This window comes from Pseudomonas gingeri, from assembly GCF_013385635.1.
Classification (GTDB): Bacteria; Pseudomonadota; Gammaproteobacteria; order Pseudomonadales; family Pseudomonadaceae; genus Aquipseudomonas; species Aquipseudomonas gingeri_A.
On record NZ_JACAPR010000023.1, the window covers coordinates 1 to 57671 of the forward strand.

At 62.7% G+C, this 57671-nt stretch carries 52 protein-coding genes (1 of these 52 running past the window's edge); 33 read left to right on the forward strand and 19 right to left on the reverse strand.

Annotated elements, in window-relative coordinates; translation table 11 throughout:
* The first annotated feature begins 187 nt into the window (after positions 1–187).
* The 5 genes from HX851_RS25725 (at position 188) to HX851_RS25745 (ending at position 4184) form a co-directional block, all read left to right on the forward strand.
* Complete coding sequence (locus HX851_RS25725) at positions 188–847, forward strand: FadR/GntR family transcriptional regulator (protein ID WP_177059097.1); 660 nt, start codon at positions 188–190, stop codon at positions 845–847.
* A complete protein-coding gene (locus tag HX851_RS25730; protein ID WP_177059099.1) occupies positions 837–2150 on the forward strand; it encodes a CynX/NimT family MFS transporter in 1314 nt (437 codons plus the stop codon). The genes HX851_RS25725 and HX851_RS25730 overlap by 11 nt, the downstream gene beginning before the upstream one ends.
* A gap of 102 nt (positions 2151–2252) precedes the next feature.
* Complete coding sequence (locus HX851_RS25735; RefSeq protein WP_017124095.1) at positions 2253–2723, forward strand: nuclear transport factor 2 family protein; 471 nt, start codon at positions 2253–2255, stop codon at positions 2721–2723.
* Between the two features lie 46 nt (positions 2724–2769).
* Positions 2770–3099 carry a GIY-YIG nuclease family protein gene (locus HX851_RS25740; protein WP_177066181.1) on the forward strand — a complete coding sequence of 110 codons (330 nt, stop codon included), beginning with the start codon at positions 2770–2772 and terminating at the stop codon, positions 3097–3099.
* A gap of 143 nt (positions 3100–3242) precedes the next feature.
* Positions 3243–4184 (forward strand): glutathione S-transferase family protein, encoded by a 942-nt coding sequence (locus HX851_RS25745; RefSeq protein WP_177059103.1) that lies wholly within the window; start codon positions 3243–3245, stop codon positions 4182–4184.
* A 118-nt stretch (positions 4185–4302) separates the two neighbouring features.
* On the opposite strand, the gene HX851_RS25750 is transcribed toward HX851_RS25745, so the two are convergent.
* The gene (locus tag HX851_RS25750) at positions 4303–4653 is read right to left on the reverse strand and encodes a glutaredoxin family protein (protein ID WP_177059105.1); all 351 of its coding nucleotides are present in this window, start codon (positions 4651–4653) and stop codon (positions 4303–4305) included.
* 3 nt (positions 4654–4656) lie between these two features.
* Positions 4657–5664, reverse strand: a complete 1008-nt coding sequence (gene yejK, locus HX851_RS25755) for a nucleoid-associated protein YejK (protein ID WP_017124091.1) — start codon at positions 5662–5664, stop codon at positions 4657–4659.
* Between the two features lie 396 nt (positions 5665–6060).
* Here yejK and HX851_RS25760 point away from each other — a divergent pair, with 396 nt between their 5' ends.
* Entirely contained in the window at positions 6061–6342 is a 282-nt protein-coding gene (locus HX851_RS25760; protein ID WP_005785131.1) for an HU family DNA-binding protein, read from the forward strand.
* A 62-nt stretch (positions 6343–6404) separates the two neighbouring features.
* On the opposite strand, the gene rlmF is transcribed toward HX851_RS25760, so the two are convergent.
* The 5 genes from rlmF to HX851_RS25785 all read right to left on the reverse strand — a co-directional run bounded on the left by rlmF (position 6405) and on the right by HX851_RS25785 (position 13412).
* A complete protein-coding gene (rlmF, locus tag HX851_RS25765) occupies positions 6405–7433 on the reverse strand; it encodes a 23S rRNA (adenine(1618)-N(6))-methyltransferase RlmF (protein WP_177059109.1) in 1029 nt (342 codons plus the stop codon).
* Positions 7434–7802: 369 nt separating this feature from the next.
* Positions 7803–10649, reverse strand: a complete 2847-nt coding sequence (locus HX851_RS25770) for a valine--tRNA ligase (protein WP_177066180.1) — start codon at positions 10647–10649, stop codon at positions 7803–7805.
* Between the two features lie 354 nt (positions 10650–11003).
* A complete protein-coding gene (locus tag HX851_RS25775; RefSeq protein WP_177059120.1) occupies positions 11004–11429 on the reverse strand; it encodes a DNA polymerase III subunit chi in 426 nt (141 codons plus the stop codon).
* 8 nt (positions 11430–11437) lie between these two features.
* Positions 11438–11866: a DNA polymerase III subunit chi gene (locus tag HX851_RS25780; RefSeq protein ID WP_177059122.1), complete on the reverse strand. Its 429-nt coding sequence runs from the start codon at positions 11864–11866 to the stop codon at positions 11438–11440.
* 58 nt (positions 11867–11924) lie between these two features.
* Positions 11925–13412: a leucyl aminopeptidase gene (locus HX851_RS25785; RefSeq protein ID WP_177059124.1), complete on the reverse strand. Its 1488-nt coding sequence runs from the start codon at positions 13410–13412 to the stop codon at positions 11925–11927.
* Positions 13413–13697: 285 nt separating this feature from the next.
* Here HX851_RS25785 and lptF point away from each other — a divergent pair, with 285 nt between their 5' ends.
* The 9 genes from lptF to pdxJ all read left to right on the forward strand — a co-directional run bounded on the left by lptF (position 13698) and on the right by pdxJ (position 22424).
* Positions 13698–14816: an LPS export ABC transporter permease LptF gene (gene lptF / locus HX851_RS25790; protein ID WP_177059126.1), complete on the forward strand. Its 1119-nt coding sequence runs from the start codon at positions 13698–13700 to the stop codon at positions 14814–14816.
* Positions 14809–15870, forward strand: coding sequence for an LPS export ABC transporter permease LptG (lptG, locus tag HX851_RS25795; protein ID WP_177059128.1), 1062 nt, complete (start codon positions 14809–14811; stop codon positions 15868–15870). The genes lptF and lptG overlap by 8 nt, the downstream gene beginning before the upstream one ends.
* A gap of 170 nt (positions 15871–16040) precedes the next feature.
* Complete coding sequence (gene lepA / locus HX851_RS25800; RefSeq protein ID WP_177059130.1) at positions 16041–17840, forward strand: translation elongation factor 4; 1800 nt, start codon at positions 16041–16043, stop codon at positions 17838–17840.
* A 5-nt stretch (positions 17841–17845) separates the two neighbouring features.
* Positions 17846–18700, forward strand: a complete 855-nt coding sequence (gene lepB / locus HX851_RS25805; protein ID WP_177059132.1) for a signal peptidase I — start codon at positions 17846–17848, stop codon at positions 18698–18700.
* A 66-nt stretch (positions 18701–18766) separates the two neighbouring features.
* Positions 18767–19144, forward strand: coding sequence for a DUF4845 domain-containing protein (locus HX851_RS25810; RefSeq protein WP_017124081.1), 378 nt, complete (start codon positions 18767–18769; stop codon positions 19142–19144).
* On the forward strand, positions 19141–19830 hold the full coding sequence (gene rnc / locus HX851_RS25815) for a ribonuclease III (protein WP_017124080.1): 690 nt from the start codon (positions 19141–19143) through the stop codon (positions 19828–19830). The genes HX851_RS25810 and rnc overlap by 4 nt, the downstream gene beginning before the upstream one ends.
* Positions 19823–20725 carry a GTPase Era gene (gene era / locus HX851_RS25820; RefSeq protein WP_177059134.1) on the forward strand — a complete coding sequence of 301 codons (903 nt, stop codon included), beginning with the start codon at positions 19823–19825 and terminating at the stop codon, positions 20723–20725. The genes rnc and era overlap by 8 nt, the downstream gene beginning before the upstream one ends.
* A 211-nt stretch (positions 20726–20936) precedes the next feature.
* Entirely contained in the window at positions 20937–21626 is a 690-nt protein-coding gene (gene recO, locus HX851_RS25825; RefSeq protein ID WP_177059136.1) for a DNA repair protein RecO, read from the forward strand.
* Between the two features lie 51 nt (positions 21627–21677).
* A complete protein-coding gene (gene pdxJ, locus HX851_RS25830; RefSeq protein ID WP_177059138.1) occupies positions 21678–22424 on the forward strand; it encodes a pyridoxine 5'-phosphate synthase in 747 nt (248 codons plus the stop codon).
* Positions 22425–22585: 161 nt separating this feature from the next.
* Here the strand turns inward: pdxJ and mltF are convergent, their stop codons facing one another.
* Complete coding sequence (gene mltF / locus HX851_RS25835; protein WP_177059140.1) at positions 22586–24046, reverse strand: membrane-bound lytic murein transglycosylase MltF; 1461 nt, start codon at positions 24044–24046, stop codon at positions 22586–22588.
* A gap of 287 nt (positions 24047–24333) precedes the next feature.
* Between mltF and purL the strand changes: the two genes are divergently transcribed.
* Together purL and HX851_RS25845 are read left to right on the forward strand one after the other, a co-directional pair.
* Complete coding sequence (purL, locus tag HX851_RS25840; RefSeq protein WP_177066179.1) at positions 24334–28230, forward strand: phosphoribosylformylglycinamidine synthase; 3897 nt, start codon at positions 24334–24336, stop codon at positions 28228–28230.
* Between the two features lie 8 nt (positions 28231–28238).
* Positions 28239–28550, forward strand: coding sequence for a YqfO family protein (locus HX851_RS25845; RefSeq protein ID WP_177066178.1), 312 nt, complete (start codon positions 28239–28241; stop codon positions 28548–28550).
* Between the two features lie 25 nt (positions 28551–28575).
* On the opposite strand, the gene nagE is transcribed toward HX851_RS25845, so the two are convergent.
* The 7 genes from nagE to HX851_RS25880 form a co-directional block, all read right to left on the reverse strand.
* Complete coding sequence (gene nagE, locus HX851_RS25850) at positions 28576–30255, reverse strand: N-acetylglucosamine-specific PTS transporter subunit IIBC (protein ID WP_177059146.1); 1680 nt, start codon at positions 30253–30255, stop codon at positions 28576–28578.
* Positions 30256–30281: 26 nt separating this feature from the next.
* Positions 30282–32798: a phosphoenolpyruvate--protein phosphotransferase gene (gene ptsP, locus HX851_RS25855; protein ID WP_177066177.1), complete on the reverse strand. Its 2517-nt coding sequence runs from the start codon at positions 32796–32798 to the stop codon at positions 30282–30284.
* Between the two features lie 13 nt (positions 32799–32811).
* Positions 32812–33834: an SIS domain-containing protein gene (locus HX851_RS25860; protein ID WP_103032641.1), complete on the reverse strand. Its 1023-nt coding sequence runs from the start codon at positions 33832–33834 to the stop codon at positions 32812–32814.
* Positions 33815–34921: an N-acetylglucosamine-6-phosphate deacetylase gene (gene nagA, locus HX851_RS25865; protein ID WP_017124071.1), complete on the reverse strand. Its 1107-nt coding sequence runs from the start codon at positions 34919–34921 to the stop codon at positions 33815–33817. Before nagA ends, HX851_RS25860 begins: the two co-directional genes overlap by 20 nt.
* 19 nt (positions 34922–34940) lie before the next feature.
* Positions 34941–35672 (reverse strand): GntR family transcriptional regulator, encoded by a 732-nt coding sequence (locus HX851_RS25870; RefSeq protein ID WP_017124070.1) that lies wholly within the window; start codon positions 35670–35672, stop codon positions 34941–34943.
* A gap of 179 nt (positions 35673–35851) precedes the next feature.
* Complete coding sequence (locus HX851_RS25875) at positions 35852–36355, reverse strand: L,D-transpeptidase family protein (RefSeq protein ID WP_177059156.1); 504 nt, start codon at positions 36353–36355, stop codon at positions 35852–35854.
* 34 nt (positions 36356–36389) lie between these two features.
* On the reverse strand, positions 36390–36947 hold the full coding sequence (locus HX851_RS25880) for an NUDIX hydrolase (protein ID WP_177066176.1): 558 nt from the start codon (positions 36945–36947) through the stop codon (positions 36390–36392).
* Between the two features lie 146 nt (positions 36948–37093).
* On the opposite strand from HX851_RS25880, the gene HX851_RS25885 reads away from it, so the two are divergent.
* From HX851_RS25885 to purT, 5 genes are all read left to right on the forward strand, one after another.
* Positions 37094–37693, forward strand: a complete 600-nt coding sequence (locus HX851_RS25885) for a CoA pyrophosphatase (protein ID WP_177066175.1) — start codon at positions 37094–37096, stop codon at positions 37691–37693.
* 46 nt (positions 37694–37739) lie between these two features.
* Positions 37740–38264, forward strand: coding sequence for a gamma carbonic anhydrase family protein (locus tag HX851_RS25890; RefSeq protein WP_177059162.1), 525 nt, complete (start codon positions 37740–37742; stop codon positions 38262–38264).
* Entirely contained in the window at positions 38261–38470 is a 210-nt protein-coding gene (locus HX851_RS25895) for a DUF1289 domain-containing protein (protein ID WP_177066174.1), read from the forward strand. Before HX851_RS25890 ends, HX851_RS25895 begins: the two co-directional genes overlap by 4 nt.
* Positions 38471–38545: 75 nt before the next feature.
* Positions 38546–39013, forward strand: coding sequence for a preQ0 transporter (locus HX851_RS25900; protein ID WP_177066173.1), 468 nt, complete (start codon positions 38546–38548; stop codon positions 39011–39013).
* A gap of 99 nt (positions 39014–39112) precedes the next feature.
* A complete protein-coding gene (purT, locus tag HX851_RS25905; protein WP_177059167.1) occupies positions 39113–40294 on the forward strand; it encodes a formate-dependent phosphoribosylglycinamide formyltransferase in 1182 nt (393 codons plus the stop codon).
* Positions 40295–40424: 130 nt separating this feature from the next.
* On the opposite strand, the gene HX851_RS25910 is transcribed toward purT, so the two are convergent.
* The 3 genes from HX851_RS25910 to HX851_RS25920 form a co-directional block, all read right to left on the reverse strand.
* Positions 40425–41741: an MFS transporter gene (locus HX851_RS25910; protein WP_177059169.1), complete on the reverse strand. Its 1317-nt coding sequence runs from the start codon at positions 41739–41741 to the stop codon at positions 40425–40427.
* Positions 41742–41804: 63 nt separating this feature from the next.
* On the reverse strand, positions 41805–43049 hold the full coding sequence (locus HX851_RS25915) for an HlyC/CorC family transporter (protein ID WP_177059178.1): 1245 nt from the start codon (positions 43047–43049) through the stop codon (positions 41805–41807).
* A gap of 12 nt (positions 43050–43061) precedes the next feature.
* The gene (locus HX851_RS25920) at positions 43062–43874 is read right to left on the reverse strand and encodes a cytochrome C assembly family protein (RefSeq protein ID WP_177059185.1); all 813 of its coding nucleotides are present in this window, start codon (positions 43872–43874) and stop codon (positions 43062–43064) included.
* 199 nt (positions 43875–44073) lie between these two features.
* On the opposite strand from HX851_RS25920, the gene ffh reads away from it, so the two are divergent.
* From ffh to HX851_RS25975, 11 genes are all read left to right on the forward strand, one after another.
* On the forward strand, positions 44074–45450 hold the full coding sequence (ffh, locus tag HX851_RS25925; protein WP_177059205.1) for a signal recognition particle protein: 1377 nt from the start codon (positions 44074–44076) through the stop codon (positions 45448–45450).
* Between the two features lie 251 nt (positions 45451–45701).
* Entirely contained in the window at positions 45702–45953 is a 252-nt protein-coding gene (gene rpsP / locus HX851_RS25930) for a 30S ribosomal protein S16 (protein WP_017124058.1), read from the forward strand.
* A 5-nt stretch (positions 45954–45958) separates the two neighbouring features.
* Complete coding sequence (gene rimM, locus HX851_RS25935; protein ID WP_177059207.1) at positions 45959–46495, forward strand: ribosome maturation factor RimM; 537 nt, start codon at positions 45959–45961, stop codon at positions 46493–46495.
* Between the two features lie 3 nt (positions 46496–46498).
* Positions 46499–47251 (forward strand): tRNA (guanosine(37)-N1)-methyltransferase TrmD, encoded by a 753-nt coding sequence (gene trmD, locus HX851_RS25940; RefSeq protein ID WP_177066172.1) that lies wholly within the window; start codon positions 46499–46501, stop codon positions 47249–47251.
* Between the two features lie 45 nt (positions 47252–47296).
* Entirely contained in the window at positions 47297–47647 is a 351-nt protein-coding gene (gene rplS / locus HX851_RS25945; RefSeq protein ID WP_003175895.1) for a 50S ribosomal protein L19, read from the forward strand.
* 141 nt (positions 47648–47788) lie between these two features.
* Positions 47789–48685, forward strand: coding sequence for a site-specific tyrosine recombinase XerD (gene xerD / locus HX851_RS25950; RefSeq protein WP_177059211.1), 897 nt, complete (start codon positions 47789–47791; stop codon positions 48683–48685).
* A 131-nt stretch (positions 48686–48816) separates the two neighbouring features.
* Entirely contained in the window at positions 48817–49548 is a 732-nt protein-coding gene (locus HX851_RS25955) for a thioredoxin fold domain-containing protein (protein WP_177059213.1), read from the forward strand.
* Positions 49549–49686: 138 nt separating this feature from the next.
* Positions 49687–50991, forward strand: a complete 1305-nt coding sequence (locus tag HX851_RS25960) for a homoserine dehydrogenase (protein ID WP_177059215.1) — start codon at positions 49687–49689, stop codon at positions 50989–50991.
* A gap of 31 nt (positions 50992–51022) precedes the next feature.
* Positions 51023–52432, forward strand: a complete 1410-nt coding sequence (gene thrC / locus HX851_RS25965; RefSeq protein ID WP_177066171.1) for a threonine synthase — start codon at positions 51023–51025, stop codon at positions 52430–52432.
* A 197-nt stretch (positions 52433–52629) separates the two neighbouring features.
* Positions 52630–56151, forward strand: a complete 3522-nt coding sequence (locus HX851_RS25970; protein ID WP_177066170.1) for an ATP-binding protein — start codon at positions 52630–52632, stop codon at positions 56149–56151.
* A gap of 87 nt (positions 56152–56238) precedes the next feature.
* The gene (locus tag HX851_RS25975) at positions 56239–57477 is read left to right on the forward strand and encodes an EAL domain-containing response regulator (protein ID WP_177066169.1); all 1239 of its coding nucleotides are present in this window, start codon (positions 56239–56241) and stop codon (positions 57475–57477) included.
* A gap of 6 nt (positions 57478–57483) precedes the next feature.
* On the opposite strand, the gene HX851_RS25980 is transcribed toward HX851_RS25975, so the two are convergent.
* A protein-coding gene (locus tag HX851_RS25980) for a response regulator (RefSeq protein WP_177059223.1) crosses the window boundary here: on the reverse strand, positions 57484–57671 show its end. 475 nt of this gene lie beyond the right edge of the window; 188 of the gene's 663 nt are visible here — the last part of the coding sequence; its start codon lies off the right edge, out of view; its stop codon occupies positions 57484–57486.

The following is a 57671-nucleotide window of genomic DNA, read 5'->3' on the forward strand; positions in this document are numbered from 1 at the left end:
CAGTTCAAGCCAGCTCCTACAAGGTCCCCGGCTGGACCATAGTCCGGGGTGAGTCCCCATCCTGTGGGAGCCGGCTTGCTGGCGAAAGCGGTGGTGCGGTTGGCATCACTCGCCCTTGAGCTCAGCCGTTGATCTGGGATAGGCTATCCGTAAATTCATCCTATGATTGGATGTTAAGGCGAATTCCATGTCTTCCAGCATTCCCCTGATCAAGCGTTCCCTGGTCGACCAGGCTCTGGAGCAGTTGCGCGAGCGTATTACCCTTGGTACCTGGACCGTTGGCGAACGTTTGCCGACCGAGCCGGAGTTGGCTGCCGAGCTGGGTATCAGCCGCAACACCATGCGCGAAGCCATGCGCGTACTGGCGTTTTCCGGATTGATCGAGATTCGCCAGGGTGATGGCAGCTATCTGCGGGCGACCACCGATCCGTTGGCGACCATGCAGGCGCTGTCGCGTTGCTCCCTGGATCAGGCCCGCGAGACTCGGCACAGTTTTGAAGTCGAGGCCGTTGGCCTGGCGGCCCTGCGCCGCACCGACGAGGATCTCAAAGGCTTGCGCGAAGCCTTGGCGACCAGTGGTGATCACTACCATGGCGACCTCGACAGCTATATCGCCTGCGACCTGGTGTTTCACCAGCGCCTGATCGACGCCGCGCACAATCCCATGCTCAGCGAGCTGTACCGCTACTTTTCCAGCGTGATTGCCGGTGCCCTGCATCAGACGCTGGACATCACGCCTCGCCGCCAGTCGGTGTTCGATCTGCATATCGCCTTGCTCGACGCGGTCGAGCAGCGCGACCCGGAACGCGCCAAGGCCCTGTGCCGGACCTTGATCAATGAACCTTGAAGCCGAGAGCCCCATGTCCCGTTCCGTTTCAGACAGCGGCGCCGACGCGCCCGCCAAGCCGGTCGAACTCGACCAACTGTTGATTGACGCCGAGGCCGATGATGACGTCGTGCAGCAGAGTCATCCGGTGCTGCGGCGTCCCTGGCTGCTGCTATTGGGGCTGGTGCTGGTGGCCCTCAACCTGCGTCCGGCGCTGTCGAGCATGGCGCCGATGCTCAGCGAGGTCTCCCGCAGCCTCGGTCTGTCGGCAGCCAAGGCTGGTTTGCTGACCACCTTGCCGGTGCTCTGTCTTGGCCTGTTCGCCCCCTTGGCGCCCTTGCTGGCGCGACGATTTGGCAGCGAGCGCGTGGTGCTGGGCATTTTGCTGACGCTGGCAGGGGGGATGATCCTGCGCAGTTCTTTCGGGGAGTTCGGCTTGTTTGCCGGCAGCATCCTGGCAGGGGCCAGCATCGGGGTGATCGGTGTGCTGTTGCCGGGAATCGTCAAGCGCGACTTTGCCAGGCAGGCCGGGACCATGACCGGGGTCTACACCATGGCCCTGTGCCTGGGAGCGGCCATGGCGGCGGGGGCGACGGTGCCGCTGAGCCAGCACCTGGGTAACAGTTGGTCGCTGGGGCTGGGCTTCTGGGTAATCCCCGCGCTGGCGGCGGCGGTGTTCTGGTTGCCACAGGTCGGCAACAAGCACGGCGCCCACCAGGCGGCATACCGCGTGCGCGGCCTGTTACGCGATCCGCTGGCCTGGCAGGTGACGTTGTACATGGGGCTGCAATCGTCCCTGGCCTACATCGTCTTTGGCTGGTTGCCTTCGGTGCTGATCGGCCGCGGCCTGACGGCAACCCAGGCGGGGATCGTGTTGTCCGGTTCAATTCTCGTGCAACTAGCCAGTTCATTGGCCGCGCCCTGGCTGGCGACCCGTGGCAAGGACCAACGGCTGGCGATTCTGGTGGTCATGCTGCTGACGCTGGGAGGCCTGTTCGGTTGCCTGTATGCGCCGCTCGACGGGCTCTGGGGCTGGGCGATCCTGCTCGGACTGGGGCAGGGCGGCACTTTCAGCCTGGCGCTGACCCTGATTGTGCTGCGTTCGCGCGATGCTCATGTGGCGGCGAACCTGTCGAGCATGGCCCAGGGCATTGGTTACACCCTGGCCTCCATGGGGCCGTTCGCGGTCGGCCTGGTGCATGACCTCACCGGCGACTGGCAGGCGCTGGGCTGGATCTTCGGCGTGATCGGCCTTGGCGCCATCGTTGCGGGCCTTGGCGCCGGTCGGGCGCGCTATGTGCAGGTCGACAGCGAAAAACGCTGAAGCACCTCGCACTCCCGGTATTCGGCCCGCGAATGCCGATAGTCAGGCGGGCATTTGCGGACTATCGTGCAGGCAATCTTTTGATCTGCACGGAGCCTGCCCATGAGTGATGCCCACAGCGCGTTGATTACCGAGTTCTACAAGGCCTTCCAGCGGCTGGATGCCGAGGCGATGAGCGCCTGCTACACCGAAGATGTGCTGTTCAGCGATCCGGCGTTCGGCGAACTGCGTGGTCGTGATGCCGGTGATATGTGGCGCATGCTGACCACCCGGGCCAAGGATTTCAGCCTGGTTTTCGACAATGTCCGCGCCGATGAACGTACCGGCGGCGCCCATTGGGTGGCGACTTACCTGTTCAGCCAGACCGGCAATATCGTGGTCAACGATATCCAGGCCCGCTTCGTCTTCCGCGACGGCAAGATCTGCGAGCACCACGATCATTTCGACCTGTGGCGCTGGGCTCGCCAGGCCCTGGGAACCAAAGGCCTGCTGCTGGGCTGGACACCACTGGTGAAAAACGCCGTGCGTGCCCAGGCACTCAAGGGCTTGAAGGCATTCCAGGCGAACCGCTGAGGTCTGCTAAGATTCCGGCCCCGTTGCCGCCAAGTCCTTTTGTCACGTGAATACCTGCCAAGCGCCGATTGCCGCCACCGAACCTGCCACACCGGCGACCAAGCCCTGGTTCGTCTATCTGGTCCGGGCGGCCAACGGCTCGCTGTATTGCGGCATCAGCGATGATCCGCAACGACGTTTTGCCTCGCACCAGAGTGGCAAGGGCGCGCGCTTCTTCCACTCGAGCCCGGCAGTGGCGCTGGTGTATGTCGAGGCGTGCAACGACAAGGGCGAGGCCCTGCGTCAGGAGCGCCTGATCAAGAAACTGCGCAAGAGTGCGAAGGAAAACCTGGCGGCGGGTTTCAGTCTGGAAGATTTTTCGGCCAGCCGAAAATGACAAAGGGCGCCTTTCGGCGCCCCATCACAAACAGTCTGGCGTGTCATTGATATCGCTGATAACGCGACATCAGGCCACCTGGGTAGGCCGACCTCGATTTGCAGGCTAAGCTGCGGGCTCCTACCTGTCCGGCGGACTCCAGCATGTCTGAGTTGATTCTTCACCATTACGCAACGTCTCCCTTTGCCGAAAAGGCCCGGCTGCTGCTGGGGTTCAAGGGGCTGTCCTGGCGTTCGGTGACGATCTCGCCGGTGATGCCCAAGCCCGACCTGACGGCATTGACCGGTGGCTACCGCAAGACGCCAGTGTTACAGGCAGGCGCGGATATCTATTGCGACACGGCTCTGATCGCTCGTCGTCTAGAGCAGGAAAAGGCCTCGCCGACGCTGTTTCCCGAAGGGCGGGAAATGGTCGCGGCAACCTTCGCCACCTGGGCCGACTCGGTGGTGTTCAAGCACGCCGTGAGCCTGGTGTTCCAGCCGGAATCGGCGGCGGTGCGTTTTGCCCGCTTTTCCCCGGAGCAGCTCAAGGCCTTCATGGTCGATCGCGCCGGCCTGTTCAGTGGTGGTTCGGCCACACGGGTGCCCCTGGAAGAGGCCAGGCACCAGTGGCCGACTTTCATGACGCGCCTGGAGCAGCAGTTGCAGCGTGAGGAAGGCGATTTCCTGTTTGGCGAGCCGTCCATCGCCGATATCGCCATGGCTCACCCGCTGTGGTTCCTCAAGGCCACGCCGGTCACTTCACCACTGGTGGACGAATACCCCGCCGTATCGGCCTGGTTCGCCCGGGTGATGGCGTTCGGGCATGGAGCCTCGAATGTCATGAGCGCCGAGGAGGCGTTGCAGATCGCGCGTGATGCCACGCCAGCCGATCTCCCCGATGAGGTCTTCATCGATCCGAACGGTTTCAAGGTCGGTCAACAGGTGGTGATTGCCGCGACGGATTACGGCGTCGATCCGGTGGCCGGCGAGTTGCTGTTCGCGGGTCGTGAGGAGCTGATCCTGCGACGTGAAGATGAACGCGCGGGTGTGGTGCATGTGCACTTTCCGCGCCTCGGCTTCAGGATCGAAGCGCTAAGGGATTGAAAACACCGTACCCCTGTAGGAGCCGGCTTGCCGGCGATGAGGCCAATGAGTCTCGCATCGATCTTGCGGCCGCCATCGCCGGCAAGCCGGCTCCCACAATGGGAATACGTGCGGCTGGCTATTGCAGGGCGGCAATGATCGCTTCTGGCTGATACCCGCGAATCAGGGTGCCGTTGACGTCCAGTATCGGAATCCCCCCGCCCCCCAACGCTTCATAGGCCTTGCGCGCCTCGGCGTTCTTCTCGATATCGAACTCCTTGTAGGGAATCCCCTTCTGGTCGAGAAAGCGCCGGGTCAGCTTGCAGTAGCCGCACCAGTCGGTGGCGTAGAGGGTGACCCGGGCCTTGGCCTGGGTCTGCTCGGAAACCACTGAACCGGGGTTGAACACCCGCTCGATCTTGCCCCAGTTCTGATAGACCACGACCACCAGCAGGATCAGCAGGAACTTCTTCAGCATGCCATTGAGCACGGTTCAGTCCTTGCGGCGCTTGAGCTGATCGGTGAGCTGGGTCGGCAGGCCCTTGATGATCAGGGTCCCGGCTTCCTCGTCATATTCGATCTTCGAGCCCAGCAGGTGCGCTTCAAAGCTGATGGACAGCCCTTCGGCTCTACCTGTGAAACGGCGGAACTGGTTCAGGGTGCGTTTGTCAGCGGGGATTTCCGGCGACAGGCCATAGTCCTTGTTGCGGATATGTTCGTAGAACGCCCGTGGGCGGTCTTCGTCGATCAACCCGGACAGCTCTTCCAGGCCCATGGGTTCGCCCATCTTGGCCTGGCTGCTGGCGTAGTCCACCAGGGTCTTGGTTTTTTCGCGGGCATCGTCTTCGGGCAGGTCTTCGCTTTCGACGAAGTCACTGAAGGCCTTGAGCAGGGTACGGGTCTCGCCAGGGCCGTCGACACCTTCCTGGCAGCCGATGAAGTCGCGGAAGTACTCCGAGACCTTCTTGCCGTTCTTGCCCTTGATAAAGGAAATGTACTGCTTGGACTGCTTGTTGTTCTGCCACTCGGAGATGTTGATGCGTGCGGCCAGGTGCAACTGGGCCAGATCCAGATGACGGGAAGGGGTGACGTCCAGCTCGGCATTCACCGCCACGCCTTCGCTGTGGTGCAGCAGGGCGATCGCCAGGTAATCGGTCATGCCTTGCTGATAGTGGGCGAACAGGACATGGCCGCCGACCGAGAGGTTGGACTCTTCCATCAGCTTCTGCAGGTGTTCCACGGCCACGCGGCTGAACGCGGTAAAGTCCTTGCCGCCGTCCAGATACTCCTTCAGCCAGCCGCTGAAAGGATGCGCGCCGGACTCGGCGTGGAAAAAGCCCCAGGCCTTGCCCTGCTTGGCGTTATAGCTTTCATTGAGATCGGCCAGCATGTGCTCGATGGCCTGGGACTCGCTCAGTTCCGAGTCACGGGCGTGGAGCACGGCAGGCGTGCCATCGGGTTTCTTGTCGATCAGGTGGACGATACAGTGACGGATCGGCATGGGTTTCTCGGCTGATTGTCAGGGGGAGGAGCGGCTCCCCGGAAAAGCTGCCAGTGTACCGTAGACGCGGATAGAATCAGCGTTTGCAGGGCCAAACTTGGCCGATCGGCGGTTTCTGGCAGTTTTTTTTCGAAAACGAGCGCAAAAGCTGACCAAATGGCTAGGTAGAGGCGGATATTTCCCCGTCTCTGTGCTAGTTTTGCCCCCGTCTTGCGCACAGTAAGGGCGCAAAGCGTGCATTCAGCAGGTGTCAGGTCGAACCAAACCCCGTTTTTGCTATCTACATCCGCGATCCGTCGTGGTTTATCAGCGGGGTGTCAGGTCCAAAAGACTTGGCTCGACGGCTGACACTGCACTCTGCAATCCAAATGAATTTGATAGGGAAGGAACATCTCAATGGCTCTGACTAAAGACCAACTGATCGCCGACATCGCTGAAGCTATCGACGCGCCGAAAACCACCGCTCGCGCTGCCCTGGACCAACTGGGCCAGATCGTTGCCGATCAACTGGAAAACGGCGGCGAAATCACTCTGCCAGGTATCGGCAAGCTGAAAGTGACCGAGCGTCCTGCCCGTACTGGCCGCAACCCTTCGACTGGCGCTGCCATCGAAATCGCTGCCAAGAAAGTTATCAAGCTCGTTGTGGCCAAAGGCCTGACTGACGCTGTTAACAAGTAAGACGCAGTGTGACCGTGCCGCGGAGCGATCCGGGCACGGTTTTTTTTCGCCTGGCAAAAGACTCAGGCGCGGGCGGTACTCCAGTGCTGCTGGGCCCAGGCCTGTTGCTGGGCCTTGCTGTGGAACGTCCAGGCGACAAAACGGCTCTGCTTCTGCCCCTGGGACATTTCCACCACTCTGCTCTCCAGGGCGCCGGCCTTTTTCAGTGCCGCTTCGATGGCCGGCAGGTTCGAGGCCTTCGATACCAGGGTGCTGAACCACAGGACCTGGGTCGACAACGGCGGGCTTTCGCTGATCAGTTGGGTCACGAACCGCGCTTCGCCCCCTTCACACCACAGTTCCGCCGCCTGGCCGCCGAAGTTCAGCACGGGCAGCTTGCGCTTGGGGTCGGCCTTGCCCAGGGCGCGCCATTTGCGCCGGCTGCCGCTCTGGGCTTCGTCCAGGGAAGCGTGAAACGGTGGGTTGCACAGGGTCAGGTCAAAACGCTCGGTGCTCTCCAGCAGGCCGCTGAGGATGTGCTTCGGATTGCCTTGCTGGCGCAGGCTGATGGCCTTGTTCAAGCCATTGGACTGGACGATTGCCTTGGCCGCGGCCAGCGCGGTCTTGTCGATGTCCGAGCCGAGAAACTGCCAGCGATAGTCGCTGTGGCCGATCAGCGGGTAGATGCAGTTGGCGCCGACGCCGATATCCAGCACGTGTACGGCCGCACCACGAGGAATGTTGCCCTCATTGCCTTCGGCCAGCAGGTCGGCGAGAAAGTGCACGTAGTCGGCACGTCCCGGCACTGGCGGGCAGAGGAAGTCGGCGGGAATGTCCCAGTGCTGGATACCGTGGAAGGCCTTGAGCAGTGCCCGGTTGAACACGCGCACGGCGGCCGGGTCGGCGAAGTCGATGCTTTCCTTGCCGTAGGGGTTGAGGATCACGAACTTGCCCAGTTCGGGGCAACCCTTGATCAACTGTGGGAAGTCATAGCGGCCCTGGTGCCGGTTACGCGGGTGCAGGCTGGCTTTTTCGCGCGGCTCGACGGCCTTGGCCGGGGTGGCGGGCTTGGGCTTCTTGCGTGGATTTTTGGGTTTGCTCGGGGCGTTCATGGGCAGGGTCGATTCGGATAGGGCTTCAAATGGTCGCCATTGTCCCATATTCACCAGCGCTGGCGCGCAGGGCTTTGTGGCGGACACGGTCCTGCAGGAGCCTGGCTTGCCAGCGATGAGGCCCTCAGGCCTTGCAGCGTCTATCCGGACGCCATCGCCGGCAAGCCAGGCTCCTACAGGATCGTGTATCACCGCAAAATTTCGGGGCTGCCACGGTCCATGTAGCCTGGCTTGCCAGCGATGGCGTCCGCGCGGGCACCGCAAGATTCCCGGGCCTTATCGCCGGCAAGCCGGCTCCTACAGGTGTGCAAGGTGCGGGCATGAAAAAGGGAGACCCGAGGGCCTCCCTTTTGCAGTCAAGCCTCAGCCTTACAGGCTGGCTATCCGTGCATGCTGCTCGGCCAGCTTGCCCAGGGCCTGTTCGGCCTCGGCCAGCTTGGCGCGTTCTTTCTCGATGACTTCGGCCGGAGCCTTGTCGACGAATGCGGCATTCGACAGCTTGCCGCCAACCCGTTGCACTTCACCTTGCAGGCGCTGGATTTCCTTGTCCAGGCGCGCCAGTTCGGCGCCCTTGTCGATCAGCCCGGCCATCGGCACCAGCACTTCCATCTCGCCCACCAGGGCGGTGGCGGACAGCGGTGCCTCGTCGCCGGCAGCCAGCACGGTGATCGATTCGAGTTTGGCGAGCTTCTTCAGCAGTTGCTCGTTCTCGTTCAGGCGACGCTGGTCCTGCTCGTTGACGTTCTTCAGGAACAGCGCCAATGGCTTGCCCGGGCCGATGTTCATCTCGGCGCGGATGTTGCGCACGCCGAGCATCAGGCCCTTGAGCCATTCGATATCGTCTTCGGCACCCTGGTCGATGCGTGCTTCGTTGGCCACCGGCCACGGTTGCAGCATGATGGTCTTGCCCTCGGCACCGACCAGCGGCGCCAGGCGCTGCCAGATTTCCTCGGTGATGAACGGCATGAACGGATGCGCCAGGCGCAGGGCCACTTCCAGCACGCGCACCAGGGTGCGACGGGTGCCGCGATGGCGCTCGATCGGTGCGTTCTCGTCCCACAGGACCGGCTTGGACAGTTCCAGGTACCAGTCGCAGTACTGGTTCCAGATGAACTCGTAGAGCGCCTGGGCCGCGAGGTCGAAGCGGAACTGGTCGAGCTGGCGGGTCACTTCGGCTTCGGTGCGCTGCAACTGCGAGATGATCCAGCGATCCGCCAGGGACAGCTCGTAGGCTTCGCCGTTCTGGCCGCAGTCTTCGCCCTTGTCCAGCACGTAACGCGCAGCGTTCCAGATCTTGTTGCAGAAGTTGCGATAGCCTTCGACGCGGCCCATGTCGAACTTGATGTCGCGACCGGTGGAGGCCAGCGAGCAGAAGGTGAAGCGCAGGGCATCGGTGCCATAGCTGGCGATACCTTCGGCGAACTCGGCGCGGGTCTGCTTCTCGATGGTTTTCTGCAACTTGGGCTGCATCAGGCCGGTGGTGCGTTTCTGCACCAGCGCTTCGAGCTCGATACCGTCGATGATGTCCAGCGGGTCGAGGACGTTGCCCTTGGACTTGGACATCTTCTGACCCTGGCCATCACGCACCAGGCCGTGGACGTAGACGGTCTTGAACGGTACCTGCGGCGTGCCGTCCTCGTTTTTCACCAGGTGCATGGTCAGCATGATCATCCGGGCGACCCAGAAGAAAATGATGTCGAAACCGGTTACCAGCACGTCGGTGGGGTGGAAGGTCTTGAGGAATTCGGTCTGTTCCGGCCAGCCCAGGGTGGAGAAGGTCCACAGGCCTGCACTGAACCAGGTGTCGAGCACGTCGTTGTCCTGGTGCAGGACCACGTCCGCGCCGAGCTTGTGCTTGGCACGCACTTCGGCTTCATCGCGACCGACATAAACCTTGCCCGACTCGTCGTACCAGGCCGGGATGCGGTGGCCCCACCACAGTTGGCGGCTGATGCACCAGTCCTGGATATCGCGCATCCAGGAGAAGTACATGTTTTCGTATTGCTTGGGCACGAAGGCGATGCGGCCGTCTTCCACGGCGGCAATGGCCGGCTCGGCCAGCGGCTTGGTGGAGACATACCACTGGTCGGTCAGCCATGGCTCGATGATGGTCCCGGAACGGTCGCCCTTCGGCACTTTCAGGGCGTGGTCATCGACGCTGACCAGCAGGCCCGCGGCATCGAAGTCGGCAACGATCTGCTTGCGCGCATCGAAACGGTCGAGGCCGGCGTATTGTGCCGGGATCTTGCCGTCGATGCTGTCGTTCAGCGTGCCGTCGAGGTTGAACACCTGGCAGGCCGGCAGGACGTTGGCGTTCTTGTCGAAGACGTTCAGCAGCGGCAGGTTGTGACGCTTGCCGACTTCATAGTCGTTGAAATCGTGGGCCGGGGTGATTTTCACGCAGCCGGTGCCGAATTCGGGATCGCAGTAGTCGTCGGCGATGATCGGGATACGGCGGCCGACCAGCGGCAACTCGACGAATTTGCCGATCAGGGCCTGGTAGCGTTCATCGTTCGGGTTGACCGCGACGGCGGCGTCGCCAAGCATGGTTTCCGGACGAGTGGTCGCGACGATCAGGTAATCCAGGCCTTCGGCGGTCTTGGCGCCATCGGCCAGCGGGTAGCGCAGGTTCCATAGGAAACCCTTCTCGTCGTGGTTTTCCACTTCGAGGTCGGAGATTGCCGTGTGCAGCTTGGTGTCCCAGTTGACCAGGCGCTTGCCGCGGTAGATCAGGCCGTCTTCGTGCAGGCGCACGAACGCTTCCTTGACCGCTTCGGACAGACCGTCGTCCATGGTGAAGCGCTCGCGGCTCCAGTCCACGGACGAGCCCAGGCGGCGGATCTGGCGGCTGATATTGCCACCGGAATGATCCTTCCATTCCCACACCTTTTCGAGAAACTTCTCGCGTCCCAGGTCATGCCGGTTCTGGCCCTGGGCTTCGAGCTGGCGCTCCACCAGCATCTGGGTGGCGATCCCCGCGTGGTCGGTGCCCGGCTGCCACAGGGTGTTGCGACCCTGCATGCGGCGGAAACGGATCAGGGCATCCATGATCGCGTTGTTGAAGCCGTGACCCATGTGCAGGCTGCCGGTGACGTTCGGCGGCGGGATCATGATGGTGTAGGAGTCGCCCGCGCCTTGCGGGGCGAAGTAGTTCTCGGACTCCCAGGTCTGGTACCAGGAGGTTTCAATGGCGTGCGGCTGGTAGGTCTTATCCATGCGCGGCGGGACCCTTAGGCGTTAATTCAGGAAAGCCGACAAGTATAACGGGGATATGGCGCGGGGCGTAGAGCGAGGTGAGCGCTTGAGGCACAAATATGCGTGTCGGCGCCCCAGTCTCGGTTAGCTCGGAGCATTTGAAGTCGGGCACGGTCCTGTGGCGAGCGGGCTTGCCCGCGCTCGGCTGCGAAGCAGTCGTAAAACCGTTGACTGCGCTCTGCCTGACACAATGAGTTCTCTGGTTTTAGGGCCGCTTCGCGTCCCAGCGCGGGCAAGCCCGCTCGCCATAAGGTAGCGCTCGACTTTGAATTTCTTCAGCCAGCGGATACTGGAGCCGGCCCTGCTTCTACAAAGTCAGGAAGGATATTGGCTCAGCAGGCGCTCCATCCGCGCATCCAGGCGGCGCTTGATCTCGGTTTCTATATGCGGGGCGAAATCGTCGATCACGTCCTGCATGATCAGTTGCGCGGCGGCGCGCAATTCGCTGTCCAGGTGCAGCAGGGTGTCCTGGCTGCCGGCCTTGGCCGGTTCCGGCTTCGCTTCGGCAATCGGTGTCGGTGCGGGTGTCGGTGCGGCTGCGACAGGCGGGGCGACCTCGGGGGCTGCCTCGACCTCGGCTTTTTTACCCACCATGTCGAACAGCAGCGGGATTTGCCCTTCGCTGGCGACCGTTTCGGTCAGCAGCGGTGGCTGCAGGGTGTCGTCGCCGAGCAACTTGCGGATCGATTCGAGCTCGTCGAGCAGGGGTGCAGCTTTTTGTGGTTGTTTTGGCGTGTCCATCGGGGTGCTCAAAGTCGCTGTAGACGGTGATCTTGCAGAGGATATCCCTGTTCGCGGTAGAAGCGGAAACTCTCCCGTGCCGCCTGGCGGATCGCCGGGTCTTCCACCACCACTTCCGCCACACGGGCGAAGCGTGAGGCAAAGGACGGTACTTTCAGATCGAGGTTGACCAGCAGGTCCTGGTGCGTGCCGGGGTCTTCACCCAGTCCCAGGACCACACTGCCCTCGGGCTCGCTTTCCGCCGGGCCGTGGGGAACGAAGCTCTCGCCCTTGAAGCGCCACAGGCGGGCATCCAGATCGTCGCGCTGGCCGGCATCGCTGCAGTGCAGGTAGACCTTGTGCCCCAGGCGCCAGGCCTTTTCGGTCAGCTTGCAGGCGAAATCCAGCCGGGCTGAAGGATCAGGGCTGGGCAGGATGTAGAAATCGACTTGGGTCATAGAGGTTCCTGAGCCAGGGCGCCGACCTCCGCGGAGGACAGCGCCGTGGTCGTCAGTGTCAGGCCTTGGCGCGATCCAGCAGGTACTGGGTCAGCAGGGGCACCGGACGGCCGGTGGCGCCCTTGTCCTTGCCGCCGCTGGTCCAGGCGGTGCCGGCGATGTCCAGGTGAGCCCAGTTCAGGTTCTTGGTGAAGCGCGACAGGAAGCAGGCGGCAGTGATGGTGCCGGCTTTCGGTCCGCCGATGTTGGCGATGTCGGCGAACGGGCTGTCCAGCTGCTCCTGGTACTCGTCGAACAGCGGCAGTTGCCAGGCTCGGTCGTCGGCCTGGCGGCCGGCGTTGAGCAGTTGTTCGATCAGCTCGTCGTTGTTGCCCAGCAGGCCCGAGGTGTGCGAACCGAGGGCGACGATGCAGGCGCCGGTCAGGGTGGCGATATCGATCACTGCCTGAGGCTTGAAGCGTTCGGCGTAGGTCAGGGCGTCGCACAGCACCAGGCGGCCTTCGGCGTCGGTGTTGAGGATTTCCACGGTCTGGCCGCTGAGGGTGGTGACGATGTCGCCCGGGCGGGTCGCGCCGCCGCTCGGCATGTTCTCGGCACAGGCCAGGATGCACACCAGGTTGATCGGCAGCTTCAGTTCCAGTACGGCTTGCAGCGTACCGAAGACACTGGCGGCGCCGCCCATGTCGTATTTCATTTCATCCATGCCGGCGCCCGGCTTGAGGCTGATACCGCCGGTGTCGAAGGTAATGCCCTTGCCGACCAGGGCGAACGGCTTCTCGGATTTCTTGCCGCCGTTGTACTGCATGACGATCAGGCGTGGCGGCTGGTCGCTGCCCTGGCCTACGGCATAGAACGAACCCATGCCCAGTTCCTTGATCTTCTTCTCGTCGAAGATCTCGACCTTCAGGCCCTTGTGGGTCTTGCCCAGGTTCTTCGCCTGTTCGGCGAGGTAGCTCGGGTGGCAGATGTTCGGCGGGGTGTTGCCCAGGTCACGGGTGAACGCCATGCCGTTGGCGATGGCCTTGGCGTGGGTCACGGCGCGTTCGACTTCGGCTTGCGCGGCCTTGATGGTGATCAGGGTGATTTTCTTCAGGGCGCGCGGTTCGGCTTTCTGGCTCTTGTAGGCATCGAAGGTGTATTCGCCATCCAGCAGGCTTTCCGCCAGCAGGCGGGTCTTGCCGTAGCTGTCACGGCCCTTGACCACCACTTCGTCGAGGGCGAGCACGGCATCGCCGCCGCCCAGGCCCTTGAGGGTGCCGAGGATGCTCGCGACGGTCTTGCGCAATGGCCGGTCGCCCAACTCGTCCTTGCCCACGCCTACCAGCAGCACGCGCTCGGCTTTCAGGTTTGGCAAGCTCTGCAACAGCAGGCTCTGGCCGACCTTGCCGGCGAGGTCGCCACGCTTGAGGATGGCACTGATGGCGCCGCCAGCCAGTTCATCGACTTTCTGCGCGACAGTACCGAGCTTGCGGCCTTCGCCGACAGCGAGTACCAGGGTGGCGGTTTTCAACGTTTCCGGGCTAACGCTTTTTACAACCAGTTCCATGTCTGGGTCCCTGAATAAAGGTCAGTGGGCGCGAAGCGAGGCTCTGCGCTGGGTGGCTTGGCGCCGCAGCGACGCGCAAGCGACAAAGGCCGCAGTTTGAACCTCGCCGCCCGCCGCTGACAACCCTGCGTTTCAGCTTTGCGTGCGTGGTTGAGCGTGCGCAGTGACAGGGGCGGCCAATCACAGGATAATGCGCCATCTTTTTAGACGGCTCTTGATGAGCTGACTCTATATGCTTGCTTGTTCGGCCGCTTTAGTTAGCCTGACAACCCTGGAGTGTCTGGTTTGATCGTCTTTCGTTATCTGTCTCGCGAAGTCCTGGTTACATTGAGTGCCGTCAGCGCCGTGCTGCTGGTGATCACCATGAGCGGGCGCTTCGTCAAATTCCTCGCCCAGGCCGCTTCGGGCGCGCTGGATCCGGGGGCGCTATTCCTGATCATGGGCTTCCGCCTGCCCGGTTTCCTGCAATTGATCCTGCCATTGGGGTTGTTTCTCGGGATTCTGCTGGCTTATGGCCGGTTGTACCTGGAAAGCGAAATGACCGTGCTGTCGGCCACCGGCATGAGCCAGCAACGCCTGCTCGGCATGACCATGGCGCCGGCCCTTCTGGTAGCCCTGCTGGTGGCCTGGTTGAGCCTGAGCCTGGCGCCCCAGGGGGCCTACCAGTTCCAGCTGGTGCTCAACAAGCAGGACGCCCTGACCGAGTTCGACACCCTGGAGCCGGGGCGCTTCCAGGCGCTGAACGATGGTTCGCGGATCACCTACACCGAAAAACTGTCGGATGACCGCACCCAGCTGGGCGGCGTGTTCATTTCCGAGAAACGTCTCGGCCAGGACAAGAAAGACCGGGGTATTTCGGTGCTGGTCGCCGATCACGGTCGCCTGGAGGTCAAGCCCGACGGCAATCGCTACCTGATTCTCGAGGACGGCTATCGCTATGACGGCAGCCCGGGGCAGGCGGACTATCGCGCGATCAAATATGACACCTACGGCGTGCAGATGGAGAAACCCGAAATCAGTAACGAGGTGACCGACCGCGATGCCCTCGCGACCCGCGACCTGTGGGGGAGCAGCGAGCGCAAGTCGATTGCCGAGCTGCAATGGCGCCTGTCCCTGCCGCTGCTGGTCTTTATCGTCACCCTGATGGCGGTGCCGCTGTCGCGGGTCAATCCGCGCCAGGGTCGCTTCCTCAAGCTGTTGCCAGCAATCCTGCTGTACATGGCGTACCTGACCATGTTGATTTCCGCCCGTGGTTCGCTGGAGAAAGGCCACCTGTCGCCCGTGCTCGGCTTGTGGTGGGTGCATGGACTGTTCCTGGCGATAGGCCTGGGCCTGCTGTATTGGGAACCGTTGCGTTTGAAGCTGGCGAGTCGCCGCGACATGAAGGAGATGGCTCGTGGTTAAGCTCGACCGCTACATTGGCAGTACCGTATTCCTGGCGATCCTGGCGGTGCTCGGGATCATCCTGGGCCTGGCCTCGCTGTTTGCGTTCATCGACGAGATGGGCAATGTCAGCGACACCTACACCTGGGGCGACATCCTCAGCTTCGTCCTGCTGACGGCGCCTCGTCGCGTCTATGACATGTTGCCGATGGCCGGCCTGATCGGTTGCCTGATCGGCCTGGGCAGCCTGGCGAGCAACAGCGAACTGACCATCATGCGCGCGGCCGGCGTGTCCATCGGGCGTATCGTCTGGGCGGTGATGAAGCCGATGCTGGTGCTGATGATCGTCGGTGTGCTGGTCGGCGAATATGTGGCACCGGTCACCGAGAGCCAGGCCCAGGCCAACCGTGCACTGGCCCAGGGGTCGGGCGACGCGCAGAGTTCCAGGCACGGCTTGTGGCACCGCCAGGGCGACGAGTTCATCCATATCAACGCCGTGCAGCCCAATGGCCTGCTCTACGGGGTGACCCGTTATCATTTCGACGACCAGCGGCACCTGCTGTCGTCGAGCTTCGCCAAGCAGGCCCGCTTCGACAAGGATCATTGGAACCTGACGGACGTCACCACCACCTATTTCCGGGGGGACCACACCGAGGTTATCAACAGTCCGCAGGAGCTCTGGGGCGTGTCCCTCAGCCCGAACCTGCTGAGCACCGTGGTGATGGTGCCCGAGGCCCTGTCGATCAGCGGCCTGTGGGGTTATATCCACTATCTGGCGGACCAGGGGCTGGCCAATGGCCGCTACTGGTTGGCGTTCTGGGTCAAGATCCTGCAACCGCTGGTCACCGCCGCGCTCGTGTTGATGGCGATCTCCTTCATCTTCGGCCCGCTGCGTTCGGTGACCCTCGGCCAGCGGGTGTTCACCGGCGTGCTGGTCGGTTTCACCTTCCGTATCGCCCAGGACCTGCTGGGGCCGTCGAGCCTGGTGTTCGGCTTCTCGCCGTTGCTCGCGGTGCTGGTACCGGCGGGGATCTGTGCGATCGCCGGGCTCTGGCTGTTGCGTCGCGCCGGATAAGGGCGGCAAACACGCCGGGCCGGCCCGGAAAAAGGCCCCTGCCGACCAGCAGGGGCTTTTTTGTGCCCGTCGCCTTGCCTGTGAACGTGACGCCCAGGCCGCGCATCAGGTACAATTCCCGGCTATTTTTCGGCGGGCAGTCTGCCTGCAACCTTTTTGAGTGTTGACCCGTGAGTGATTTGAGTCATATCCGCAATTTCTCCATCATCGCCCACATTGACCATGGCAAGTCGACTCTGGCCGATCGCTTCATCCAGATGTGCGGCGGCCTTGCCGAGCGCGAGATGGAAGCGCAGGTGCTGGATTCCATGGACCTCGAGCGCGAGCGCGGGATCACCATCAAGGCCCACAGCGTTACCCTGTACTACAAGGCCAAAGACGGCATCACCTACCAGCTGAACTTCATCGATACCCCGGGCCACGTCGACTTCACCTACGAAGTCAGCCGTTCCCTGGCGGCCTGTGAGGGCGCGCTGCTGGTGGTCGACGCCGGCCAGGGCGTTGAGGCCCAGTCCGTTGCCAACTGCTACACGGCGATCGAGCAGGGCCTGGAAGTCATGCCGGTGCTGAACAAGATCGACCTGCCGCAGGCCGATCCGGAGCGGGTGAAGGAAGAAATCGAGAAGATCATCGGTATCGATGCCACCGACGCCGTCACCTGCAGCGCCAAGACCGGCCTGGGTGTCGACGAGGTGCTCGAACGCCTGGTGCACACCATTCCCGCGCCGACCGGCAATATCGAAGATCCGCTGCAAGCGTTGATCATCGACTCCTGGTTCGATAACTACCTGGGCGTCGTGTCCCTGGTGCGTGTGCGCCACGGCCGCGTGAAGAAGGGCGACAAGATCCTGGTCAAGTCCACCGGCAAGATGCACCTGGTGGACAGCGTCGGCGTGTTCAACCCCAAGCACACCGCCACCGTCGACCTGAAGGCCGGCGAAGTGGGCTTTATCATCGCCGGTATCAAGGACATCCACGGTGCGCCGGTGGGTGACACCCTGACCCTGAGCACCACCCCCGATGTCGACGTGCTGCCGGGCTTCAAACGCATCCAGCCGCAGGTCTACGCCGGTCTGTTCCCGGTCAGTTCCGACGATTTCGAAGATTTCCGCGAAGCCCTGCAAAAGCTCACGCTGAACGACTCCTCGCTGCAGTACACCCCGGAAAGCTCCGACGCCCTGGGCTTCGGTTTCCGTTGCGGGTTCCTCGGCATGTTGCACATGGAGATCATCCAGGAGCGCCTGGAGCGCGAGTACGACCTGGACCTGATCACCACCGCGCCGACGGTAATCTTCGAGCTGTTGCTCAAGAACGGCGAAACCATTTACGTCGACAACCCGTCCAAGCTGCCGGACCTGTCCTCCATCGAAGACATGCGCGAGCCGATCGTGCGGGCCAATATCCTGGTACCGCAGGAGCACCTGGGCAACGTCATTACACTGTGCATCGAGAAGCGTGGCGTCCAGCACGACATGCTGTTCCTCGGTTCGCAGGTGCAAGTGACCTACGACCTGCCGATGAACGAAGTGGTCCTGGACTTCTTCGATCGCCTGAAATCCACCAGTCGTGGCTATGCTTCGCTGGATTATCACTTCGATCGCTACCAGTCGGCTAATCTGGTCAAGCTGGATGTACTGATCAACGGTGAGAAGGTCGACGCCCTGGCGTTGATCGTGCATCGTGACAACGCGCACTACAAAGGGCGTGCGTTGACCGAGAAGATGAAAGAACTGATTCCTCGTCAGATGTTCGACGTTGCCATCCAGGCCGCCATTGGCGGGCAGGTCGTGGCGCGGACAACCGTCAAGGCGCTCAGAAAGAACGTACTGGCCAAATGCTACGGTGGTGACGTTAGCCGTAAGCGCAAGCTGTTGGAAAAGCAGAAGGCCGGTAAGAAACGCATGAAGCAAGTAGGCAACGTGGAAATCCCACAGGAAGCCTTCCTTGCGGTGCTCAGGTTGGATAGTTAGGTCCTATGTCACTAAATTTCCCGCTGTTGCTGGTCATCGCCGTTGCCGTCTGCGGTCTGTTGGCGTTGCTCGATCTGCTCTTTCTGGCGCCACGCCGGCGTGCGGCAATCTCCACCTACCAGGGCAGCGTCTCGCAGCCCGAGGCAGAAGTGGTCGAGAAGCTGAACAAGGAGCCTTTGCTGGTTGAATATGGCAAATCCTTCTTCCCGGTGCTGTTCATCGTGCTGGTACTGCGGTCGTTTCTGGTCGAGCCGTTCCAGATTCCGTCCGGTTCGATGAAACCGACCCTGGATGTCGGTGACTTCATCCTGGTGAACAAGTTTTCCTACGGGATCCGCCTGCCGGTGATCGACAAGAAAGTGATCCAGGTCGGTGATCCGCAGCGCGGCGATGTCATGGTGTTCCGCTACCCGAGCGATCCGAACGTCAACTACATCAAGCGTGTAGTCGGCCTGCCGGGCGATGTGGTGCGCTACACCAGTGACAAGAAGCTGTTCGTCAACGGCGAGTCCGTGGCCGAGCAACTGGTGGGCAACGAGCCGGGCATGCTCGGCAGCGCCGAACTCTACAAAGAGAAGCTGGGCGCCGTCGAACACCTGATCCGCAAGGAGATGGGCCGTTATCGAGCGCCGCCTGACCATGAGTGGAAGGTGCCGGCCGGGCATTACTTCATGATGGGCGACAACCGCGACAACTCCAACGACAGCCGCTACTGGGATGACCCCAATATTCCCAAGGAGCTGCTGGGCATGGTTCCCGACGAGAATATCGTCGGCAAGGCCTTCGCGGTCTGGATGAGCTGGCCTGATCCGAAATTCAGCCACCTGCCGAATTTCTCGCGGGTCGGCCTGATCAAGTAACCCAAGCGGCGCTGTTGAACACAGCGCCGAATGCTTTTCAGGTGCTTGAACACTATGAGAACAACGATGAAATCCGCCGCTTCCCAGAAAGGTCTGTCGTTTTTCGGCTGGTTGCTGGCCCTGGCACTGGTTGCCTTCGTCGCCAGCACGGCATTCAAGTTGATTCCGCATTACCTCGACTACATGTCGATGAAGAAAATCATCATGTCGGTGGAAACCGACAAGGCGGCGGGCGTTACCACCGTCAGCGACTTTTACACCCATGTTGCCCGCGGCATGCAGGTCAACAGTATTCAGGACGTGGATTTGAACAAAGCGTTAAGCGTGACGGTGGAGAACAACCGGTTCCTTGCCCATTTGAAATACGAGCAGCGTGATCCGCTGATCCAGAATATCGATCTGGTGGTCAAGTTCGACCACGAATTCAGCGTGGGTAAACCGTGACTGTGTCCTTGAGCCGTCTCGAGCGCCAGCTCGGCTATACCTTCAAGGACCAGGAACTGATGGTCCTGGCCCTGACTCACCGCAGTTTTGCCGGGCGCAACAACGAGCGCCTGGAGTTTCTCGGTGACGCGATTCTCAACTTCGTCGCCGGCGAGGCGCTGTTCGACCGTTTCCCGCAGGCTCGGGAAGGCCAGTTGTCGCGTTTGCGCGCACGCCTGGTAAAAGGTGAAACACTGGCGGTACTGGCCCGTGGTTTCGAGTTGGGCGACTACCTGCGCCTGGGTTCCGGCGAGTTGAAGAGTGGCGGTTTCCGTCGCGAATCGATCCTGGCCGATGCCCTGGAGGCACTGATCGGCGCGATCTACCTCGACGCCGGCATGGAAATGGCCCGCGAGCGGGTGCTGGCCTGGTTGACCTCGGAGTTCGACAGCCTGACGCTGGTGGACACCAACAAGGACCCCAAGACCCGCCTGCAGGAGTTCCTGCAATCGCGTGCCTGTGAACTGCCGCGCTACGAAGTGGTGGATATCCAGGGTGAGCCGCATTGCCGGACGTTCTTCGTCGAATGCGAAATCACCCTATTGAATGAAAAAAGCCGAGGACAGGGCGTGAGCCGTCGTATTGCCGAACAGGTAGCGGCCGCCGCAGCACTGATTGCCCTGGGCGTGGAGAATGGTAATGACTGATTCAACTGCAACACGCTGCGGCTACGTCGCCATCGTTGGCCGGCCGAACGTGGGCAAATCCACGCTGCTGAACCATATCCTCGGACAAAAACTCGCGATCACTTCGCGCAAGCCCCAGACCACCCGCCACAACATGCTCGGGATCAAGACCGAAGGCGCCATCCAGGCGATCTACGTCGACACGCCGGGCATGCACAAGGGCGGCGAGAAGGCACTGAACCGTTACATGAACAAGACCGCCTCGGCGGCCTTGAAAGACGTCGATGTGGTGATCTTTGTCGTCGACCGTACCCGCTGGACCGAAGAGGACCAGATGGTCCTGGAGCGCATCCAGTACGTCGAAGGCCCGGTGATCGTCGCGCTGAACAAGACCGACCGGATCGAAGACAAGGCCGAGTTGATGCCGCACCTGACCTGGTTGCAGGAACAACTGCCGAACGCGCAGATCGTGCCGATCTCCGCCCAGCAAGGGCACAACCTCGATGCCCTGGAAGGCCTGATCGCCCAGCACCTGCCGGAAAACGAGCATTTCTTCCCGGAAGACCAGATCACTGACCGCAGCAGTCGTTTCCTCGCCGCTGAACTGGTGCGTGAGAAAATCATGCGCCAGCTTGGGGCGGAGCTGCCTTACCAGATCACCGTGGAAATTGAAGAGTTCAAGCAGCAGGGCAAGACCCTGCATATCCATGCGCTGATCCTCGTCGAACGTGACGGCCAGAAGAAGATCATCATTGGTGACAAGGGCGAGCGTATCAAGCGCATCGGCACCGAGGCACGCAAGGACATGGAGTTGCTTTTCGACTCCAAGATCATGCTCAACCTGTGGGTGAAGGTGAAGGGCGGCTGGTCCGACGACGAACGGGCACTGCGCTCGTTGGGTTACGGCGATCTGTAACACGGCACCTTTTGGCTGAACGCGGCCTTGTGGCGAGCGGGCTTGCCCGCGCTGGGCTGCGAAGCGGCCCTGAAACCGGTGAGTTCGGTACGTCAGGTAGACCGAGGTGGCCGGTCTTGCGACTGCTGCGCAGCCGAGCGCGGGCAAGCCCGCTCGCCACAGTAAGTTGGCCCACCTCACGTAGTATTCCTTCAGAGACATTCATACGCCGATGTCCGCTAATCCGCCTCCCGGCCAACCGGCCTACGTCCTGCACTCCCGCGCCTACCGCGAAAGCAGCGCGCTGGTGGATTTCATCACGCCACAAGGCCGGCTGCGCGCCGTACTACGTAGTGCGCGGGGCAAGGCCGGGACCCTGGCGCGACCGTTCGTGCCCCTCGAGGTCGAGTTTCGCGGCCGGGGCGAACTGAAGAATGTCGGGCGCATGGAGAGCGCCGGTGTCTCCACCTGGCTCAACGGCGAAGCGCTGTTCAGCGGCCTCTATCTCAATGAGCTGCTGATTCGCCTGCTACCCGCCGAAGACCCGCATCCCGCGGTCTTCGACCACTATGCCGCCACCTTGCTCGCCCTGGCCGAAGGTCGTCCGCTGGAGCCATTGCTGCGCTCGTTCGAGTGGCGACTGCTCGATGACCTCGGCTACGGCTTTGCCCTGGACGTGGATATCCATGGCCAACCCCTGGCGGCTGACGGGATGTACCGCCTGCAGGTGGATGCCGGCCTGGAGCGGGTCTACCTGTTGCAACCCGGCCTGTTCCAGGGCACCGAACTGCTGGCCATGGCCGAAGCCGACTGGGCCGCGGTCGGTGCCCTGTCGGCGGCCAAACGTCTGATGCGCCAGGCGCTGGCGGTGCATCTGGGGGGCAAACCGCTGGTCAGTCGCGAGTTGTTTCGAAAGCCCTGAGCTCCCCGTGTATGCTGTGGGCCGAATCTTCAACTGTTCAGGAGCCTTCCCGTGACCACCAGCACCCGCATTCTTCTCGGCGTGAATATCGACCACGTAGCCACCTTGCGTCAGGCCCGGGGCACGCGTTACCCCGATCCGGTCAAGGCCGCGCTGGACGCTGAAGAGGCGGGGGCCGATGGCATCACCGTGCACCTGCGCGAAGACCGCCGGCATATCCAGGAGCGCGATGTGTTGCTGCTCAAGGATGTACTGCAGACCCGCATGAACTTCGAAATGGGCGTGACCGAAGAGATGATGGCATTTGCCGAGCGTATTCGTCCGGCACATATCTGCCTGGTCCCGGAAACCCGTCAGGAACTGACCACTGAAGGCGGTCTGGACGTGGCCGGCCAGGAAGCGCGGATCAAGGCGGCGGTGGAGCGCTTGAGCAGGATCGGCAGCGAAGTGTCGCTGTTCATCGATGCCGACGAGCGGCAGATCGCGGCGTCCAAGCGGGTCGGCGCCCCGGCGATCGAGTTGCACACCGGGCGTTACGCCGATGCCGAGACTCCGGCCGAAGTGGCCGAGGAGCTCAAGCGAATCGCCGATGGCGTGGCCTTTGGTGTGTCCCAGGGGCTGATCGTCAATGCCGGGCACGGCCTGCATTACCACAACGTCGAGGCGGTGGCGGCGATCCCGGGGATCAACGAGTTGAACATCGGCCACGCGCTGGTGGCCCATGCGTTGTTTGTCGGCTTCAAGGCGGCGGTGGTGGAAATGAAAGAACTGATTCTGGCGGCTGCGCCTAAGGCCTGACTGCCGGATATATCAGATCGTGGCGCAACCTGGGGTGTTGTTGCGTCTGTTCCGGCCTCTTCGCGGGCAAGCCCGCTCCCACAGTTTGACCGCATATCTCCTGTGGGAGCGGGCTTGCCCGCGAAGAGGGCCGCGAGAGCGCTACAGATAGTGAGCTCTGGTTATAGCTGCGGCGGCTGCTCGGTCGGCTTGGTCTTGTCCACGCCCGGCACGTGCAGGTTGCTTTCCGCGACCTGGCTGCCTTCCAACTGCGGCTGGGTCACCCAGGTCAGGATGTCGTAGTAGCGGCGGATGTTGGCGACGAAGTGCACCGGCTCGCCGCCGCGGGCGTAGCCGTAGCGGGTCTTGCTGTACCACTGCTTCTGCGCCAGACGCGGTAGCATCTTCTTCACGTCCAGCCACTTGTTCGGGTTCAGGCCTTCGTTCTCGGCCAGCTTGCGGGCGTCATCGAGGTGGCCGCTGCCGACGTTGTAGGCGGCCAGTGCGAACCAGGTGCGATCCGGCTCCTCGATTTTCTCGTCGAGCTGGTCCTTCATGTAGGCCAGGTACTTGGCGCCGCCACTGATGCTCTGCCTCGCATCCAGGCGGTTGGACACGCCCATCGCCTGGGCGGTGCTCTGGGTCAGCATCATCAGCCCGCGCACACCGGTCTTGGAGGTGACGCTCGGTTGCCACAGCGATTCCTGGTAGCCGATGGCCGCGAGCAGGCGCCAGTCGACCTTTTCTTCCTTGGCCGAGGCCTGGAAGTGCTTCTCGTATTTGGGCAGGCGCTGCTGCAGGTGCTGGGCGAAGGTATAGGCGCCGACATAGCCGAGGACATCGACGTGCCCGTAATAACGATCCTTCAGGCGTTGCAGGGTGCCGTTCTTCTGCACCTTGTCGAGGTAGGCGTTGATCTCGTTGAGCAGGCTGTTGTCTTCCCCGGGGGCCACCGCCCAGCGCTGGTTGCGGGCGTCGCCGAGGTCGAAGGCGACCCGCACGTTGGGGAAGTAGACCTGGTTCATTGCCACTTCGTTGGAGTCCACCAGGGTCAGGTCGATCTGGCCCTCGTCGACCATGCGCAGCAGGTCAACCACTTCGACAGCGTCGGATTCTTCGTATTCTATTGCGGGATTCTGCTTTTTCAGCTCGGCCAGCTGTTCCGCGTGGGTGCTGCCTTTCAATACCGTGATGCGTTTGCCCACCAGATCCGCTGGAGTGGTGGGGCGGGACTGGCCGTTACGGTAGATGACCTGCGGGGTGACTTCCAGGTAAGGGTGGGAAAAGCGCGCCTGTAGCTTGCGCTGATCGCTGCCCACCAGGCCGGCTGCCGCCAGGACCGGGCCGTTGGGCTTGCCCAGTTGATTGAACAGGTCATCGAGGTTGTCGGCGGTTTCGATCTCGAGCTTGACCCCCAGGTCATCGGCGAAGCGCTTGACCAGTTCATACTCGAAGCCGGTTTCGCCGTTGCGATCCTGGAAGTAGGTGGCCGGACTGTTGCGGGTGATCACGCGCAGTACGCCATCCTCCTTTACGCGCTCGAGGGTGCTGGGTTTTTCAACACAGGCACCGAGCATCAGGAAGAGTCCGGTTGCGATGAGCCACTTGGCGCAGCGCGGGCGGAAAGCAGTTTGGGAAAACATTTGCGCAGTATACGCAAAGGACCTCGACCGCCATATCTCGACAGATGAGTGCCGGTCTGCTAGTCAAACCCGGATAACGCTGGAGGCCTCAGGAATGGGGCCCGGCGCCAGGCAAACGGAGCAAAAATAACCGTTCCGGACGCCCTTGATGTCTATTAATAATAAGCAGGGACACCCGGACCGACGTCTGGCGCACGGCAAGCGTGCCGTTTCGGGTGCCGTCGCGGGCGGTTTAGGCTAGAATGCACGGCCTCAAAGCACACCCCCTTCCCGAGGCTGTCCCGAAGATGTTGATCCTGCGCGGTGCTCCTGCCCTTTCCGCCTTTCGCCACAGCAAACTACTCGAGCAACTGAGCCAGAAAGTTCCGGCTGTCAGTGGCTTGTATGCTGAGTTCGCCCATTTCGCCGAAGTCACCGGCGTTCTGACCGGCGATGAACAGCAAGTGCTGGCCCGTCTTCTGAAATACGGCCCGAGCGTGCCGGTTCAGGAGCCTACCGGTCGTCTGTTCCTGGTGTTGCCGCGTTTCGGCACCATTTCGCCCTGGTCGAGCAAGGCCAGCGACATCGCTCGCAACTGCGGCCTGGGGAAAATCCAGCGTCTGGAGCGTGGCATCGCGTTCTACGTGGCCGGCCAGTTCAGCGACGCCGAAGCCGAACTGATCAGCGCCAGCCTGCATGACCGCATGACCCAGATCGTTCTGGCCAACCTGGAACAGGCCGCCGGCCTGTTCAGCCATGCCGAACCGAAGCCGCTGACCGCCGTGGATATCCTCGGTGGCGGTCGCGCCGCGCTGGAAAAAGCCAACGTCGAGCTGGGCCTGGCCCTGGCCGAAGACGAAATCGATTACCTGGTGAATGCCTTCATCGGTCTCAAGCGCAACCCGCATGACATCGAACTGATGATGTTCGCCCAGGCCAACTCCGAGCACTGCCGCCACAAGATCTTCAACGCCAGTTGGGATATCGACGGCGAGAGCCAGGAAAAGAGCCTGTTCGGCATGATCAAGAACACCTACGTGATGCACAGCGAAGGTGTCCTGTCGGCCTACAAGGACAACGCCTCGGTGATCGTCGGCAATGTCGCCGGTCGCTTCTTCCCGGATCCCGAGACCCGCCAGTACGGCGCGGTGCAGGAGCCGGTGCACATCCTGATGAAAGTCGAGACCCACAACCACCCGACCGCGATCGCCCCGTTCCCGGGCGCCTCGACCGGTTCCGGTGGCGAGATCCGCGACGAAGGTGCAACCGGGCGCGGCGCCAAGCCGAAGGCCGGCCTCACCGGTTTCACCGTGTCCAACCTGCAGATCCCCGGCTTCGAGCAACCCTGGGAAGTGCCCTACGGCAAGCCCGAGCGCATCGTCACCGCGCTGGACATCATGATCGAAGGCCCGCTGGGCGGCGCCGCGTTCAACAACGAATTCGGTCGTCCGGCCCTGACCGGCTACTTCCGTACCTTCGAACAGTCCATCACCACCCCGCGTGGCGATGAAGTGCGCGGCTACCACAAGCCGATCATGCTGGCCGGCGGCATGGGTAACATCCGTGCCGAACACGTGCAGAAGGGCGAAATCACCGTCGGTTCCAAGCTGATCGTGCTTGGCGGCCCGGCGATGCTCATCGGCCTCGGCGGCGGTGCGGCATCCTCGATGGCCACCGGCACCAGCTCGGCGGACCTGGACTTCGCTTCGGTACAGCGCGAAAACCCGGAAATGGAACGCCGCTGCCAGGAAGTGATCGACCGCTGCTGGCAGCTGGGCGACAAGAACCCGATCAGCTTTATCCATGACGTCGGCGCGGGCGGCCTGTCCAACGCTTTCCCGGAACTGGTCAACGACGGCGACCGCGGTGGCCGTTTCGAACTGCGCAATATCCCCAACGACGAGCCGGGCATGGCCCCGCACGAAATCTGGAGCAACGAATCCCAGGAACGCTACGTCCTGGCGGTCGATGCGGCGGACTTCGAGCGCTTCAAGGCGATCTGCGAACGCGAGCGTTGCCCGTTCGCGGTGGTCGGCGAGGCCACCGCCGAACCGCAACTGACCGTGACCGACAGCCACTTCGGCAACAGCCCGGTGGACATGCCCCTCGAAGTGCTGCTGGGCAAGGCCCCGCGCATGCACCGTTCGGCCGTTCGCGAAACCGAGCTGGGCGATGATTTCGATCCGGGCAGCCTGGCGATCGCCGACTGCATCGAGCGTGTCCTGCATCACCCGGCCGTGGCGAGCAAGAGCTTCCTGATCACCATCGGCGACCGCACCATCACCGGCCTCGTTGCCCGCGACCAGATGGTCGGTCCGTGGCAGGTCCCGGTGGCTGACGTCGCCGTTACCGCCACCAGCTTTGACGTCTACACCGGCGAAGCCATGGCCATGGGCGAGCGTACGCCGCTGGCCCTGCTGAACGCCCCGGCGTCCGGCCGCATGGCGATCGGCGAGACCCTGACCAACCTGTCGGCCTCGCGCATCGGCAAGATCTCCGACATCAAGCTGTCGGCCAACTGGATGTCGGCTGCCGGCCATCCGGGTGAAGATGCCCGCCTGTACGACACCGTGAAAGCGGTCGGCATGGAGCTGTGCCCGGAACTGGGCATCACCATTCCGGTGGGCAAGGACTCGATGTCCATGGCCACTCGCTGGAAGGACGAAGGCGTCGACAAGAGCGTGACCTCGCCGTTGTCGCTGATCGTCACCGGTTTCGCGCCGGTGACCGATATCCGCAAGACCCTGACCCCTGAACTGCGCATGGACAAGGGCGTTACCGACCTGATCCTGATCGACCTGGGACGTGGCCAGAACCGCATGGGCGCATCGATTCTCGCCCAGGTGCACGGCAAGCTCGGCAAGCATGCGCCGGACGTCGATGACGCGGAAGACCTCAAGGCCTTCTTCGCGGTGATCCAGGGCCTCAATGCCGACGGTCACCTGCTGGCCTATCACGACCGCTCCGATGGTGGCCTGCTGGTCAGCACCGTGGAGATGGCCTTCGCCGGCCACTGCGGCCTGAGCCTGAACCTCGACGGCGTGGCGGAAACCGCCGCCGATATCGCCGCGATCCTGTTCAACGAAGAGTTGGGCGCGGTGATCCAGGTGCGCCAGGACTCCACGCCGGACGTGCTGGCGCAGTTCAGCGCCGCGGGCCTGGGTGACTGCGTGTCGGTGATCGGCCAGCCGCTGAACAACGGCGAAGTCAGCATCACCTTCAACGGCGACACCGTGTTCACCGGCGAGCGTCGCCTGCTGCAACGCCAGTGGGCGGAAACCAGCTACCGGATCCAGCGCCTGCGCGACAACGCCAACTGTGCCGACCAGGAATTCGACGTCCTGCTGGACGAAGGCAACCCTGGCCTGAGCTACAAGACCAGCTTCGATGTGAACCAGGACATCGCCGCACCATACATCAAGAAAGGCATTCGTCCCCAGGTCGCGGTTCTGCGCGAGCAGGGCGTCAATGGCCAGGTGGAAATGGCGGCGGCGTTCGACCGTGCCGGCTTCAATGCCATCGACGTGCACATGAGCGATATCCTCGCCGGTCGTGTCGACCTGAACGAGTTCAAGGGCCTGGTCGCCTGTGGCGGCTTCTCCTACGGCGACGTGCTCGGCGCCGGCGAAGGCTGGGCCAAGTCGGCCCTGTTCAACGCCCGTGCCCGTGATGCCTTCCAGGGCTTCTTCGAGCGCAACGACAGCTTCACCCTCGGCGTGTGCAACGGTTGCCAGATGATGTCCAACCTGCACGAACTGATTCCGGGCAGCGAGTTCTGGCCGCACTTCGTACGCAACCGTTCCGAGCAGTTCGAAGCGCGCGTGGCGATGGTGCAGATCCAGGAGTCGAACTCGATCTTCCTGCAGGGCATGGCCGGTTCGCGCATGCCGATCGCCATCGCCCACGGCGAGGGTTATGCCGAGTTCGAAAGCGAAGAAGCCCTGCTGCAAGCCGACCTGTCGGGTTGCGTGGCCATGCGCTTTGTCGACAACCATGGCAAGGTCACCGAAACCTACCCGGCCAACCCGAACGGTTCGCCGCGCGGGATCACCGGGCTGACCAGCCGTGACGGTCGCGTCATGATCATGATGCCGCACCCTGAGCGGGTGTTCCGTGCCGTGCAGAACTCCTGGCGCTCGGAAGACTGGAACGAAGACGCGCCATGGCTGCGCATGTTCCGTAACGCTCGCGTCTGGGTCGACTGAGTCGCGTCATGTACAAGCTCAGCTTCTTTGTTCCGCCGAGCCATGTGGAGCAGGTCAAGAGCGCCGTATTCGCCGCCGGTGGCGGTCGAATCGGTGCCTATGACCACTGCGCCTGGCAGGTGCTGGGCCAGGGCCAGTTTCGCCCGTTGGACGGCAGCCAGCCGTTCCTCGGGCAAACCGGTGTGGTCGAGCAGGTGGCGGAATGGAAAGTTGAGCTGGTCGTGGAGGATGCCCTGATCGAAGCCGTGGTCATGGCCCTCAAGCACAGCCATCCCTATGAGACGCCAGCCTATGAAGTCTGGCGCCTCGCCGATTTCTGATTCTCCCTCTTCCGATTCCTGTTCCTTATCGTCCCATGGCGTTACTGATGGCCTGGGCACGGTCCCCCACCAGCACATGCCAGACTCCGTCTTCCAACGGACTGATGCCCTGGCAGCCCAGTGCCTTCAGTGCCGTTTCCGATAATCGCCGAACATCCTCGAGCTGCACCCGCAGTCGTGTCTGGGCGACGCACTCCAGTGCCCGTACGTTGGCTTTTCCACCGAGTGCGGCGAGCCATTGCTGCAACTGTTCCGCGCTGATCTCGGTCGAGCCGACGGGCTCCGGCTCGCTTGATGCGATGGCACTCGACCCCGTGGTTGGCAACGCCAGGCGAATCTCATCGGCAATGCTGTCCGCCAGCGGTCCTACCACCACCTGCAGGCTGCCACCATGGCCGGGGCGCACCACGGCCATGGCGCCGAGTATCTTGAGATCGGCATCCACGGCCTTGTCGCGGTCCAGCAGTTCCACCCGCAGCCGGGTGGTGCAGGCCCCGACGGTCACCAGGTTGGCGGCTCCTCCCAGTGCCTGGATGTAGGCCGCGGCCCGCTGGTTTTCGCTGAGCACCCGGGTCGCCGTGGTGCTGACGATGTGCTCGCGTCCCGGCGTCTTCAGGTCGAAGCGGCGGATGCAGAAATCGAACACGAAATAGTAGACCAGTGCATAGGCCAGCCCCACCGGCAGCACCCGCCAGCCGTTGGTGGACTTGCCCCAGCCCAGGGCCATGTCGATGGCGCCGCCGGAGAAGGTGAACCCCAGGTGGATATTCAGCAGATTGGTGATCGCCATCGACAGCCCGGTCAGCAGCGCATGGACTACATAGAGCATCGGCGCGAGGAACATGAAGGCGAATTCGATGGGCTCGGTGACGCCGGTCAGGAACGAGGTCAGGGCCATCGACAGCAGGATCCCGCCCATCAGTTTGCGGCGCTCGGGCAAGGCATTGCGATACATCGCCAGGCAGGCGGCGGGCAGGCCGAAGACCATCACCGGGAACATGCCGGTCATGAACTGCCCGGCTTTCGGGTCGCCGGCGAAATAGCGTGCCAGGTCGCCGGTGACCACGCGACCGGTCTCCGGATCGGTGAAGCTGCCGAAGACGAACCACATCATGTTGTTGAGGATATGGTGCAACCCGGTGACGATCAGCAGGCGGTTGAACACGCCGAAAATGAACGCGCCGATACTGCCGCTTTCGACCATCAACAGGCCGAGGCTGTTGATGCCGCTCTGGATCGGTGGCCAGATCAGGCCGAAGAGCACCCCCAGTCCGACCGCCGAAAAGCCGGTGACGATCGGCACGAAGCGTCGCCCGCCGAAGAAGGCCAGGTATTCCGGCAGCTTGATGTCCTTGAAGCGGTTGTACAGCGCACCACCGAGCAGGCCGCTGATGATCCCCGCGAGCATGCCCATGTTGATGTTGGCATCGAGCACCTTGAGCGTGGAGATCATCACCAGGTAGCCGATGGCACCCGCCAGTCCGGCGGTGCCGTTATTGTCGCGGGCAAAACCGACAGCGATGCCGATGGCGAAGATCAGTGCCAGGTTGGCGAAGATGGTGTTGCCGGCATCGTGGATGATCGCGATGTCCAGCAGGTCGGTATCACCCAGGCGCAGCAGCAGGCCGGCAATCGGCAGGATGGCGATGGGCAGCATCAGGGCACGGCCGAGGCGTTGCAGGCCCTCGATAAACAACTGGTACATGACGACTCTCCTTGTTGTTTTTGTTATCAGGCCAGCGGCCAGTGCCGGCGGCAGGTCTCGCGGACGCTGGCGGCACTGCCGAGTTGGAGCAGTGATTGACTGATCTGGCGACAGGCGGCGGCGTCGAGTTGGCGTACCCGCTCCTTGATCTCTCCGATCTGCGGCGGGCTCACGGACAGTTCAGTGACGCCCAGGCCGATCAATACCGGCGTGGCCAGCGGGTCCGAGGCCAGGGCACCACAGACACCGACCCAGCGTTGATGACGGGCCGCGCCGGCGCAGGTCTGGGCGATCAGGCGCAGCACCGCCGGGTGCAGGGCGTCGACCCGGGCGGCCAGGCCGGCATGATCACGGTCCATGGCCAGGGTGTACTGCGACAGGTCGTTGGTGCCGATGGAGAGGAAGTCGGCGTGCTCCGCCAACTGCTCGGCCAGCAGGGCGGCGGAGGGGACTTCGATCATCACCCCCAGTTCGGGACGCTGGTCGATTCCCAGTTCGGTGGCCAGGGTGTCGAGGCGCTGGCGGATCTGCAGCAGTTCATCGACCTCGCTGATCATCGGCAGCAGGATCCGGCAGCGTTGCAACGGGCTGACTTGCAGCAGTGCACGTAATTGCTGATCCAGCAGTTCTGGCCGCGCCCGGGCCAGGCGGATGCCGCGCAGGCCGAGTACGGGATTGGCCTCGAAGGGCAGCGGCAGGTAGTCGAGTTGCTTGTCGCCACCGACATCGATGGTGCGGATGATCACCGGCTTGTCGCCCATGGCATCGATAACGCCCTGGTAGGCGCTGCGCTGTTCCTGTTCATCGGGCGCGGTCTGGCGGTCGACAAACAGAAACTCGGTGCGCAGCAGGCCGACGCCATCGGCCCCGCCTTGATGGGCTTCCATGGCCTCATGGGCCGAGGCGACATTGGCCGCCACCTCGATGCACAGGCCGTCGCGGGTCTGTGCTCGTGCATGGCTGTGTTCCTGCTGTCGCTGGCGGCGCAGTTGATGTTGCCAGTGGGCCAATGCGACACCTTCGAGGCGTGCGCTGTCGGGACTCAGTTCGAGGCGTCCGTGATCGGCATCGAGCACCACCTGCTGGCCGGGGGCGATCTCCAGCAACTGCGGGCCGAGGGCGACCAGGCAGGGCAGGCCCTTGCTCCGGGCGAGGATCGCTACGTGGGACGTGGCACCGCCTGCGACCATGCACACTCCGGCGACCTTCTGCTGGCTGATCAGCAGGAGATCGGAAGGGGTCAGCTCCTGGGCGACGACAATCGAGCCTTCGGCCAGTTCGTAGTGCCAGGTCTCGCCGAGCAGGGCGCGCAGTACCCGTTGGCGCAGGTCGTGCAAATCGTTGGTGCGTTCGGCGAGCAACGGGTTGCCCAGGTTCAACAGGACCTGGCATTGCGTTTCGATAGTCTGGCTCCAGGCGTGTGTCGCCGCGCTGCCCTGTTCGATGGCCTGGCTGGCGGCATCGAGCAGGGTCGGGTCTTCGAGCAGGGCCAGGTGCGCGTTGAAGATCGCCTGTTCGGCGTGATCCTGGCGTCTGTGGGCCTGTTGCAGGGTGTCGTAGATTTCGCCGCGGACTTTTTCCAGCGCAATATCCAGGGCCTGCAATTGGTCGTCGGCGCTATGTCCACCGGTGTCCGGCGGCAGCTGGATGGCCTGCAGTCGCGCAATCGGGCCGCTGACCAGTCCGGGCGCGGCGCCTACGCCGTGCAGTACGCCGGCTTCGGCCAGTGGGGCGGCTGTGGTTGGCCGGATCGGTGGGCCATGGTGTTTGTCCTCTGCCAACGGGGTTTGCAAGACCCGCAGCAGCGCCTGCAACGCCGCTTCACGATCGGTGCCACGGCAGCTGATTTCCACCAGGTCCTGTTCGGTGACGCCCAGGCCCATGATGCCGATCAGGCTGTCGAGGGAGGCTGACCTTTCGCCCAGGTGCAGTCGTGCATCGCAGTTGAAGCCTTGTGCGGCCTGGCGCAACAGGGCCGCCGGGCGCGCGTGGAGGCCGCCGCGATGAGCGACCCGGGCACTGCCGCGAACCTCTTCGCTGGTCGCGCCGGGAATGCTTGTCGGCGGGGGCGCGGTTTGGCGCGACAGGACCCGCAGCAGCGGCTCACCGACCGTTACCGAGTCGCGGGGCAGGATCCGTAGCTCATAGTGTTCGCCGTTGGTCAGCACCAGCGGCGTCACCAGGCTTTTGCACTGGCGGGCGACCCGGTCGAGGTCGAAGCGCAGCAGGGCCTGGCCGGCACTGACCCGGGCACCTTCCGCGACCAGCAGGGCAAAGCCTTCGCCCTGCAGTTCGACGGTATCCAGGCCCAGGTGCAGCAACAGTTCGGCGCCGTTGTCGGCGCGCAGGGTCAGTGCGTGCAGCGTTCGCGCGACATGCAGGATCACCCCGGCACAGGGCGCATGCAGGGTGTCGTTGAGCGGGTCGATGGCGATGCCTTCGCCCATGGCGCCGCTGGCGAAGACCGCATCGTCGATGCGGGTGAGTGGGAGCACGGGACCGCTGAGCGGTGCGCCGAGGGTGATCTCATTGTTGTTATGCATGGCGCTGTACTCGTCAGTGGGTACGGGTGACTTTGCTCAGGTGACGCGGTTGGTCGGGGTCCATGCCGCGGGCCACGGCCAGTCGGGCGGCCATCACATAGAAACTCTGGATCGCCAGGATCGGATCGAGGGCCGGATGCCCGGCGCAGGTCAGGTCCAGGTCGCGCTCGGCGATATCGGGTGGCGCGGCGAGCAGCACGCGGGCGCCGCGCTGGCGCATGTCGGCGGCGAGCTTGAGCAGTCCGGCCTGTTCCGCGCCCCGTGGGGCGAAGACCAGCAGGGGGTAGCCGGCGTCGATCAGGGCCATCGGGCCGTGGCGCACCTCGGCGCTGCTGAAGGCTTCGGCCTGGATCGCCGAGGTTTCCTTGAACTTCAGCGCGGCCTCCTGGGCAATGGCGAAGCCGGCGCCGCGACCGATCACCATCAGCCGCTCGCTGCCGCGCAGCACGTCGATGGCCGCGCTCCAGTCCTGGGCCGCGGCCTGTTGCAGGCCGGCGGGCAGGGCCTGGCCGGCGTCGAGCAGGGCGCGATCCTGCTGCCAATGACCGAGCAGCCGGGCGCTGGCACTGAGGGTGGCGATGAAACTCTTGGTGGCGGCGACGCTTTGCTCGGCCCCGGCCAGCAGCGGCACGGTGTATTCGCAGGCGGCCTCCAGGGGCGAGTCGGGGGCGTTGACCATGGCCACGCTGAGGGCCCCGCGTTCGCGCAGCAGGTGCAGGCTGTCGACCAGGTCCGGGCTCTGTCCGGACTGGGAAAAGGCGAACACCGCCTGGCCGCTGACGCGCAATGGCGAATGCCGCAGGGTGACCACCGACATCGGCAGCGAGGCGACCGGTACGCCGGTCTGCTGCATGGTCAGGTAGGCGAAGTAACTGGCGGCATGGTCGGAGCTGCCCCGGGCGACAGTCATCGCCACATGGGGCGGCTGGCGGCGCAGGCGGGCGGCGATGGCCTTCAGGCCGTCGTCGAGTTGCTGCAACTGGCGGCTGACCGCCTCGTGAGAGGACAGTGCCTCTTCAAGCATTCTGGAAGTCAACGGCTTCTCCTTCGACCATTACCGAGGTCAGTGTCAACGAACGATCCAGGTGCACGCAGTCGGCCCAGGCTCCGGGCGCCAGGCGTCCGCGCTCTTCCAGGCCGAGGTAGTCGGCGGGGAACTGCGACAGGCGTTGCGAGGCTTCGGCGATGGGCAGGCCGATCTTCACCAGGTTGCGCAGGGCCTGGTCCATGGTCAGGGTGCTGCCGGCCAGGGTGCCGTCGGCCAGGCGTACGCCGCCCAGGCACTTGGTCACGGTGTGGCTGCCCAGCTTGTACTCGCCGTCCGGCATGCCGGCGGCGGCGGTCGAGTCGGTCACGCAATAGAGGCAGGGGATCGAGCGCAGGGCCACGCGCATCGCGCCCGGATGCACGTGCAGCAGGTCGGGGATCAGTTCGGCATAGCGGGCATGGGCCAGGGCGGCACCGACGATACCCGGCTCGCGGTGGTGCAACGGGCTCATGGCGTTGTACAGGTGGGTGAAGCTGGTGGCCCCGGCCTCAAGGGCGGCGACGCCTTCCTCGTAGCTGCCCAGGGTGTGGCCGATCTGCATGCGGATGCCGCGGCTGCTGAGGGCGCGGATTAATTGCGCGTGGCCGGCGATTTCCGGGGCGATGGTAATCACCCGGATCGGCGCGCGGCGCAGGTATTCATCGATTTCGGCGGCGATCGCCGTATGGGCGAAGTTCGGCTGGGCGCCGAGTTTGCCGGGATTGATGAACGGGCCTTCGAGGTGCACGCCAAGGACGCGGGCGGTGCCCGCCGGGCGCTGCTCGCAGTAATGGCCGAGCTGGCCGAGGATTTCGCCGATCTCCTCGGGCGGCGCGGTCATGGTCGTGGCCAGCAATGAGGTGGTGCCGAAGCGCAGGTGGGTGCGGGCGATGGTTTCGAAGGCGGCGCCACCCTCCATGATGTCCTTGCCGCCGCCACCGTGGACATGCAGGTCGATGAAACCGGGCAGCAGGTAGGGCAGGTCGTTGTCGGCCGGATCGCAGGGCGTGCCTTCGATACGTTGTACCTTGCCCGCCTGGTGTACCAGGCGGCCGCGGATCCAGCCTTGCGGGGTAAGGATATTGTCTTCGGACATGGCGGGTTCTCTGGGGAAGCTAACGTCGCAGTTCGGCGACGAAGTCGTAGTAGTCGTCACGGCAATAGGTGTCGGTCAGTTCGATGGGGGTGTTGTCTTCGAGGTAGCCGACGCGGGTCATCAACAGCATCGCGGTACCCGGCTCGATGCCCACCAGGGCGGCGAGGTCCGGCGAGGCATTGATCGCGCGGATATGTTGCAGGGCGCGGACCACGGGCCGACCGATACCGTCCAGGTATTCATAGAGCGAATCGCCGACCTGTTCCGGCTCGGGCAACAGCGCGGCGGGCAGGGTGCTCATCTCGATCGCCATCACCGTGTCGTCGGCCTTGCGCAGGCGCTTGAGGCGCGCAACCTTGTCGCTGGGGGACAGGGCCAGGCGGATCAGTTCTTCGTGGCTGGGCAGGGCGATATGGCGTTCCAGCCATTGCGAGCCGGGTACGAAGCCCTTGGAGCGAAGCATCTCGCTGAAGCTCGACAGGCGTGACAACGGCTGTTCCAGGCGCGGGGTGATAAAGGTCCCGGAACCCTGGCTGCGGCGGATCAGACCCTGTTCGAAGAGGACTTCCAGGGCTTTGCGGGCCGTCACCCGGGAGATACTCAGCAGTTCGCTCAGGTTGCGTTCCGAGGGCAGCGCCTGTTCGGCTTTCCATTGGCCGGCATGGATGGCGGCTTCCAGGTTGCGCGCCAGTTGCAGGTACAACGGCGTAGGCTGGGACTCGTCGGGACGCAGTGCGAGTATCTTGTTCATGTAGGATTTCCGATGCGGTTATTAGAGGTTTTTCGCTCGGGTAGTGGCATCAAGCTAATACCACTTAGATACCATGTCAATGCCACTGGTATTCTTCGAGCGCAATAAAAAGCCCGGCATGGGGAACATGTCGGGCATTCGGGGGGTCAGTGGTATCAGGGTGGTTGCGTGACATCGCTTCAGGGGCGGATTTCCACCAGGGTACCGTCCTTGACCAGGTTCCATACTTCGCGCATGTCGACGTTGCGCATGCCGACGCAGCCGTCGGTCCAGTCCAGGGTATGCAGCCACTGCTCCGGGTAATCCTCGGAGTCCGGCGTGCCGTGGATCATGATCATGCTGCCGGGGTTGACGCCCTCGCGACGGGCCCGTGCGGCATCGCTGATATTCGGGTAGGAAATGTGCATCGACAGATTGAATTTGTCGCTGGTCTTGCGCCAGTCGATCCAATAGAAACCTTCCGGTGTACGGCGGTCGCCTTCTATCAGCTTTTGTCCCCTGGGGTTTCTGCCCAGGGAGATGCGGTAGGTTTTCAGTGGTTTGCCGTCACTGATCAATTGCAGTTGGTGGGCGGACTTGAGGACAAGGACCTTTTCAATCATTCGACCTTGCAATGGGTCGGCGGCGGAAGCCTGGGAGAGCGCGGCAAACGACAGGCAGAAAACAGCAAGCAACCAACGCATTGAAACGGTATCCCTGAAAAAGTGGCGTAGCGGATTATTTGGGGGCGGCCGCTTTCGGCATCATGGGCGGCACGGCTTCGCTGCGCACCGGGAACTGTTGTGTGAGGCGGTCGGCGAAGAAGCATTCTAAGGTACGCCCGACGGTCCTGAAAGCGAGCTCGGACCAGGGGATCTCGTGCTCTTCGAACAGGCGCACCTCCAGGCTCTCGGTGCCGGCGCGGAAATCCAGGTCGGCCAGCTCGGCGCGGTAGAACACATGGACCTGATTGATGTGTGGCACATCGATCAGCGTGTAGATGCTCAGGTTGCGCACCCGCGCATACGCCTCTTCGAAGGTTTCCCTGCGTGCGGCGTCCTCGACGGTCTCGCCGTTTTCCATGAAGCCGGCCGGCAAGGTCCAGAATCCGAGGCGCGGCTCGATGGCCCGGCGGCAGAGCAGCACCTGGCTGCCCCAGACCGGTAGGCAGCCGGCGACGATATTGGGGTTCTGGTAATGAATGGTCTGACAGTGATCGCAGACAAAGCGCAGGCGTGTGTCGCCCTCGGGAATGCGTTGACTGACCGGTTTACCGCATTGGCTGCAGAACTTCATGCTGGATTCTCTGGGTGGCGCGCCTATCTTCGCGTGGTCGGTTGCCTGTCGGCAAGTTGTGCTTTCGCGACATGCAGCGGTTCAGGGCTTGGGCGACCTGCCGGTTTGGTGCATGATGCAGGGTAAGTCAGAAATCGAGATCAGCCATGCTGGATGAGCTACTTCGACGTGTCAGTGACCATACCCCGCGCCCCCTGGAAACGGATCGACGTTTTCCCGAGGCAGCGGTACTGGTGCCGATCACGCGCAGTGAAGCACCCGAGCTGGTACTGACCCTGCGGGCCAGCGGTCTTTCGACCCATGGTGGCGAGGTCGCGTTTCCCGGTGGTCGCCGCGATCCCGAGGACCCAGATCTGGTCTTCACGGCTCTGCGCGAAGCCGAGGAAGAGATCGGCCTGGCTCCTGGCCTGGTGGAAATCGTCGGTCCGCTCAGTCCGTTGATCTCGCTGCACGGGATCAAGGTAACGCCGTATGTCGGCGTGGTCCCGGACTTTGTCGAGTATCGGGCCAACGACGCCGAGATCGCCGCCGTGTTCAACGTTCCGCTGGAGTTCTTCCGCCAGGACCCGCGCGAACACACCCATCGCATCGATTATCAGGGCCGCAGCTGGTACGTGCCCAGTTATCGTTATGGTGAATTCAAGATCTGGGGGCTCACGGCGATCATGATCGTCGAGTTGATCAATCTGCTGTATGACGCCAAGATCAGCCTGCACAAGCCGCCCGAGCGGTTTATCAATATCTGAGCCATCGCCAGTATGGCGCTGTATCCCGAGCCGTGAGGATTACCGTATGAAATACCGCCTGGGCGACTTTCGTGTCGAAGCCCATCCGCAGAGCTGGGTGGCACCCAATGCCGTGCTGGTGGGCAAGGTCAAGCTGGAGGAGGGCGCCAATGTCTGGTTCAACGCCGTGCTGCGGGGTGACAACGAACTGATCCTGATCGGTCGCAACAGCAACGTCCAGGACGGTACGGTGATGCACACCGACATGGGCTATCCGCTGACCATCGGCACCGGCGTGACCATCGGCCACAACGCCATGCTGCACGGCTGCACCGTCGGCGACTACAGCCTGATTGGTATCAACGCGGTGATTCTCAACGGCGCGAAGATCGGCAAGAACTGCATTATCGGCGCCAATTCGCTGATCGGCGAAGGCAAGGAAATTCCCGACGGCTCGCTGGTGATGGGATCGCCGGGCAAGGTGGTGCGCGAGCTGACCGAGCCGCAGAAGAAGATGCTCGAGGCCAGTGCCGCCCACTATGTGCACAATTCGCAGCGTTATGCCCGCGACTTGCAGGAAGACGGGCAATGACCACGCCGGAGCGTCCGGTGCCCTCGCCCTGCGTGAGTATCTGCGCGCTGGACGAGCAGGATATCTGTACCGGTTGCCAGCGCACGGTCGAGGAAATCACCCGCTGGAGCCGGATGGATAACGTCGAGCGTCGCGAAGTGCTCGGGCGTTGCCATGAGCGGGCCAAGTCCAGCGGGCTGCTGTGGATGCTCGGGACGAAGGGCTGATTCAGCTCCCGGCTGTGACCCTCCTGGCGCTTTGCGGTAATCTGTAGGGCTACATCGACAGGTAGTCCTTGCCCCATGCTCTTTCTTATCGCCTATATCGCCAGCGTCGTGCTGATCAACTTCGCGTTTTCCAGCGCGCCGCACCTGGACATCATCTGGTCGGCCTGGGGCGGGCTGGTATTTATCCTGCGCGATATGGTCCAGACCCGTTTCGGTCACGGGGCCATTGTGGCCATGCTGGCGGCGCTGGTGCTGTCGTATGTGACCTCCGACCCGACCATCGCCCTGGCCAGCGCCAGCGCTTTCGCCATTTCCGAATGCATCGACTGGCTGGTGTTCAGTATCACCAGGCGCCCGCTGCACGACCGCCTGTGGATAAGTTCGGCGCTCAGCATCCCGTTGGACACCTTTATCTTCTTCGGCCTGATCGGCGCGTTGACCCCGGGCGTGGTCCTGACCGCGCTGGGCTCCAAGTTCGCCGGGGTCACCGTGGTCTGGCTGGTCATGGCCTGGCGTCTGCGCAAAGCCGCTCATCCGGCCTGAAACGATTTGCCCCAGTTCATGTAAAATGCCCGCCTTTAATTCCCAGCAGGTGCCCGCCGATCGGGCGCCTACGATGATCTGCTTCCTTGAGGACCTGAAATGACCCGTATCGGAACTCCACTGTCGCCGACCGCGACTCGCGTATTGCTCTGTGGCTGTGGTGAGCTGGGCAAGGAAGTCGTGATCGAACTGCAACGCCTGGGCGTTGAGGTGATCGCGGTTGACCGTTATGCCGATGCGCCGGCCATGCAGGTCGCCCATCGCAGCCACGTGATCAACATGCTCGACGGCGCAGCCCTGCGGGCCGTGATCGAAGCCGAGAAGCCGCACTTCATCGTCCCGGAAATCGAAGCCATTGCCACCGCCACCCTGGTGGAGTTGGAGGCCGAAGGTTTCACCGTGGTGCCGACCGCCCGCGCCGCGCAACTGACCATGAACCGTGAGGGTATCCGTCGCCTGGCCGCCGAAGAGCTGAAGCTGCCGACCTCACCGTACCACTTCGCCGACACCTTCGAGGCCTACAGCAAGGCCGTCGAGGACCTGGGTTTCCCATGCGTGGTCAAGCCGGTGATGAGTTCGTCGGGCAAGGGCCAGAGCCTGCTGCGCAGTGTCGATGATGTGCAGAAGGCCTGGGATTACGCCCAGGAAGGCGGTCGTGCCGGTAAAGGCAGGGTGATTGTCGAGGGTTTCATCGACTTCGACTACGAAATCACCTTGCTGACCGTGCGTCATGTCGGCGGCACCACGTTCTGCGCGCCGGTCGGTCACCGTCAGGAGAAGGGCGACTACCAGGAGTCCTGGCAGCCGCAAGCCATGAGTCCGCTGGCCTTGGCCGAATCGGAGCGGGTCGCCAAGGCAGTGACTGAAGCCCTCGGTGGGCGCGGCATGTTTGGCGTCGAGTTGTTCATCAAGGGCGACCAGGTGTGGTTCAGCGAAGTATCGCCGCGCCCCCATGACACCGGCATGGTGACCATGATTTCCCAGGACTTGTCGCAGTTCGCGCTGCACGCCCGGGCGATTCTCGGCTTGCCGATCCCGTTGATCCGTCAGTTCGGCCCGTCGGCCTCGGCGGTGATCCTGGTGGAGGGGCAATCGACCCGGACCGCCTTCGCCAACCTCGGTGCGGCGTTGAGCGAGCCGGATACCGCCTTGCGCCTGTTCGGCAAGCCGGAAGTCAACGGCCAGCGCCGCATGGGTGTGGCCCTGGCGCGTGACGAGTCGATCGAAGCCGCGCGGGCCAAGGCGACCCGTGCCGCTCAGGCTGTTGTGGTCGAGCTGTAACCCTGGTGCGCCATTCGCGGGCAAGCCCGCTCCCACAGTGATCGAGTCGTATCCGGATTTTGTCCACGACGCAAAAACCTGTGGGAGCGGGCTTGTCCGCGAAGAGCCCCTCAACGCCTGAGCAGTTCTATCAGGCGACCTTGTTCAAATCGTTGTAGCGCGTTTCCTTCAAACAGAAAATCGCAATCAGGCTCAACGCCGCCGCCCCCGATACATACCCGCCGACCCAGCTCAGACCGCCCATCGTCACCAGTTTCTGGGCAAAGAACGGTGCGGCCGAAGCTCCGACGATACCGCCCAGATTGTAGGCCGCCGACGCGCCGGTATAACGCACGTGGGTAGGAAACAGTTCAGGCAGCAACGCACCCATCGGCGCGAAGGTAATCCCCATCAGGAATAGCTCCAGGCACAGGAACAGCGCGACGCCGGTGGTCGAGCCGTGGCCCAGCAGCGGTTCCATGGTGAAACCGGACAGCAGTGCCAGCACCCCGCCGAGAATCAGCACCGGCTTGCGTCCGAAGCGGTCGCTGGCCCAGGCTGCCAGTGGTGTGGCCGCGGCCATGAACAGCACGGCAAAACACAGCAGCCCGAGGAAGGTTTCGCGGCTGTAGCCGAGGTTGGCCACGCCGTAGCTCAGGGAAAACACCGCCGAGATATAGAACAGCGCGTAGCACACCACCATCGCCACGGAGCCCAGCAGTACTGGCGCCCAGTAGCGGCTGAACAGCTCGATCAGCGGCATCTTCACCCGCTCCTGGCGCGCCACGGCGTTGGCGAAGACCGGGCTTTCCTCCAGCTTGAGGCGGACGTACAGACCGACGATCACCAGCGCGGCGCTGAGCAGGAACGGAATGCGCCAGCCCCAGGAACGGAACTGCTCGTCGCTCAGGGTCATGGCCAGGATCAGGAACAGGCCGTTGGCGGCGAGAAAGCCGATCGAAGGGCCCAGTTGCGGAAACATGCCGAACCAGGCGCGTTTGCCTTCGGGGGCGTTCTCGGTCGCCAGCAGCGCGGCCCCGCCCCATTCGCCGCCAAGTCCCAGGCCCTGGCCGAAGCGCAGCAGGCACAGCAGGATCGGCGCCCAGGCGCCGATGGTCGCGTAGCCGGGCAGCACGCCGATCAGCGTGGTGCAGATGCCCATCAGCAGTAGCGAGGCGACCAGGGTCGATTTGCGTCCGATACGGTCACCGAAGTGGCCGAACAGGATCGATCCCAGCGGGCGCGCCAGGAACGCGATACCAAAGGTCAGGAAGGCCGAGAGCATCTGCGCGGTGCCGTCAGTCTGTGGGAAAAATACCGGGCCGATCACCAGCGCGGCAGCGGTGGCATAGACATAGAAGTCGTAGAACTCGATGGCCGTGCCGATAAAACTGGCGGTCGCCACCCGCGAAGTGGAGTTCAGCGGCTTGTTCGGAGTGGAATCGTCAAAGGTGGTGCTGGAGGTCATTGCGAGCTTCCCTGAAAGTTTTGCACGTGCGAATTATTAGTATGAACACCCAGGGGTAAGGGCTTATTCCCGTGCGACCGCTTGTAGGGTCGAACTGGTATGCCAGGCCAGCACCTTGCTGACCCGGTTGTCCTCGGTTTCGAGGATTTCCAGGCGATAACGACCGATCTTCAGGCAGACCGCACTGTCCGGAATGGTTTCCAGGGCTTCGGTGACCAGGCCGTTGAGGGTCTTCGGGCCATCACTGGGCAGGTGCCAGCCCAGGCTCTTGTTCAGTTCGCGGATCGATGCGGCGCCGTCGATCACCAGGCGGCCGTCGGCCTGCGGGTGGATATGCGGGTTGGCCAGGCTGTGCTCGCTTTCGAATTCGCCGACGATCTCTTCGAGAATGTCTTCCAGGGTGACGATGCCGAGCACTTCGCCGTATTCGTCCACCACCATGCCCTGGCGTCGCTGCTGTTTGTGGAAGTTCAGCAGTTGCAGTTGCAGCGGCGTGCTTTCCGGCACGAAGTACGGTTCACGGCAGGCGGCGAGCAGGGAGGCTTTGGTCAGGCTGGCATCGAACAGTTGATGAAGGATCTGGCGGGTATTGAGCACCGCCTCGACCTGGTTGATATCGCTGTGGAACACCGGCAGGCGGGTGCGTCGGTTCTTCAGCAACTGCGCGATGATGTCCTCGATGGAGTCGTCGAGGTTGACCCCTTCTACTTCGCTACGGGGCACCAGGATGTCGTTGACCGTGATGTTGTGCAGCGCATGGATGCTGGACAGAGACGGGTGGCGCGCCGGGTGCTCCGGTTCGTCTTCCGGATCGAGGGGAGGCATGTCCTCGTCGCTCTGCTTGACCGTGCCGGGCTTGCTGATAAAGGGGCGCAGCAGCAGGCGGGCGGCACCGTTGAGCAGCCAGGCCGCGGGATAGAGGATTTTCAGCGGGACGCCGAGCAAGGCGTTGCCGGTCGCGAGGATGGCTTCTGGGTAGCGGGCGGCGAGCAGGCGCGGCAGGTAGTCGGCGAATACCAGTAGCGCCACCGTGCTGCCCAGGCACGCGAGCCAGGGGCCGTGTTCGCCCCAGAGCAGCAGCGAGAGCAGGGTGCCGATGATCACCGCGACGATGCGGCACAGGGTGTTGCAGAGGATCAGGCTGTCCCGCGGGAAGCTCAGGCGCGCGGCGGGTTTGTCACCCGAGCGCGAGGCCGGGCGCTGTGCCGTGAGCAATTGCTGGGCGACTTCGATGGCGGTGAACAGCGCCGACCAGAGGATCAGCAGGGCCAATACAGCGAGCATCGGTCCGGCGGGCAGGTTGTCCATGATTTCGGCCCGTCAGATATGCAGGATGTATTCGCGGACCAGCTTGCTGCCAAAATAGGCCAGCATCAGCAGGCAGAAACCGGCCAGGGTCCAGCGGATTGCCTTGTGCCCGCGCCAGCCGAGGCGGTTGCGGCCCCACAGCAGCACGCTGAACACCACCCAGGCCAGGCAGGCCAGCAGGGTCTTGTGCACCAGGTGCTGGGCGAAGAGGTTCTCGACGAACAGCCAGCCGGAGATCAGTGACAGCGACAGCAGTGTCCAGCCGGCCCAGAGGAAACCGAACAGCAGGCTTTCCATGGTTTGCAGCGGCGGGAAGTTCTTGATCAGCCCGGAAGGATGCTTGTGCTTGAGCTGGTGGTCCTGCAACAGCAGCAGCAGGGCCTGGAACACTGCGATGGTAAACATGCCGTAGGCGAGGATCGACAGCAGGATATGCGCAAGGATGCCCGGCTCTTCATCGATGATCTGCACCGTGCCCGAGGGCGCGAACTGAGCCAATAGCACCGTCAGCAGGCCTAGCGGGAACAGCAGGATCAGCAGGTTCTCCACGGGGATCCGCGCACAGGCGACCAGGGTCAGGGCGATCACCGCGACGGCGATCAGGCTGGCGGCGTTGAAGAAGTCCAGGCCCAGTCCGACCGGGGTCGCCAGGTGGGTGCACAGGGCAATCGCGTGGGCCAGCACGGCGAATACGCCGAGCCCGACCAGCAGGCGTTTGTCGGCCTTGGCACACTGGCGCAGGCGAGTGCCTTGATAGAGGGTCGCAGCGGCATACAAGCAGGCGGCGGCGAGGCTGGTCAGCAAACTGGGTGACAAAGGAAGCATAAGTCCTGTGAAGCAAGCCCGAAAGGCGCTGAGTTTGGCATACAACCGCCAGTCCACGAAAGACCGTGGCGCTAGTGCCGCGCACGCAGTCTCGCTATAATCCGCGACCTGCCCACGCCGCAGGCTCGCCAGGCACGCTTTTGACTACGCCGGCAGCCTATTACCTCGGTTCTATATTAGGGGCCTCAAAGGATCGCGCATGTTTGAAAACCTGACCGACCGTCTCTCGCAGACGCTGCGCCATGTCACCGGCAAGGCCAAGCTGACCGAGGACAATATCAAAGACACCCTGCGTGAAGTGCGCATGGCGTTGCTCGAAGCCGACGTCGCCCTGCCGGTGGTGAAGGACTTCGTCAATTCGGTCAAGGAACGCGCCGTCGGCACCGAAGTGTCGCGCAGCCTGACGCCGGGCCAGGCGTTCGTGAAGATCGTCCAGGCCGAACTCGAAAGCCTGATGGGCGCCGCCAACGAAGACCTGAACCTGAGCGCCGTGCCGCCAGCGGTCATCCTCATGGCCGGTCTGCAGGGCGCGGGCAAGACCACCACCGCCGGCAAGCTGGCGCGCTTCCTTAAAGAGCGCAAGAAGAAAAGCGTGATGGTGGTGTCGGCGGACGTGTACCGCCCGGCCGCGATCAAGCAGCTGGAAACCCTGGCCAACGATATCGGCGTGACCTTCTTCCCGTCCGATATCAGCCAGAAGCCGGTGGATATCGCCGAAGCGGCGATCAAGGAAGCGCGTCTCAAGTTCATCGACGTGGTTATCGTCGACACCGCCGGTCGTCTGCATATCGACGCCGAGATGATGGGCGAGATCCAGCAACTGCACGCGGCGATCAAGCCGGTGGAAACGCTGTTCGTGGTCGACGCGATGACCGGCCAGGACGCCGCCAACACCGCCAAGGCCTTTGGCGACGCACTGCCGCTGACCGGCGTGATCCTGACCAAGGTCGACGGCGATGCCCGTGGCGGTGCCGCGCTGTCGGTCCGCGCCATCACCGGCAAGCCGATCAAGTTCCTCGGCATGGGTGAAAAGAGCGAAGCGCTCGACCCCTTCCACCCGGACCGGATCGCCTCGCGCATCCTCGGCATGGGCGACGTGCTCAGCCTGATCGAACAGGCCGAAGCGACGCTCGACAAGGACAAAGCCGACAAGCTTGCCAAAAAGTTGAAGAAGGGCAAGGGTTTCGATCTCGAAGACTTCCGTGACCAGTTGCAACAGATGAAGAACATGGGCGGCCTCGGCGGCCTGATGGACAAGCTGCCGAATATCGGCGGCGTCAACCTGGCGCAGATGGGCAATGCCCAGGGTGCGGCAGAGAAGCAGTTCAAGCAGATGGAAGCCATCATCAATTCCATGACCCCGGCCGAACGCCGCGACCCCGAGCTGATCAGCGGCTCGCGCAAGCGCCGCATCGCCATGGGCTCCGGCACTCAGGTGCAGGACATCGGGCGCTTGATCAAGCAGCACAAGCAGATGCAGAAGATGATGAAGAAATTCTCCGCCAAAGGCGGTATGGCCAAGATGATGCGCGGCATGGGCGGTATGTTGCCCGGCGGCGGCATGCCGAAAATGTAAAGAATCTGCGCCGGCTGTCATGCCGGCGTTGCCCCGCACGGACGCGGGGATCTCCAGTAAACCCGCGCTATGCGGGAGCTGACCGGCCGTTTTTTATGACGGCTCTATGGCAAATCTTGATTGCATGGCGCCAGGCGCCGGAAAAAGTCATTTGCAAAAGTCCGGATATTCCTTAGAATATGCGGCCTTTCGGGCACCTATGCCCGCTGTGCATTTAGATTTGCAGCACCGACTACAGGAACGATGTTCACATGCTAACAATCCGTCTTGCCCTTGGCGGCTCCAAAAAGCGCCCGTTTTACCACCTGACCGTAACCGACAGCCGCAACGCTCGTGACGGTTCGCACAAAGAACAAGTGGGTTTCTTCAACCCGGTTGCTCGTGGTCAGGAAGTTCGTCTGTCCGTGAACCAAGAGCGCGTAGCCTACTGGCTGAGCGTTGGTGCACAACCCTCTGAGCGCGTTGCTCAGTTGCTGAAGGAAAACGCTAAGGTTGCGGCCTGAGCAATATGAACGCGACGCCGGCTTCTACCGATGATTTGATCGTTATCGGCAAGATCTACTCTGTTCATGGCGTTCGCGGCGAAGTGAAGGTTTATTCCTTTACTGATCCAATCAAAAACCTGTTGGACTACAAAACCTGGACGCTCAAGCGCGAAGGTAGCGTGAAACAGGTAGAGCTGGTCAGCGGACGCGGGAACGACAAGTTCCTGGTCGCAAAGCTCAAGGGTCTCGATGATCGTGAAGAAGCGCGTCTTCTGGCCGGTTATGAGATCTGCGTGCCGCGCAACCTGTTTCCTGAACTGACCGACGGCGAGTACTACTGGTACCAGCTGGAAGGTCTCAAGGTCATCGATACCCTCGGACAACTGTTCGGGAAAGTCGATCACCTGCTGGAGACTGGCTCGAATGATGTCATGGTGGTCAAGCCTTGCCCGGGCAGCCTGGATGATCGCGAACGCCTGTTGCCCTATACGGAGCAATGCGTGTTGGCCGTCGACCTTGCCGCTGGCGAGATGAAGGTGGATTGGGATGCGGACTTCTAAGCGATGGCTAGCCTGCGCGTAGAAGTGATCAGTTTGTTTCCCGAAATGTTTTCCGCCATCAGCGATTACGGCATCACCAGTCGTGCGGTGAAACAGGGGCTCTTGCAGTTGACCTGTTGGAACCCGCGGGACTACACGACGGATCGACATCACACTGTGGACGATCGCCCATTTGGCGGTGGTCCGGGCATGGTGATGAAGATCAAGCCCCTTGAGGACGCCCTGGTTCAGGCCAAGGCAGCAGCAGGGGAGGCGGCGAAGGTGATTTACCTGTCGCCCCAGGGCCGGCAACTGAATCAGTTGGCGGTACGCGACCTGGCGAACAAGGAAGCCTTGATCCTCATTGCAGGTCGTTACGAAGGCATTGACGAGCGCTTTATAGAGGCTCATGTCGATGAAGAGTGGTCGATTGGGGACTATGTTCTTTCCGGTGGCGAGCTGCCGGCGATGGTCCTGATAGATGCGGTTACACGGCTGCTGCCCGGAGCTTTAGGGCATGCGGACTCCGCGGAGGAAGATTCCTTCACGGATGGTTTGCTGGATTGCCCGCACTACACCCGTCCGGAGGTGTATGCGGATCAGCGTGTTCCCGACGTGTTGCTCAGTGGCAACCACGCACATATCCGGCGTTGGCGTCTGAAGCAGTCCCTTGGCAGGACCTCGGAACGACGCGCCGATCTTCTGGAAAGCCGCTCGCTTTCTGGAGAAGAGAAGAAGCTGCTCGAGGAATACATCCGCGAGCGGGACGATAGTTAACAACGTATCGATGGTAGATCAGACGATTTACCTTAGGAGCACAGCATGACTAACAAAATCATCCTTGCACTCGAAGCAGAGCAGATGACCAAAGAGATCCCTACCTTTGCCCCGGGCGACACCATTGTCGTTCAGGTGAAAGTGAAGGAAGGCGACCGTTCGCGTCTGCAGGCGTTCGAAGGCGTGGTAATTGCCAAGCGTAACCGTGGTGTGAACAGCGCGTTCACCGTACGTAAAATCTCCAACGGTGTTGGCGTAGAGCGTACTTTCCAGACCTACAGCCCGCAAATCGACAGCATGGCTGTCAAGCGTCGCGGCGACGTACGTAAGGCCAAGCTGTACTACCTGCGCGACCTGTCGGGTAAAGCAGCTCGCATCAAGGAAAAACTGGCTTAAGTCCAGCTTCCGATGCAGAAAAAAGCAGCCTACGGGCTGCTTTTTTGTTGTCTGCGTTTTGAAAAAACCATTGGTCGCTGTCACAGTCAGATTGCAATGGATACCCCGTGCAGGAGCTGGCTTGCCAGCGATGAGACCCTTATGCCCGCCATCGATCACCCGCTTATCGACCAGTTCCTCGACGCCCTGTGGCTGGAGAAAGGTCTCTCGGACAATACCCGTGATGCCTATCGCAGCGACCTTGCGCTGTTCAACGGCTGGTTGCAGGAAAAGGGCCTGGAGCTGCTCAATGCGGGTCGCGAGCTGATTCTCGACCACCTGGCCTGGCGTCTGGAGCAGTCCTACAAACCGCGCTCCACGGCCCGCTTTCTTTCCGGAGTGCGTGGGTTCTATCGTTATCTGCTGCGCGAAAAGCTAATCGCCGTCGATCCGACCCTGCAGGTGGAGATGCCGCAGTTGGGGCGTCCATTGCCCAAGTCCCTGTCGGAAGCCGACGTCGAAGCCTTGCTGAAAGCGCCGGACCTGAGCGAGGCGATCGGCCAGCGCGACCGCGCCATGCTCGAAGTGCTGTACGCCTGCGGGCTGCGGGTGACGGAACTGATCAGTCTGACCCTGGAACAGGTCAACCTGCGCCAGGGCGTGCTGCGGGTCATGGGCAAGGGCAGCAAGGAACGCCTGGTGCCGATGGGCGAGGAAGCGATTGTCTGGGTCGAACGCTACATGCGCGATGCCCGTGGCGAACTGCTCGGCGGCCGGCCGAGCGATGTGCTGTTTCCCAGCCAGCGCGGCGAGCAGATGACCCGCCAGACCTTCTGGCACCGAATCAAGCACCAGGCCAAGGTCGCCGGGATCGGCAAATCGCTGTCCCCGCACACCCTGCGCCATGCCTTTGCGACCCATCTGCTCAACCACGGTGCGGACCTGCGGGTGGTGCAGATGCTGCTGGGGCACAGCGACCTGTCGACCACCCAGATCTATACCCATGTCGCCCGTGCCCGCCTGCAGGACATGCACGCCAAACATCACCCGCGCGGCTGAGGCGACACGGGGTTCGGCCCAGCCGGGCTTATGTGATAGGCTTTATCGGTTTGCAAAGCGGGCACTTGAAACCGGTCTGTTCCAGAACGGATCGATCAGCCTGGCCCCTTTGCCCGCTATCAGGAGTTCCCATGCGCTTGACTCAGATTTTCGCCGCCGCCGCCCTGGCGTTGGTCAGCACCTTCGCCTTGGCCGATGACACCGCCGAACAGGCGATTCGCAAGAGCCTCGACAGCCTCCAGCTGGAAACTCCGGTGGAGAGCATTTCCGCCAGTCCCCTGGCCGGCCTTTACGAAGTCAAGCTCAAGGGCAGCCGCGTGCTGTATGCCAGCGCCGACGGCCAGTTCGTCATGCAGGGCTATCTGTTCCAGCTCAAGGACGGCAAGCCGGTCAACCTGACCGAAAAAACCGAGCGCCTGGGCATCTCCAAGCTGATCAACGGTATTCCGGTGGCCGAGACCGTGGTCTATCCGGCCATCGGCGAAACCAAGTCGCATATCACCGTGTTCACCGATACCACCTGCCCGTACTGCCACAAGCTGCACGCGGAAGTGCCGGCGCTGAACAAGATGGGCATCGAAGTGCGTTATGTCGCCTTCCCGCGCCAGGGCCTGGGTTCGCCGGGTGACGAGCAGTTGCAGGCGGTCTGGTGCTCGGCCGACAAGAAAACCGCCATGGACCAGATGGTCGATGGCAAGGAAATCAAGGCCGCCAAGTGTGCCAACCCGGTATCCAGGCAGTTCGCCCTCGGCCAGTCGATCGGGGTCAACGGCACACCGGCCATCGTCCTGGCTGACGGCCAGGTGATTCCGGGCTACCAGCCGGCGGCACAAGTTGCCAAACTGGCCTTGGCCGCCAAGTAATCCAGCCTCGTCGCGGTCGCCTTTGACGAGCAAGACCCCGGACATCTGGCCCGGCGGTCCTAAACAGCAAGCCGCTGGTGGTCCAGCGGCTGTTTTCCACGGCCGACCTCGCGTCGGCCGTTTCATGGGGAGTTCAGAGTGAAACCGGTCAAAGTAGGCATCTGTGGGTTAGGTACCGTCGGTGGCGGCACCTTCAACGTACTTCAGCGTAACGCCGAGGAAATTGCTCGTCGTGCCGGGCGTGGAATCGAAGTGGCGCAAATCGCCACGCGCACGCCAAAGCCTCAGTTCCAAACGACCGGTATTGCGATTACCAGCGATGTCTTCGAAGTGGCCACGAACCCTGAGATCGACATCGTCATAGAGCTGATGGGCGGCTATACCGTTGCCCGCGAGCTGGTACTCAAAGCGATCGAGAACGGCAAGCATGTGGTCACCGCGAACAAGGCGCTGATCGCCGTGCACGGCAATGAAATCTTCGCCAAGGCCCGCGAGAAGGGCGTGATCGTCGCGTTCGAAGCGGCCGTGGCCGGCGGTATCCCGGTGATCAAGGCGATCCGTGAAGGCCTGTCGGCCAACCGTATCAACTGGGTCGCCGGCATCATCAACGGCACGGGCAACTTCATCCTTACCGAGATGCGCGAGAAGGGCCGTACCTTCGAGGACGTGCTGGTCGAGGCCCAGGCCCTGGGTTACGCCGAAGCCGATCCGACCTTCGACGTCGAAGGCATCGATGCCGCGCACAAGCTGACCATCCTGGCGTCCATCGCGTTCGGTATTCCGCTGCAGTTCGACAAGGCCTACACCGAAGGCATCACCCAACTGACCACTGCCGACGTCAACTATGCCGAGGCCCTGGGCTATCGCATCAAGCACCTGGGCGTGGCGCGCAGCACCGCTGCCGGTATCGAGTTGCGGGTCCATCCGACGCTGATCCCGGCCGATCGCCTGATCGCCAACGTCAACGGTGTGATGAACGCCGTCATGGTCAATGGCGACGCCGCCGGTTCGACCCTGTTCTACGGTGCCGGTGCCGGCATGGAACCCACCGCTTCGTCGGTCATCGCCGACCTGGTGGACGTGGTGCGGGCAATGACCTCCGACCCGGAGAATCGTGTACCGCACCTGGCCTTCCAGCCGGATTCGCTGTCGGCCCACCCGATCCTGCCGATCGAGGCCTGCGAAAGTTCCTACTACCTGCGGATCCAGGCCAAGGACCATCCGGGTGTCCTGGCCCAGGTGGCGAGCATCCTGTCGGAGCGCGGGATCAACATCGAATCGATCATGCAGAAGGAAGTCGAAGAGCATGACGGCCTGGTGCCGATGATCCTGTTGACCCACCGCGTGCTGGAGCAGCACATCAACGACGCCATCGCTGCGCTGGAGGCCCTGCAAGGTGTGGTCGGCCCTGTCGTGCGGATCCGCGTCGAGCACTTGAACTAAGCCGGCGCTGCCGATTAGAGAGGAATTCTTCATGCGTTACATCAGTACCCGCGGCCAGGCACCGGCCCTGAATTTCGAAGACGTGCTGCTGGCCGGCCTGGCCAGCGACGGTGGCCTGTACGTGCCGGAAAACCTGCCACGCTTCACCCAGGAGGAAATCGCTTCCTGGGCCGGCCTGCCGTACCACGAGCTGGCGTTCCGGGTCATGCGCCCGTTCGTCACCGGCAGCATTGTGGATGCCGACTTCAAGAAGATCCTCGAGGAAACATACGGGGTCTTCGCCCATAACGCCGTCGCGCCGTTGCGCCAGCTCAATGGCAACGAATGGGTGCTCGAGCTGTTCCACGGCCCGACTCTGGCGTTCAAGGACTTCGCCCTGCAACTGCTCGGCCGCTTGCTCGACTACGTGCTGGAAAAGCGCGGCGAGCGCGTGGTGATCGTCGGCGCCACCTCCGGTGATACCGGCTCGGCGGCGATCGAAGGCTGCAAGCATTGCGAGAACGTCGATATCTTCATCCTGCATCCGCACAACCGGGTGTCGGAAGTGCAGCGGCGGCAGATGACCACCCTTTTCGGCGAGAACATCCACAACATCGCCATCGAAGGCAACTTCGACGACTGCCAGGAAATGGTCAAGAACAGCTTCGCCGACCAGAGCTTTCTCAAAGGCACGCGGCTGGTCGCGGTGAACTCGATCAACTGGGCGCGAATCATGGCCCAGATCGTCTACTACTTCCATGCGGCCCTGCAGTTGGGCGGCCCGGCCCGTTCGGTGGCGTTCTCGGTGCCGACCGGCAACTTCGGCGACATCTTCGCCGGCTACCTGGCGCGCAACATGGGCCTGCCGATCAGCCAGCTGATCGTCGCCACCAACCGCAACGACATCCTGCACCGCTTCATGAGCGGCAACCAGTACGTCAAGGAAACCCTGCACGCGACCCTGTCGCCGTCCATGGACATCATGGTCTCGTCGAACTTCGAACGCCTGCTGTTCGACTTGCACGGTCGTAACGGCGCGGCCATCGCCGGCCTGATGGACACCTTCAAGCAAGGTGGCGGTTTCAGTGTCGACCAGGATCGCTGGACCGAGGCGCGCAAGCTGTTCGACTCCCTGGCCGTGGACGATGCGCAGACCTGCGAGACCATCGCCGAAGTCTTCGCCCAGACCGGCGAGGTGCTCGACCCGCATACCGCCATCGGCGTCAAGGCCGCCCGTGAGTGCCGTCGCAGCCTGGATACGCCGATGGTGATCCTGGGCACTGCGCACCCGGTCAAGTTCCCTGAAGCAGTTGAGAAAGCGGGTGTAGGAAAAGCTCTTGAGCTGCCAGCACATCTTTCCGATTTGTTTGAAAGAGATGAGCGTTGCACGGTCCTGGCCAACGACCTGAAAGCCGTACAGGCCTTTGTCAGCCAGCATGGCAACCGCGGCAAGCCGCTCTGACCGACTAGAAAGGTCACACTTTAGAGCCCGCCCCTTGGCGGGCTTTATCGTTTTTGCATGCCAAACTTGCGCCCTGTTTTTTCATGTTCCGAATAAAAGGGGTCAGGTAATTCGTCATGGTGTTTCAGCGCAGATCGCTACATTCCACTCTGGCATGGCTGCTATTGGCGCTGCTTGCGAGCCTGTCGGGCCATTCGATGGCTGCGCAGGGGCTGCCATTCAGCCTGCCCGCGTCGTTTGTCGAGCTCGACCGGTTGCCCTTGAGTGCGGACGAGCGGCACTGGCTGGGGGCCGAGCGTATCTTGCGGGTGGGTATTTCGGTGGCCGACTACGAGCCGGTGGACATTACCAACGACCGTAATCGCTACCAGGGTATCAGCGCCGACTATGTCGGACTGATCCGCGATCGGCTCGGGGTGGCGGTGGAGGTCATCGGCTTTGCCGAGCGTGACCAGGCCGTGGAAGCCTTGCGCAACGGCCAGATCGATTTCCTCACCAGCGCCAACGGCTTCGAGCGGGGCGTTCCCGAGCTGGCGTTCTCCAGCGACTACATGCCCGACCGATCAGTGATCGTCACTCGCAGTGAAACCCCTGGCCTGGGTGATCTCAAGGACCGCAAGGTGGTCCTGCTGGAAGGTTATGCCGATGCGCAGGTGGTGCATGCCACCTATCCCGGAAGCAGGATCATCCTCGCGCCGACCCTCTACAGCGCACTGGAGGCACTGGCCCAGGGCGAGGTCGACGCCTTTATCGGCAATGAAGTGATTGTCCGGGCCTACAAGACCATCCGGCCTTATATGGGCTTGCAGATTCGTGGCCAGAGCGCGCTGCCGCCCATCGGCTTCGCCTTTGCCACGCGCAAGTCGCAGCCGTTGCTCAGTGGCTTGATCCAGCGTGCGCTGGACAGTATCGACGAGGCCACGCAACGGGAAATCCTGGCACGCTGGACCACCGGTTTCGGCTCGGATATCACCCAGCCGCGGGTCAACCTGACCCCCGCGGAACTGGCCTGGATCGACAAGCATCCACGGGTGGTGGTCGCGTCCCAGCAGTATCCGCCGCATATCTACAAGGATGGCCACGACCGCTGGGTAGGCCTCAATGCCGACCTGCTGGCGCGTATTTCACGGATGACCGGGCTGCAGTTCGTCTTCGAGGAAAGCTTCTCCACTATGCAGACCATCGGCATGCTCAAGGAGGGCAAGGCGATGATGAACGGCTCGCTGGCGGAAAGTCCTGAGCGCAAGGCCTTCCTGAATTTCACCTATGCCTTCGGCGGCAGTTCCTGGGTCTTTGTCGTGCCGGTCAACGACTCCCCGCTGGGCTCGTTCAAGCAGCTGTCCGGACGTGTCCTGGCGCTACCCGAAGGGCATGCGCTGCAAACGATGATTCGCCGCGAGCACCCTGATGTCGTGCTGCGCAGTGTCAGGACCCCGGAGGAGGCCCGCGCCCTGGTGGAGAATGGCGAGGCGGCGGCGACCATTCAGAGCGATGCCTGGGCCTATCTGTATCCGCCCGGCAGATTGAAGGTCGGGCGCAGCGTGGAAGGGCTCTGGTCCGCCGACAGTTTTTCGGTGGTGAAGACGTCTCCCGAACTGCTCAGCATTCTCAACAAGTCGCTGGAGGCGTTTCCTGTCGCGGAACTGCGGGCACTGCGGATCAAGTGGCTCGGTGCCGTACCCGTGGCACCGCCGCCGTCGGTGTGGAAGCGGGTACCACGCTGGGTCTATGGGCTGGCCGGGGCGATGTTGCTGCTGGGGGTTGTCTCGCTCGCCTGGAACCGCCGCCTGAATATCCAGATTCGCCAGCGCCGCCAGGCCGAGCAGGAGCTCAATGACCGGCTGGCCTTCCAGCGGGCGCTGCTGGACGGCATCCCCAATCCGATTTTCGTGCGTGACCTGCAAGGGCGGCTGATCACCTGCAATCGCAGTTACGAGCAGGGCCTGTCGACGACACTGGAGCAGGTACAGGGGCGGCGTGTTACCGAAACCGGCATGCTGCCCGAGGAGGTTGCCCGGCAACTGCATGATGAGTTCGTGCAGTTGCTGGACGACCAGCAACCGGTCTTCAAGGATCGTCGGCTCGAATTTATCAGTGGCAGTATCGATGTCTATCAATGGATGGTGCCCTTCTACTCGGCCGAGGCGCAGTTGCAGGGGCTGTTGGGCGGCTGGATCGATATCACCGAAAGAAAGCGACTCGAGGCACAACTGACCGAGGCCCGTCGGCAGGCCGAGCAGGCCAGCGAGGCCAAGAGTGCCTTCCTGGCAACCATGAGCCATGAAATTCGCACGCCCATGGGGGCCATCATCGGCTTGCTCGAAGTGGAGCGCGAACAGGCGCTGGCCAGGGGGCAGGCATTCTCGCAAGGTTTGCAGGTGGCCTATCAGTCGGCGCGGGAGCTGACTACGCTGATCGGCGACAGCCTCGACCTGGCCAAAATCGAGGCCGGGCGCATGCGCCTGGACCTGCAACCCACCGACTTGAAGCATTTCCTCGAGGGCGTCGTGCGCTTGTTCCAAGCCCAGGCCGGGGAGAAGGGGATCGAACTGAGCCTGGATATCGAACCCCTGTTCGTGGACGACCATCGGCTCGACCCGCTGCGCTTGCGCCAGGTGCTGCACAACCTGATCGGCAATGCCCTGAAGTTCACCCATGAGGGCTTTGTTCGCGTTCGCGTTGTCCGGCTTGCGCAATCGGCGGATATCGACCACCTCTGCATCGCTATCGAAGACAGCGGCAGGGGCATCGGCCCGGAGCAACAGGCAGCACTGTTCACACCCTTTATGCAGGTTCGCGGCGAAACCGATGAGGAATATCGCGGGACCGGCCTGGGCCTGAGTATCTGCAAGCAACTGGTGGAACTGATGGGCGGCGACATCGAGCTGCAAAGCCATGCCGGGCAGGGCACCCAGGTGCGCCTGGAGTTGCCGCTCCAGCGCGAGGCACGCCGCTCGACACCGGTACCGCAGCTCGATACCAGGTCCGAGCTGCCGGCCTTGAACGTGTTGATCGTCGATGACCTTTCCGCCAATCGCCTGGTGCTGCATCAGCAGCTCGCCGTGCTCGGCCAGCGCGTCGAGTCGTTCCAGACGGCGCAAGCAGCGCTGCTGGCCTGGCAGAGCGGACACTTCGACCTGGTGATCAGCGATTGCAACATGCCCGGGATGAGCGGCTATGAGTTGGCTGAGGCGCTGCGGCGGTTGGAGTTCGAGGAGCAGCGTCCGGCCTGCCTGATTGTCGGGTGCACGGCCAACGCCATGAGCGATGAGCGGCAACGCTGCCTGCGGGCCGGCATGAACGATCTGCTGGTCAAGCCCGTGGTCCTCGATGACCTGGCCCGCCTGCTGGCGGATATCGCGCCCCGGGAAAAATCCTTCGATATCCAGACGCTGCGGAATATGACGCTGGCCGATACCGAGGTGTTGCAGCGCATGCTGCTGGAGCTCTGGAAGAACCTGCGGGAGGAGCGCGACGAACTGGAAACGATGGTAGGCCGGACTGACTGGGAAGGCGTGGCGATGTCCGTGCACCGCCTCAAGGGGATCGCCTCCCTGGTCGATGCCATCGCCCTGGCGCGGGCCTGTGTCGACATGGACGGTTGCCTGCGCCTGCGGGCGGCCGAGCGGTTGCAGCCGCAATGGCAGGTACTCAAGGCGGCGATCGATCAGGTGATCGGCGACATCGAGCCGGGCCTGCAAGAGGGGGCGGTACTTTAGGACTTGTCCTATGGGGAGCGCTCGCTCCCCTGGCTAAGGTGGAAAGCCATTGCGGATAACGACCGCTTCAACCTGCGGAGATCATCGATGCGTGCACTCAAGATCCTGGTTCTTGAAGACAACCCCTTTCAACTGATGGCGTTGCACCAGATGCTCAATGCCAACGGTGTCTTCGATGTGCTGACGGCTGAAAGCGTCGAGAGTGCCCGGCAGTCCCTGGCCAATCGCGGGCCGGTGGATGTTGCCATCTGCGACCTGTCCCTGGAGGGTGGTGATGGCTTGCAACTGATCCGACACCTGGCGGAGACGCGTGAGGCCCAGGCGCTGATCATCCTCAGCAGTCTCGACCAGAAGGTGCGCGAAGGGGCGGCACATATGGCCCGGCAGCAAGGATTGCATGTGCTGGGTTGTCTGCTGAAGCCGGCGTCGGCGGCGATCCTGGGCGAGTTGCTGGCGACCTACCAGCAACGCTTCGGCCGCCAGCGTCCGGGGCTGCCGCTGGCCCAGGTCTGTGAATTGCTGTCGTTGCACGAGCTGCAGGCGGGTGCCGGGCCCCGGGCGATCCAGCAGTATTGCAGCGCCCACTTTCAGCCCAAGGTGACGTGTGACGGTCGGGTGCAGGGGGTCGAGGCGCTGGCTCGCTGGCAGCATCCGGAGCAGGGCATGCTGTTGCCGGCCACGTTCATGCCGGTGCTTGAGTATGCGGGGCTCTCGGAAGCCCTTGCCTGGCACATGCTCGAACAGGCCATCGGGCTGTCGGTCGAGGTGTATCTGGGTACGGACGAGTATTTGCCGGTGGCGGTGAATATTCCGGGGCTGATGGTCGAACAGGCGGATTTCGCCGAGCGTTTGAACGAACTGCTGGAGCGTTTTCACCTGCCCGCCGAATGGTTGACGCTGGAGGTGGTCGACAGTGGTGAATGCACCGCCGAGGCGGCCCAGGTCGAGGGCATGCTGCGCCTGCGGATGCTCGGTTGCCAGCTGTCGATCGGCGATTTTGGCGTTGCCGGTGCGGGCTTGCAGAAGCTGCTCGAACTGCCTTTCTCGGAGTTGACGATCGCCCCGCGGTTTGTCACCGGCATGGCCGAGGACTCGCGCAAGCGTTCGATCGTCGCAGGGATCCTGAGCATGGCGAAGGGCATGAACCTGCGGGTGGTGATCACCGGAATTGAAACCGATGAGGAATACCGCTTGATCCAGGAACTGGGCGACCTGCTTGTCCAGGGGCGATTGATTGCCGCGCCCATGAGCCGGGCCGAGTTGCTGCCCTGGTTGCGCATGGCCGGTCGGGTGGTTGTCGCGGAGCATGAGCAGCAACCCGGCTGACGGCGATCAGGACAGCCCGTGTTCCTGCAGGTAGAGAAACAGGGCGGCATCATTGGACAGGCCGAGCTTGCGCATGGCACTGACTTTCTGGGCGCTGACGGTCTGCTTGCTGCGACACAACCTGGCGGCGATCTCGCCCACCGTGCGACCCGCCGCCAGGAGACGGGTGACCTCCAGTTCCCGTGGTGACAACT

What these genes read in the sequence shown, in the direction of transcription:
- HX851_RS25880 (WP_177066176.1), bottom strand. Translation starts at nt 36,947, where the DNA reads ATGAAGTTCTGCAGCCAATGCGGTAAACCGGTCAGTCAACGCATTCCC.
- ffh (WP_177059205.1), top strand. Translation starts at nt 44,074, where the DNA reads ATGTTTGAAAACCTGACCGACCGTCTCTCGCAGACGCTGCGCCATGTC.
- HX851_RS25975 (WP_177066169.1), top strand. Translation starts at nt 56,239, where the DNA reads ATGCGTGCACTCAAGATCCTGGTTCTTGAAGACAACCCCTTTCAACTG.
- HX851_RS25730 (WP_177059099.1), top strand. Translation starts at nt 837, where the DNA reads ATGAACCTTGAAGCCGAGAGCCCCATGTCCCGTTCCGTTTCAGACAGC.
- HX851_RS25735 (WP_017124095.1), top strand. Translation starts at nt 2,253, where the DNA reads ATGAGTGATGCCCACAGCGCGTTGATTACCGAGTTCTACAAGGCCTTC.
- trmD (WP_177066172.1), top strand. Translation starts at nt 46,499, where the DNA reads ATGGCTAGCCTGCGCGTAGAAGTGATCAGTTTGTTTCCCGAAATGTTT.
- HX851_RS25845 (WP_177066178.1), top strand. Translation starts at nt 28,239, where the DNA reads ATGTACAAGCTCAGCTTCTTTGTTCCGCCGAGCCATGTGGAGCAGGTC.
- HX851_RS25885 (WP_177066175.1), top strand. Translation starts at nt 37,094, where the DNA reads ATGCTGGATGAGCTACTTCGACGTGTCAGTGACCATACCCCGCGCCCC.
- HX851_RS25955 (WP_177059213.1), top strand. Translation starts at nt 48,817, where the DNA reads ATGCGCTTGACTCAGATTTTCGCCGCCGCCGCCCTGGCGTTGGTCAGC.
- nagE (WP_177059146.1), bottom strand. Translation starts at nt 30,255, where the DNA reads ATGTACCAGTTGTTTATCGAGGGCCTGCAACGCCTCGGCCGTGCCCTG.
- xerD (WP_177059211.1), top strand. Translation starts at nt 47,789, where the DNA reads ATGCCCGCCATCGATCACCCGCTTATCGACCAGTTCCTCGACGCCCTG.
- HX851_RS25920 (WP_177059185.1), bottom strand. Translation starts at nt 43,874, where the DNA reads ATGCTTCCTTTGTCACCCAGTTTGCTGACCAGCCTCGCCGCCGCCTGC.
- HX851_RS25810 (WP_017124081.1), top strand. Translation starts at nt 18,767, where the DNA reads ATGAAATCCGCCGCTTCCCAGAAAGGTCTGTCGTTTTTCGGCTGGTTG.
- HX851_RS25900 (WP_177066173.1), top strand. Translation starts at nt 38,546, where the DNA reads ATGCTCTTTCTTATCGCCTATATCGCCAGCGTCGTGCTGATCAACTTC.
- purL (WP_177066179.1), top strand. Translation starts at nt 24,334, where the DNA reads ATGTTGATCCTGCGCGGTGCTCCTGCCCTTTCCGCCTTTCGCCACAGC.
- era (WP_177059134.1), top strand. Translation starts at nt 19,823, where the DNA reads ATGACTGATTCAACTGCAACACGCTGCGGCTACGTCGCCATCGTTGGC.
- HX851_RS25780 (WP_177059122.1), bottom strand. Translation starts at nt 11,866, where the DNA reads ATGACCCAAGTCGATTTCTACATCCTGCCCAGCCCTGATCCTTCAGCC.
- lepB (WP_177059132.1), top strand. Translation starts at nt 17,846, where the DNA reads ATGTCACTAAATTTCCCGCTGTTGCTGGTCATCGCCGTTGCCGTCTGC.
- HX851_RS25745 (WP_177059103.1), top strand. Translation starts at nt 3,243, where the DNA reads ATGTCTGAGTTGATTCTTCACCATTACGCAACGTCTCCCTTTGCCGAA.
- HX851_RS25910 (WP_177059169.1), bottom strand. Translation starts at nt 41,741, where the DNA reads ATGACCTCCAGCACCACCTTTGACGATTCCACTCCGAACAAGCCGCTG.
- HX851_RS25725 (WP_177059097.1), top strand. Translation starts at nt 188, where the DNA reads ATGTCTTCCAGCATTCCCCTGATCAAGCGTTCCCTGGTCGACCAGGCT.
- HX851_RS25890 (WP_177059162.1), top strand. Translation starts at nt 37,740, where the DNA reads ATGAAATACCGCCTGGGCGACTTTCGTGTCGAAGCCCATCCGCAGAGC.
- rimM (WP_177059207.1), top strand. Translation starts at nt 45,959, where the DNA reads ATGAACGCGACGCCGGCTTCTACCGATGATTTGATCGTTATCGGCAAG.
- purT (WP_177059167.1), top strand. Translation starts at nt 39,113, where the DNA reads ATGACCCGTATCGGAACTCCACTGTCGCCGACCGCGACTCGCGTATTG.
- nagA (WP_017124071.1), bottom strand. Translation starts at nt 34,921, where the DNA reads ATGTCCGAAGACAATATCCTTACCCCGCAAGGCTGGATCCGCGGCCGC.
- mltF (WP_177059140.1), bottom strand. Translation starts at nt 24,046, where the DNA reads ATGTTTTCCCAAACTGCTTTCCGCCCGCGCTGCGCCAAGTGGCTCATC.
- rlmF (WP_177059109.1), bottom strand. Translation starts at nt 7,433, where the DNA reads ATGAACGCCCCGAGCAAACCCAAAAATCCACGCAAGAAGCCCAAGCCC.
- HX851_RS25785 (WP_177059124.1), bottom strand. Translation starts at nt 13,412, where the DNA reads ATGGAACTGGTTGTAAAAAGCGTTAGCCCGGAAACGTTGAAAACCGCC.
- HX851_RS25915 (WP_177059178.1), bottom strand. Translation starts at nt 43,049, where the DNA reads ATGGACAACCTGCCCGCCGGACCGATGCTCGCTGTATTGGCCCTGCTG.
- HX851_RS25895 (WP_177066174.1), top strand. Translation starts at nt 38,261, where the DNA reads ATGACCACGCCGGAGCGTCCGGTGCCCTCGCCCTGCGTGAGTATCTGC.
- HX851_RS25775 (WP_177059120.1), bottom strand. Translation starts at nt 11,429, where the DNA reads ATGGACACGCCAAAACAACCACAAAAAGCTGCACCCCTGCTCGACGAG.
- HX851_RS25970 (WP_177066170.1), top strand. Translation starts at nt 52,630, where the DNA reads ATGGCTGCGCAGGGGCTGCCATTCAGCCTGCCCGCGTCGTTTGTCGAG.
- HX851_RS25760 (WP_005785131.1), top strand. Translation starts at nt 6,061, where the DNA reads ATGGCTCTGACTAAAGACCAACTGATCGCCGACATCGCTGAAGCTATC.
- HX851_RS25870 (WP_017124070.1), bottom strand. Translation starts at nt 35,672, where the DNA reads ATGAACAAGATACTCGCACTGCGTCCCGACGAGTCCCAGCCTACGCCG.
- recO (WP_177059136.1), top strand. Translation starts at nt 20,937, where the DNA reads ATGTCCGCTAATCCGCCTCCCGGCCAACCGGCCTACGTCCTGCACTCC.
- thrC (WP_177066171.1), top strand. Translation starts at nt 51,023, where the DNA reads ATGCGTTACATCAGTACCCGCGGCCAGGCACCGGCCCTGAATTTCGAA.
- ptsP (WP_177066177.1), bottom strand. Translation starts at nt 32,798, where the DNA reads ATGCATAACAACAATGAGATCACCCTCGGCGCACCGCTCAGCGGTCCC.
- HX851_RS25875 (WP_177059156.1), bottom strand. Translation starts at nt 36,355, where the DNA reads ATGCGTTGGTTGCTTGCTGTTTTCTGCCTGTCGTTTGCCGCGCTCTCC.
- rpsP (WP_017124058.1), top strand. Translation starts at nt 45,702, where the DNA reads ATGCTAACAATCCGTCTTGCCCTTGGCGGCTCCAAAAAGCGCCCGTTT.
- rplS (WP_003175895.1), top strand. Translation starts at nt 47,297, where the DNA reads ATGACTAACAAAATCATCCTTGCACTCGAAGCAGAGCAGATGACCAAA.
- yejK (WP_017124091.1), bottom strand. Translation starts at nt 5,664, where the DNA reads ATGCCGATCCGTCACTGTATCGTCCACCTGATCGACAAGAAACCCGAT.
- HX851_RS25770 (WP_177066180.1), bottom strand. Translation starts at nt 10,649, where the DNA reads ATGGATAAGACCTACCAGCCGCACGCCATTGAAACCTCCTGGTACCAG.